Raw genomic sequence first — 57,671 nt, forward strand, 5'->3', positions numbered from 1 at the left:
CTAAGCGTGAAGACGTACAACGTGGCCAAGTACTAGCTAAGCCAGGTTCAATCACTCCTCACACCAAGTTTGACGCTGAAGTATATGTACTGTCAAAAGAAGAGGGTGGTCGTCATACACCATTCCTAAACGGCTATCGCCCACAGTTCTACTTCCGTACTACTGACGTAACTGGTGCAATCCAATTACAAGACGGTACTGAAATGGTTATGCCTGGTGATAACGTTGAGATGGGCGTAGAGCTTATCCACCCAATCGCTATGGACAAAGGTCTTCGCTTCGCTATTCGTGAAGGCGGCCGTACGGTAGGCGCTGGTGTTGTTGCTAACGTACTAAACTAATCTATCAGTCTCAGTAATGAGCTTGTAAGTTAGTCATAAAAAGCCATCCTTGTTTAAGGGTGGCTTTTTTTAGATAAAATGATCAGGAAATATGGTTATTCTTCGGTAGTATGATCAAACCTTTTGTTATCTTAGCCAACATGATTAGCCAGTTATATCTATAACGTTTATAATTTACTTTCCCATCTATTGTAATTCTTAGCGGAGCTTGCTATATTAACGCTGCTTCTTATTAGTCGCTTGTATCTTCATTTTGTTAAAGTAATGATGATTCAATAGCACATTCAAATAAGAGTAAAACTAGGTAAAGTAATAATTTTACCGCTAAAGGCTTGCATTTTATATCAAATATTGTATAATGCTGTCCTTTACACCCATAGGCGATTGGCTCAATTGGTAGAGCATCGGTCTCCAAAACCGAGGGTTGTAGGTTCGAGTCCTACATCGCCTGCCATCTTCTTATCACATCTTTGTTATACCTCACCATCTCCGAAGCGAGTTCTTTATGAGCAATGATCAAGATAACCTCGAGACTAAGTTATCTGATGCCAAGGCGGGTGCTGGTGGAATGCTGTCTAAAGGTAAGCACATCTCAGCGGGCAATCAAACAACTGCTGTTGAAGTGGCTAAGACAGGCTCAATAAAAGATGTGGTACTGTGGCTACTTGCCGCAGCAGTATTAATCGGGGCGACGTTAGTTAATCAGTATTTACCTGGCTATTGGCAACCTGCCAATGATATCTGGGTACGTATTGGTATTATCGTTGCCCTTATTGTATTCGCCTTAGTATGCTTGGCATTAACGCATCAAGGCCGCGCTTTTAAAATATTATTAAAAGACGCTGCTGTTGAATTGCGCCGAGTGACATGGCCAGGTAAGGATGAAACGTTTCAATATACCTGGCAGGTCATTGTCATGATTGCCATTGTTGGTTTTCTGGTTTGGTTATTAGATAACTTTTTCAATTGGTTCGTTGGCATCTTTATTGGTTAGTCGCACGTATTAGTGAGTCTTACCCCAAAATTTACTTATAATGATCAGGAGCGTGATATGCGTTGGTATATTGTCCAAGCGTTTTCAGGATATGAAAAGCAAGTACAGCGTTCATTAACTGATCGTATTAATCGTAGTGACTTCGCTGAATCATTCGGTGACGTATTGGTTCCTACTGAAGAAGTCGTTGAAATGAAAGACGGCAAAAAGCGTAAGAGTGAGCGTAAGTTCTTTCCAGGTTATGTATTGATCCAGATGGAAATGAACGACAATACTTGGCACATTGTTAAAGAGTGCCCACGTATTATGGGTTTCATCGGTGGCACACCTGAAACACCAGCGCCAATTACGCAAGTAGAAGCAGATCGTATTTTAAACCGTTTGAATCAGACTGAAACCGACCCACGTCCTAAGACTTTATTTGAGCCGGGCGAAGAGCTGTTGGTTATCGATGGTCCATTTACTGACTTTAAAGGGTTGGTAGAAAAAGTGGATTACGAGAAGTCTAAACTACATTTAACCGTAAACGTATTTAATCGACCGACTCAGGTCGAGCTTGAATTTAGTAAAGTTGAAAAGCTAGACTAAATCAGCAAAAAAGTTCATTAACCGGGGAGCTGTTAGTCAATAAGGTTTATACCACATTGATTTGGCGCTATTACCCATTTAGGAGAAAATCATGGCTAAGAAGATTGATGGTTACATCAAACTACAAGTCCCTGCAGGCAAAGCAAATCCTTCACCACCGATTGGTCCAGCATTGGGTCAAAAAGGCGTGAACATCATGGCGTTCTGTAAAGAATTTAACGCTGCGACCTCAAATCAAGAGCCGGGTCTACCGATTCCTACTGAGATCACTGTATATAGCGATAAGTCTTTTACTTTCATCATGAAGTCACCACCAGCTGCATACTTACTACGTAAGGCTGCTGGTATCGCTAAAGGTTCTGGTACACCAAATACCGCTAAAGTCGGTAAAGTTGACCGTGCACAACTAGAAGACATCGTTAAGACCAAAGATGCAGATTTAACTGCTGCTGATCTTGATGCTGCTGTTCGTACCATCGCTGGTACTGCACGTTCAATGGGTATTACCGTGGAGGGTGTGTAAATGAGCAAGCTAACCAAACGTCAAAAAGAAATTCAAAGCCGTATCGTACATGAAAAGCAGTATACAGTTGAAGAAGCGGTTCAAATCCTAAACGATTTACCACCTCTTAAATTCAAAGAGTCAATTGATATTGCGATTAACTTGGGTGTTGACCCGCGTAAATCTGATCAAGTGGTTCGTGGCGCTACTAACTTACCTGCTGGTACTGGTAAAACCAAACGCGTTGCTGTATTTGCTCAAGGTGCTGCTGCTGAAGCCGCCAAAGAAGCTGGTGCAGATATCGTTGGTTTTGAAGACCTAGCAGAATCAATCAAAGCTGGTAACATGGACTTTGATATCGTTATTGCTGCTCCTGATGCAATGCGTGTTGTTGGTCAACTAGGTACTATCCTAGGTCCACGTGGTCTAATGCCTAACCCTAAAGTCGGTACGGTTACGCCTAACGTTGCTGAAGCGGTTACTAACGCTAAAGCCGGTCAAGCACAGTATCGTGTAGACAAAGCAGGTATCATCCACACGACTATCGGTCAAGTTGGTTTTACTGCTGAGCAAGTAATCCAGAATGCTGAAGCACTGATTGCAGATTTAAGACGTGCTAAGCCTGCTACTTCTAAAGGTACTTTCATTAAGAAAATTACCTTGTCTAGCACGATGGGTCCTGGTCTAAGTATTGATCCAGTTCCATATCGCACAGCAAAATAATTAGATATGTGCCTTTATTTGACGATTTTAAATAAAGGCTGCAAAAATATTTTAAAGAATTAGGTCAGCGTAGCAAACGCTATGCTGTCTAAGACCGTAGGTAGAAAGCAGTTTTACGTTTTTATTAATTGTTTTCGGATCATTAGTAATAACAACGAGCTGCTTTTGTTAATCGACGAAAGATGAAAATCTCAATTGTCCTACGCAGACGGTGACCCACCCAGTTGTTGATAAGAGCCGATAGTTCAATCTATCACTTGATGTCATTCTGATAACGGTGCCGTAATCAGTCGTTATGAGTAAATTTATTATTAATAAATATGCTGATAACGTGTCGTATCAAGTCAGTCTAAGCGATTCGTTTAATTATTGAATGCCAATGCTTAAAAGCTTAGGTTTAAATGATTAAATATTCAGCTGATTGATAAGATTAAAGGAGTCAACTTATGGCATTAACGCTAGAGCAAAAACAACAAGTTGTGGCTGAAGTGTCTGAAGTTGCTGCTAATGCTTACTCAGCAGTAGCTGCCGAATATCATGGTATTGGTGTTGCAAAGCTTACTAAGCTGCGCGAACAAGCCCGTGAAAAAGGCGTCGTTTTGAAAGTGGTAAAAAATACCCTAGCAAAACGTGCGTTTGAAGGCACTAAGTTTGAGAGCATGTCAGACCGTATGACTGGTCCATTACTTTTGGCTTTCTCTATGGAAGATTTGGGATCTGCTGCTCGAGTTGTTTTCGAGTTCAGTAAAGATCACAAAGCTTTAGAGACCAAATTGGTATCAGTTGGTGGTGTTGTTTATGGTCCAGAAGAGCTAGAGCGCGTATCGAAGCTACCAACTCGCGACGAAGCAATCTCTATCTTGATGGCTACTATGAATGCACCAGTTACCAAGCTTGTTCAAACTATGAACGCTGTTCCTAGTAAGCTTGTTCGCACGGTAGCAGCAATCAAAGACGCAAAAGAAGCGGCATAATTGCTTGTTTTAACGTAACTTTGACATCGCCGATTGCACTTTACTGCCAACACTATTTGAAAATTTGGCAAGCAATCCAAGCGATTTTAAAATCAATTAATTTTTATCAGATAACGGAGAGTTCTCATGGCACTATCTAAAGATGACGTGTTAAACGCAATCGCTGAAATGTCAGTAATGGATATCGTTGAATTAATCAGCGCTATGGAAGAAAAATTCGGCGTAACAGCTGCTGTTGCTGCTGCACCTGCTGCTGCTGGCCCTGCTGCTGCTGCTGCTGAAGAAAAAGACGAGTTTGACGTAGTTCTTGCCAGCTTTGGCGAGAAGAAAGTTGGCGTAATTAAAGCCGTACGTGAAGCTACTGGTCTTGGCTTGAAAGAAGCGAAAGATTTGGTTGAAAGCGCTCCAGCTCCAATCAAAGAAGGCGTTAACAAAGCTGAAGCTGAAGAGTTGAAAAAGAAACTTGAAGAAGCTGGTGCAACTGTTGAACTAAAATAAGCTTCGCTTATCTTAGTGTTGTACAAAAAAAGCTGGTAATGCCTTGCATTGCCAGCTTTTTTTTACTATAATTCGTAGCTTGACCTTTTGTGTCTGCCAACAGTCGTATGCAACATCACGGTGGATACCCATCAAAAGGACAGACGATATACATGCAAGCACACATGCCAGTTTTTGAAATCAGTTAATTTAAGCTAAACGTCCATAGATGTTTGGCATTTTTTTGTGTCTGCATGCTTTCCCATTAACACTATAGTTTATACTGATTCTAAAAGTTATAGTTACCCCGATTATTATTAATTCTGAAAAGCTATTAAGTTTAGGTTGTCCGTTTCGCAGAGTATTACTGTCAGTAGTTAGGCTTATAGACGGTACATATCAGCGACGATATTAGTTTTGATAGAATTGTTGGTTTTGAAAGAGCCGGTTTTTTGAAAGAAAAATGACTAAATACAATCAGTTTTGATAGCAGATAACTTAGAAATACCCTTGAACGAGTCATTTTTTCTTACCTCTATGAGTAAGTTTTGCCTAAAAAGTAATATGTTTTAGATGATGTGATATTGAATTTGGTCGTCTGAGTGGTCATATAGACTGACTTAGATACCGATCATAAAATGAAAGTAAGGGTGCTAAGTAAGCACTGATAGCAGAAGTAGTAATTGACAAAAGATATCAACTGAACACGATTACCTGTTTTATATTATCGTTTACGTCGCCAAGTTTGTATCGTATTTATGCACGCTGGCCACGCTTTTAATTTGTTTCCACGTTTACTGTAAGGACTCTCGATGGCATATTCTTATACTGAAAAAAAGCGTATTCGCAAAAGTTTTGCTGAATTGCCCACTGTGATGGACATTCCCTATTTACTGTCTATTCAAGTAGATTCTTACGAGCAATTTTTGCAAGAGCACAAAAAGCCAAAAGCTCGTGAGAATACTGGTTTGCAAGCTGCGTATTCCTCTATTTTCCCAATTGAGAGTCACTCTGGTAATGCAGAGCTACAATTCGTTGAATATTATTTAGGCACGCCTGAATTTGATGAGCGTGAGTGTATCTTGCGTGGCTCAACATTTGCTGCGCCGATGCGCGTCAAAATCCGTCTGATCATCAAAGACAAAGATAGCAAAGACAAAGACAGCAAAGCGGCTATTAAAGATATCCGTGAGCAAAGCGTCTATATGGGCGAAATGCCGTTGATGACGGCTAACGGTACTTTTATTATCAATGGTACTGAGCGTGTTATCGTATCTCAGCTACATCGTTCACCTGGTGTGTTCTTTGATCATGATAAAGGTAAGTCGCATTCAAGTGGTAAAGTGCTTTATAACGCCCGTATTATCCCTTACCGTGGTTCATGGTTAGATTTTGAATTTGACGCCAAAGACTTAGTTTTTGCTCGTATTGACCGTCGTCGTAAGCTATTGGCTTCAATTATTCTACGTGCGCTTGGTTTGACAACGTCTGAAATCTTAGATTTGTTCTTTGATAAAGTAGCCGTTTATAAAGGTGAAGAGCAGTTCGAGATTGATCTGGTTGCTGATCGCTTGCGCGGTGAGATGGCTCAGTTCGATATCGTATCACCAGAAGGTGATGTCATCGTAGAGCAGGGCAAGCGTATTAATGCACGCCGTATTCGTCAGCTTGAAGAAGCAGGTATGACGAAGATTGCGATACCTGATGAGTATCTCTATGAGCGTATTTTAGCTGAAGATATCGTGGTGAATGACGAAGTTATCGCTAAAGCGAATACTCTAATTGACCATGAGTTATTGGTTAAATTAAGTGCATTTGAAGCCAGCGAGTCTATCAAAGAGTTCAGCATTTTGTTCACCAACGATATCGATCAAGGCAGTTATATTGCCGATACGCTACGTGCAGATAGCACCTCAAGCCGCGAAGAAGCCTTGATTGAAATTTATAAAGTCATGCGTCCAGGTGAGCCACCAACGGTTGAGACCGCTGAAAAACTATTTGACAGCATGTTCTTCAACGCGGATCGTTATGACTTATCAAATGTCGGTCGTATGAAATTTAACCGTCGTTTAGGGTTAGAGTTTGATAATACTGATGATCCAGACATCCAACGCGCTCGTAGTGTATTGACCAATGCCGATATCGTTAATGTCCTAAAAGAATTGATTGAGATTCGTAATGGTCGCGGCGAAGTCGATGATATCGACCATTTAGGTAACCGTCGTATTCGTTCTGTAGGCGAAATGGCAGAAAACCAATTCCGTGTTGGTCTAGTACGTGTAGAGCGTGCGGTCAAAGAGCGTCTGAGCTCAGCGGAATCTGATAACTTGTCACCACAAGATTTGATTAACTCGAAGCCTGTTGCGGCTGCGGTGAAAGAATTCTTTGGTTCAAGCCAGTTATCGCAGTTTATGGATCAGAACAATCCATTGTCTGAAGTTACCCATAAACGCCGTGTCTCAGCTCTAGGACCCGGTGGTCTGACCCGTGAACGTGCAGGCTTTGAAGTACGTGACGTACATGATACCCATTATGGCCGCGTATGCCCGATTGAGACTCCTGAAGGTCCAAACATTGGTCTTATCAACTCATTGGCAACTTTTGCTAAAACCAACAGCTTTGGCTTCTTAGAAACGCCTTATCGCCGTGTGGTTGATGGTAAAGTAACGGATGTCATTGAGTATCTATCAGCGATTGAAGAAGTAGGTACGGTCATTGCACAGGCTGACTCACCAGTAACCGCAGAAGGCGCGTTATCTGATGAAATGGTCAGTGTGCGTAGCTATGGTGAATTCGTGCGTATGCCGCCAGAAAAAGTGACGCATATGGATGTGTCGCCAAGTCAGGTTGTATCGGTAGCAGCAGGTCTAATTCCATTCCTAGAGCATGATGATGCTAACCGTGCCTTGATGGGTTCGAACATGCAGCGTCAGGCAGTTCCTACGCTACGTGCTGACAAGCCGTTAGTAGGTACGGGCATGGAGCGTCACGTTGCTCGTGACTCTGGCGTTTGTGTTATTGCTAAGCGTGGCGGTGTGATCGAAGACGTTGATGCCTCACGTGTTGTGGTTCGTGTGAATGAAGATGAGATGATTGCTGGTGAAGCTGGTATTGATATCTATAACCTCGTTAAATACACGCGTTCTAACCAAAATACTTGTATCAACCAACGTATTATCGTTAACCAAGGCGATGCTATTGCTGTAGGCGATATCTTGGCTGATGGTCCGTCAACGGATCTTGGTGAGCTTGCATTGGGTCAGAACATTCGCATCGCATTTATGCCGTGGAATGGTTACAACTTCGAAGATTCAATCTTGCTATCTGAAAAAGTAGTTAAAGAAGATCGTTTTACTACTATTCATATCCAAGAATTGACTTGTGTGGCACGTGATACCAAGCTAGGTACTGAAGAGATCACTGCGGATATTCCAAACGTTGGTGAAGCCGCTCTATCAAGCCTTGATGAGGCAGGTATCGTTTATATCGGTGCTGAAGTGGATGCTGGTGATATTCTAGTTGGTAAAGTGACGCCAAAAGGTGAAACGCAACTAACGCCAGAAGAGAAATTGCTCCGGGCTATCTTTGGTGAAAAAGCGGCCGATGTTAAAGACACGTCACTACGTGTACCAACATCAAGTAAAGGCACGGTTATTGACGTTCAAGTCTTTACTCGTGACGGCGTTGAAAAAGATGCGCGCGCACGTGCCATTGAAAAATCACAGCTTGATAGCTATCGTAAAGATTTAAAAGAAGAGCTACGTATCTTTGAAGAAGCGGCTCGTGGTCGTATCGGTAATCTGTTAGATGGTCAAAAAGTCAGCGGTGGTTCTGGTCTAAAAGCCGGTACAGTGATGGCATTGGCCGATATGAAAGATATGAGCCTTGAGACTTTGCTTGATATTCAGCCTGTTGAAGAAGAAATCTCTGAGCGTCTCACGCAAATCGCTGAGTATTTGGTTGATAAGCAAAAAGACATCGATGTGAAGTTTGCTGAGAAAAAACGCAAATTAACCGCTGGTGATGACTTACAACATGGCGTACAAAAAATCGTTAAGGTATATCTAGCGGTTAAGCGTCGTATTCAGCCTGGTGATAAAATGGCGGGTCGTCATGGTAACAAAGGTGTGGTATCGCGCATTATGCCAGTTGAAGACATGCCTTATGATGAGAATGGTAATACCGTTGACATCGTCTTGAACCCGCTTGGTGTACCATCTCGTATGAACATCGGTCAGGTTCTAGAAACGCATTTGGGTATGGCAGCGAAAGGCTTGGGCGAGAAGATCGATGGTATGCTCAAATCGCAAGCAGCGATCAAAGATTTACGTGACTTCTTAGACAAAATCTATAACCAAGTCGGCGGTGAGCAAGTTGATCTTGATAGCTTGAGTGATGATGACATCATGGCGCTAGCAGATAACTTGCGCGCTGGTGTACCAATGGGCACAGCAGTATTTGACGGCGCAAGAGAAAGCCAAGTTAAGGATCTGTTAGAGCTTGCTGGTATGGATCGCGATGGTCAACAGACGTTGTATGATGGTCGTACTGGTCAGAAGTTTGACCGCAAAGTAACCGTTGGTTATATGTATATGCTCAAACTTAACCATTTGGTTGACGACAAAATGCATGCACGTTCAACTGGTTCTTACTCATTAGTGACGCAGCAGCCACTCGGCGGTAAAGCTCAGTTTGGTGGTCAGCGCTTCGGTGAGATGGAAGTCTGGGCACTAGAAGCTTACGGCGCGACTTATACGCTACAAGAGATGCTGACTGTGAAGTCGGATGACGTTGAAGGCCGTACGCGTATGTACAAAAACATCGTTGATGGTGAGCAGTATATGGATCCAGGTATGCCTGAATCGTTTAACGTACTGACCAAAGAAATCAAATCATTGGGTATTAATATTGAGTTAAAACAAACCCATTAAGCACGGCTGATTGAGACTATCGTTAACATGGTCTCAGTCAATTATTATCCTTAGTGGTCAACCTAAAAGCAGTATGCGCATCGCTGCTGCTTTTAGTGATTTGTCTCAACCCTATTCATTGCCTTCATTCATCTTATTTGCGTCAATAATACGCTATCAGATGATTATAAAGATAACGGAGAAGCAACTTGAAAGATTTACTCGATATCATGCAAAGCCCTACCGGCAACGGTAATCAAGAGTTTGATAGCATTCAAATTACTTTAGCCTCACCTGACGTCATTAAGTCATGGTCGCATGGCGAAGTGAAAAAGCCTGAAACTATTAACTATCGTACGTTTAAGCCTGAGCGTGATGGTCTATTTTGTGCCAAAATCTTTGGTCCAGTAAAAGACTTTGAATGTTTATGTGGTAAATATAAGCGCCGTAAGTTCCAAGGCGTTATCTGTGAAAAATGTGGCGTAGAAGTGACGACTGCGAAAGTACGTCGTGATCGTATGGGTCATATTGACCTAGCCAGTCCAGTGGCGCATATTTGGTTCTTAAAATCATTACCAAGCCGCATCGGTCTATTGCTAGACATGACGCTACGTGATATCGAGCGCGTTCTGTATTTTGAAAGCTATATCGTTACTGAGCCAGGTTTGACTTCTCTAGAGAAGTATCAACTGCTCGATGATGAAGATTATTATAAAGCGCTTGAAGAGTTTGGCGATGAATTCACTGCTAAAATGGGTGCTGAAGCGGTTCAAGACCTATTGAAAGATATCGATTTAGATCTTGAAATCGATGATTTGCGCGAAGCGATCCCGCAAACTGGTTCTGAAACCAAGCTTAAAAAGATGTCTAAGCGTCTTAAATTATTAGAAGCCTTCCGTGACTCTAATAACAAGCCTGAGTGGATGGTGATGAACATCTTGCCAGTACTACCACCAGATTTGCGTCCGCTAGTACCACTAGAAGGCGGTCGTTTTGCGACTTCAGATCTAAACGATTTGTATCGCCGCGTCATTAACCGTAATAACCGTCTAAAGCGTCTGCTTGAGCTGAGCGCACCTGATATCATCGTACGTAACGAAAAGCGTATGTTGCAAGAATCAGTGGATGCCTTGCTTGATAACGGTCGTCGCGGTCGTGCGATCACTGGTAGTAACAAGCGTCCATTGAAATCTTTGGCTGATATGATCAAAGGTAAGCAAGGTCGTTTCCGTCAAAACTTACTTGGTAAGCGTGTTGACTATTCTGGTCGTTCGGTGATCGTTGTTGGTCCAACGCTACGTCTACATCAGTGCGGTTTACCAAAGAAAATGGCACTTGAATTATTCAAACCATTTACTTATAACAAATTATTGTCTCATGGTTTAGCGACCACGATTAAAGCTGCCAAAAAGATGGTAGAGCGTGAAGAGCCGCAAGTGTGGGATATGCTGGCCATGGTTATCCGTGAGCATCCAGTGCTTCTTAACCGTGCACCAACGCTTCACCGTTTGGGCTTGCAAGCATTTGAGCCAGTACTAATCGAAGGTAAAGCAATCCAATTGCATCCGCTCGTTTGTACCGCGTTTAACGCCGATTTTGATGGTGACCAAATGGCCGTTCACGTGCCATTGACCCTAGAAGCACAGCTTGAATCACGTGCGCTAATGATGTCTACCAATAACATCTTGTCGCCTGCGAACGGTGATCCAATCATCGTACCGTCACAGGATGTTGTACTGGGTCTATATTACATCAGTCGCTCCTCTATCAATGCCAAAGGCGAGGGCATGATTTTTGCCACCGTTAATGAAGCATTGCGTGCGATTGGTTCAAACGATTTGCATGTAAACGCTAAGATCAAAGTGCGTGTCACCGAGACGCATATTGATGAAGATGGCAATGAGACTAAAGAAATCAGTTTAAAAGAAACGGTTGCAGGTCGTTTATTGATCTGGAACATCATGCCTAAAGGTATGTCTTTTGATGAATGTAACCAAGAGATGACGAAGAAAAACATCTCTCGTTTGATCAACTCTTGCTACCGTAAAGTTGGCGTTAAAGAAAGTGTCATGTTTGCTGACCAATTGATGTATCTTGGTTTTGCCCAAGCGACATTGTCTGGTGTGTCTATCGGTATTGATGACATGGTCATTCCACCACTGAAAAAGCAAATCATCGAAGTGGCAGAAGGCGAAGTTCGCGAAATCGAAGATCAATTCGAGCAAGGTTTTGTGACCGCTGGTGAGCGCTATAACAAAGTAGTTGATATCTGGTCACGTACCAATGACAAAGTCGCTAAAGCGATGATGGACAACTTAGCCACTGATAAAATCATGAACGCCAAAGGTGAGGAAGAAGAGCAGAAGTCATTTAACTCTATCTTTATCATGTCAGATTCTGGTGCTCGTGGTAGTGCGGCTCAGATTCGTCAGTTGGCTGGTATGCGTGGTTTGATGGCTAAGCCAGATGGTTCAATCATCGAAACGCCAATTAAAGCAAACTTCCGTGAAGGCTTGACCGTACTTCAGTACTTTATTTCAACGCATGGTGCACGTAAAGGTCTTGCGGATACGGCACTGAAAACCGCTAACTCAGGTTACTTGACGCGTCGTTTGGTTGATGTGGCACAAGATTTGGTTATTACCAGTGATGACTGTGGTACTGAGCAAGGCTTGCTCATGAAACCACATATTCAAGGTGGTGAAATCATTGAGAAGTTAGGTGAGCTAGTGCTAGGTCGTGTGACGGCTCGTGATGTGACTTATAACGATGATGCTGATAAGGTATTGATTCCAGCAGGTACTTTGATCGATGAGCATTGGGTAAACGTGCTTGATAACAATGCGATTGATGACATCTGGGTACGCTCAGTTATTACTTGTAATGTTGAGCATGGTGTTTGTTCACAGTGTTATGGTCGTGATTTGGCTCGTGGTCATAAAGTGAATATCGGCGAATCAGTTGGTGTTATGGCCGCTCAGTCTATCGGTGAGCCTGGTACTCAGTTAACGATGCGTACATTCCACGTGGGCGGGGCAGCAAGCTCAGCATCAGTGGATAACAGCATCTCAGTTCGTAGTGCTGGTCAAGCGCATTTCGAAAACATGAAAACGGTTCAACATACCGATGGTCACTTAGTCATCGTATCGCGTTCAGCTGAAATCGCCTTGACCGATGAGCTTGGTCGTGAGCGTGAGCGCTATAAAGTGCCTTATGGTTCTAGCGTGCTTGTGAAACACGAAGATCAGGTTGATGCTGGTCAAACCATCGCTAAATGGGATCCGCACACGCATCCTATTATCACAGAATTTGCTGGTACTGCACGCTTCAGTGAGATCACTGATGGCTTGACTGCTACCGTAAAAGTTGATGATGCGACTGGTATGAGCTCATTTGAGATTCTTGCTACTCGTGACCGTTCAAGTTCAGCAAAAGACTTACGTCCTGCGATTATCTTGAACACTGATGAAGGTAAAGAAGTGGTTTACTTCTTACCAGCTGAAACCATCATTCGCGTCAGCGATGGTGAAAAAGTAGCAGCCGGTTCGATTTTGGGTCGTGTACCACAAGCCTCTTCAGGTACCAAAGATATTACCGGTGGTCTACCACGTGTTGCTGACTTGTTCGAAGCACGTCGTCCGAAAGATCATGCCATCATGGCAGAAATGACAGGTGTGGTTAGCTTTGGTAAAGAGACTAAAGGTAAAAACCGCTTCATCATCACCAATGAAGATGGTGAGATTCATGAAGAGCTAATCCCGAAATGGCGTCAAATCAACGTCTTTGAAAACGAAACGGTAGCACGTGGTGAAGTGATCGCTGATGGTCCACAGAATCCACATGATATCTTACGTTTGAAAGGTCAGACTGCACTTGCTGATTACATTGTTAACGAAGTACAGGATGTTTATCGCTTGCAGGGTGTAAAAATCAACGATAAGCACATCGAAGTGATTATTCGTCAGATGTTGCGCAAAGTTGAAATCACTGATGGCGGCGATTCAAACCACTTTAAAGGCGATCAAGCAGAGTACTCTGATATCAAAGCATTGAATGCGAAGCTGGAAGCGGAAGATAAATTCCCAGTACAGTTCGAGCGTCAATTACTAGGTATCACCAAAGCAAGTCTGGCAACAGAAAGCTTTATTTCAGCAGCATCGTTCCAGGAGACGACCCGTGTACTAACTGCGGCTGCCGTGACTGGTAAAGTGGATGAGCTACGTGGTCTGAAAGAAAACGTGGTCGTTGGTCGCTTGATTCCTGCTGGTACTGGTCTTGCTTATCATAAAGCACGTAAAGAGAAAGCGGAGCAAAAACTGCTAGATAAAGATCTTAAAGCAGGGTTTGACAATGCAGCATTTGATATGTCAGCGAGCACGGATAGTAAAGACTTTGCAAGCTTCGATGAAGCCTTTGCACAAGAGCTTAATCAGGATAATTAATAGTATTAAGCGTCTTTGATTTATTGTCAATTTGATAAAAAGCCAGCCTAAGTTGCTGGCTTTTTTGTGTGTGCAATAAAGTGAGAAATGCATGGTACTGTGATCTAAAAAAATAGTACACTGGAAAATATGCCCTAATTTACACTTCATATAAGGATAAGTCGCAAATGGCAGGTAAAACCCGCGTTGCCAAATATCAAGCAGATCGAACCAATCAAAAACTGTATTTCTGTCGTCTATCCTGCCAAGCAGCGGGAAGTACCGATGATAAGCAGCACTATCAAGCCCATTGTGAAACTGCTATTTTTCATCTATACGGTGCCTTTCTCGCATTTACCCAAGAGCTAGGTTATTTTTATAGTTTAAACATGAGCGCACCAACATTGTCAGATATTGAGCAAGCATTGAGCGAGCGTACCCAAGTATCGCCTGAGATTCAGCGGTTACAGCAGTTACAGCAGCAGGGTTTTTTGGCCAATATAGAGCGTGCGTATCAGCGTTGTCTGTACGCCGTGCCGCCAGATACTATCGTAGATCAAACACCAAGCAATACTGCCTCACCTGATCTTATTGTTAACGTTGTGACCTTGTCGAATCAATGGCTGCCAGATGAGACGACAATACGCGAATGGCGTCAGCAGTTTTTAGAGCTGATTGAGCAACTACGTGCTGGTATGGTTGAGTTCTAAAAATAGTTATTAAAAATTTATCTCATTTTTATCACCATTTTTAAAATGAAGACATGTTCTAGTTGACTGATGACTGTCCTTTAATAGAGTGGTATTGATCAAAGTATTAAGTATAAAAAAGGCTTATTTAGCGAGTGCCAAATAAGCCTTTTTTTAAGTCATAAGTTTATATTATTAATGGTTGTCTACTCTGGTATCGGTGGCATGCGCTCAACGGGTGTTACCGATAAAGGATTTTGCGGCACACTATCATTACTACGACTGTTACTAGGTTTGGCTGCTTGAGAGCTAGTTTGTACTTCAACAGGCTCAGCTGGTGGTGATTTACGCTGTTGAGTCTGCGTCTTAACTGGTTTTTCTGATTCGCTGCTATCCGTATCTTCATCATCGGCCAGAATACCATCATCAGTCATTTCTATAATTTTTTGCTTTTGTTTTTTCGATTTGGCGCGGTTATTGATAGACACCCATTGATGAGGCGTGTCTTTAAGTTGGGCTTTCATAAAATCCATCCAAACGGGTAGAGCTGCCACACCACCATATTCGCGACGACCCATGGTTGATGGTTGATCAAAACCCATCCACACGACAGTTGCATTGGTAGGATGAAAACCTGCAAACCAAGCGTCTTTTGCTTCATTGGTGGTACCGGTCTTGCCACCAATATCATCACGACCTAAAGCCTTGGCTCGTACTGCCGTACCACGCTGTACGACATCACGTAAGATATCTGCCATCTCAAAAGCGACTCTGGGTTGTAAGATTCGAGGTGCTTGCTTAGCCAGTGCATATTGAACCGCTGGCGCTTTTAAGCGATCGGCCTGTGGACTAGCATCATAAACCTTTAAATTTAGCGCTTTACCGTTTTGTTCAATGTTATCAATATTTTCTAAATTTTGTTCTTTAACCATCACTTCATCATCGATAGCACTGTCTTCATTTTCAATTGACTTCTTATAATCTTCGATGAGATTTCTATTGAGGTCTTCAAGTTTTTCATTGAAGCAGGTGGCACACGCTTGGCGTGGGTTTGCCTGAAAGAGGAGGTTATTATTATAATTATAAATTTGTTCGATAAAATACGGCTGTACACGGTGACCGCCATTTGCAAACGTGGCATAAGCTGTTGCCATCTGTAATGGTGTAGCCTGTCCTGTGCCTAGCGCTAACGACAAAGTCGTCGGCAGCTTTTCTTTATCAAGACCGAATTCATCTAACAGGTCGCGCACATCAGAGATGCCCACAGCCTGTAGCAATCGAATAGACACTAAGTTACGTGACCGATATAGAGCACGACGTAAAGTAATATCTCCCAAAAATCTTCCATCAGAATTTTTCGGTTTCCAATCACCTACTTGAATCGGTCGATCCGAAACAATGCTATCTGGGCGATAGCCTTTTTCTAGAGCAGCGGTATAGACAAGTGGTTTAATGGTTGAGCCTGGTTGACGCCAGCCTTGTAGAGCACGATTGAATTTACTGTGATTAAAGTCAAAGCCACCGACCAATGCCTTAACAGCACCAGTTTCTGGATTCAAGGAGACCAGACTTCCTTGTAGTTTGGGAATTTGTCCCAACTGCCAATTACCATTCGCGGTCGGTATCAAACGAATGATATCGTTTTTATTGACAATTTGGCGGGCGTTGTCAGGAAAGTAACCGATACGATTGGCAGAAATATACTTGCGTGCCCAGCTCATCCCAGACCAACCAACGGTCACATTCTCACCAGAAGGCATTGTCGCCTCAAAACTGCGAGCATTAACCTTGGTGACTTTGGCAGGAGTCATATTGCTATAGCGTCGGAAATTTTCTAGCGGTTCATCATTTGCTTCAGCCCCGCGCCAACCATGACGATGTTCGTAAGCCACTAAACCTGTCAGTACCGCCGCTTCCGCATCTGTTTGTGCTTTGCTATCAACGGTAAGGCGTACCCGCCATCCACTATGCATCACTTGCTCACCATAGCGATCAACTAAGGTAGAGCGTGTCATTTCTGCCAAATACGGCATATTGACGTCGAGCTTCTCTTTATAGAGGTTAATGCCTACTGGTGAGCTGATCGCTTCGTCGCGTTGTGCTTTGGTGATATAGCCTAACTCGTGCATGCGTCCAATGATCCAGTTGCGGCGAGTGAGGGCGCGACTTGGATTGGCAACAGGATTATATTTAGAAGGGGCTTTGGGTAGACCTGCCAACATTGCTGTTTCAGCAATAGTGAGGTTTTCTAGGGATTTACTATAGTATTTTTTGGCCGCGGCGCGGATACCATAAGCGCCTTCGCCTAGATAGATTTTGTTGACATAAAGCGTCAAGATATCATTTTTACTGAGCTCATCTTCTATTTTACGTGCTAAAAATAGCTCGACCAATTTGCGATTTAAGGTGCGCTCTGGACTTAAGAAGTAGTTTTTGGCAACCTGCATGGTAATGGTAGAGCCGCCCGTTTGGCTGTCGTCGTCAGTCACTACTTCTGTCACTGCGCGACCAAGACCTTTAATACTAATACCGCTGTGCTGAAAAAAGGACGCATCTTCTGCTGCTAAAAAAGCATGAGTCAAATTTTCAGGAATATCTTCAAAAGTAACGGGTAAAGATAAACGGTTACCATATTGGCCAATGAGTTTGTCATCACTACTATATATCTGTAATGGCATCTCTAAATTTGCTGTTTTAATCTCTTGAATGCTAGGCAGGGTAGGCGATAAATACATCGCCATCCCATAAAAACCAATGGGCACAGCAAGTGCTAAGATAACTGCCAATGCCAAGCAGGCAATAACAAGCCCCACCAAAAAGTGAATGAGACGGGCGGTAGCATTTTTTTTGGTCATAAGAAGACTTATCAATTAAAATTTGCAACAGATAAAACATTATACCTTGAACAAAATCAGCAGGTCATAATAAATGTGTAAGTTGACCTTAATAACCTGTTTAAATGCTTGAATCTATCTGTTAAGTAAAGTATTGTACTGAATTATTACAAATAACTATCAGATTGTACACTTAATATAAGGTATAGAGTTTGTGAGGCTATTTACTTCCAAAAGTCAGAATTTAATTGGTGTGGATATCTGTGCCACTTCAGTAAAGTTGGTTGACATACAGCGCCAACAGGGCATGTTTCATCTAAAATCTTATGGTATTGAAAGACTGCCAGAAGGTATAGTCGTCGATAAACTTCTTGTAGATACTGAAGCGGTTGGTCATATTATTGCTAACTTAGCTAAACGTTGTCATGTCGCTGGTAGTAGTGCTGCAACTGCCGTATCAGGGTCAGCAGTGATTACTAAAATTATTGATATGGATGCTGCGCTAAGCGATGTTGAGCGCGAAGCTCAAATACGTTTAGATGCTGATCAATACATACCTTATCCATTAGAAGACGTCAACTTAGACTTTGAAGTTTTAGGGCCTTCTTTAGTAAGTGATGATATGGTGCAAGTCTTACTTGCCGCATCACGCTCGGAGAATGTTGACCAAAGAGTTGATGCCTTAACCTTTGGTGGTCTTCAAACGAAGGTCATGGATATCGAATCCCATGCGATAGAGCGTGCTTTCGGACTCATGGTAGATAACTTACCAAATACCCCTGAATTAGTGGCTTTGATAGATATTGGTCATAATCAAACGACTTTATATATCGCTAAGAACGGTGAGTTTATCTATAGCCGTGAACAACTATTTGGTGGTGTTCAGTTGACAGAAGCGATACAAAATCGTTATGGACTATCTGCTGAAGAAGCGGCTATCAGTAAGCGTGAGCGTACCTTACCAGATGACTACTATCTTGATGTGTTGACGCCTTTTATTGAGAATACCATTCAACAAATTACTCGTTCGTTGCAATTTTACTTCTCTTCAAGCCAATACAGTAGTATCGATCATGTGGTTCTTGCTGGTGGTAGTAGCTCTATTGCTGGTCTTGCTGGCATGGCACAGCAAAAACTTGGGGTGACTGTTAGTATTGCCAACCCTTTTATCAATATGACTATTGCACCAAATATCGATAATGAGCAACTGGCCATTGATGCACCAAGTTTAATGGCTGCATGCGGTCTTGCGTTAAGGAGCTTCGACTAATGGCTCGTATTAACCTATTACCTTGGCGCCAAGAAGAGCGCGAGCGTCGCAATAAAGAATTTCTCACGTTAGTAGTGGCAGTGACTTTGCTTACTTTATTGGCTGCATTTGCTTCATGGAGCTACTTTAACAACGAGCTTGATGAACAACTGGATGCGAACGCATTGATTGAAAAAGAAAATGCGCTTTTAGATACGGCTTTGACTGAAATTGATAGTCTGGAGCAGCGCCGTGACGATATCATTTCACGTATGCAAGTCATTCAAGACTTGCAGGGTCGACGTCCTGTGCCTGTTCGTTTATGGGATGATCTTGCTAAAGCCATCCCGCCGGCACTCTATTTGAATAACCTCAAACGTGAAGGCGATGTTTTGACGCTGACAGGTCTAGCTGATAATCCAAACATTGTATCAAGTTTGATTCGTAATCTTGATGATAGTAAATGGATGGGTGATTCAGCCGTTAGTAATATCCAACAAAATATCAGTGCTTATGAATCTGCACCAGTGCTTAATAATACGGTCACCGCTGGCGAACAGCCGCGTCCTATTTATCCTGAAGACAGTTATGTACAGTTTGTGATCACGACCAAAGTACAGTCGGAAACAGCCGTTCCTGTAGAAGGTGCTGACGGTACCACTGTACCTGGAGGTGAGTTATGAAGCTTAACCGTAAAAAAAGCTTGATTAAAACCAAAAAAACAGCCTTAAAACCAAAGCAACAGTTTGATTTACAGGAATTTCGCCGCAGTTTTGAGTCGTTAGACTCTGAAAACTACGGCAGCTGGCCATTACCTGTAAAGGTAACGGTAATAGGGCTTATCATTACGCTCATCGCAGCGTTGGCATGGGCTTTACCGATTAGTAGTAAGATCGATGAGATCAATGCTGCTGAGAGCCAGCAACAAACATTACTTGATAGCTATCGTGAAAAAGAATCACGCGCGCGTCATTTAAAAGCTTACCAAGAGCAAGTTGTCCAAATGGAAGCTGAGTTCAATACCTTACTCGATCAGCTACCAAAAGATACGCGTGTATCAGAGCTGGTAGAGGGCATTAACATGACGGGTGTCGGCAGCAATATACGTTTTCAAGACATTTCAGTAGAGCCTGAGATTGAAAACGAATTTTTTATTGAGCAACCTATCCGCATTGCTGCTTTGGGCGAATATCATCAGTTTGGTAGCTTTATTAGTGGTCTTGCCGCCTTACCACGAATCATTACTATGCATGATTTTGAGGTCAGCAATCCGCAGCCGACATTGGATGTTTTACCGGAGCTTAATTTGGTATTACAAACCAAAACCTATCGTTCAAAAGAAGCTGACCCTGAGGGTGATGAAACGGTTGCTGTCACTGACGCTGCAACCACTGATAATGCAGGAGGCAACTAATGAATATTCAAAAACTGCCTACGCTATTGGTTTTAAGCATGGCTGTATTGTCCATGACAGGGTGTGCGGATCGCATTGGTATGGCAGAGCAATCAATGAACGATATCCGTAATCAGCCAGCTCAACCTATTGAACCACCGCCCAAAGCTGAGCTAGTAGAAGACTTTGTTTATAGTGCCAGCGCACAGCGCAGTCCATTCTTACCACCGAGTTTAGTCAATGTCCAAGGTCCTACCACTTCCATCGATGGTGTGCGTCCTGACATTACCAGAGTGAAAGAACCTCTTGAGCAATATGAGCTATCGCAACTGATTTTTCGTGGTGTCGTAATTTCACCTGAAGGTCAGCGATATGCGTTGGTACAACGCCCTGATGGTTCAGTCGCGAGTGTTAAAGTAGGTGATTATCTTGGACTAAATGACGGCCGTATTGTTGAAATCACGCCGACCCAGATTAACTTGATTGAAATTGTGCCAGACAGCCGCGCTGGGTTTGTTGAAAAACCCCAGTCGTTGGTTTCACCCATAAGCTAAGTCGGCAGATTTTTTGAGGAATAAATAATGACAGTACGCAATAACAAGGTAATGATGATGAGCAACCGCGTATCTTCTGCTTTTGCCATTTCAGCATTGGCAATCAGCATGGTAGCAGTGAGTAATAGTGCCCATGCCGCACAGCGCATTAACGAAGTTTCTGTGGTACAAACTGCACCAGCAGTGACGCAAATGCGTTTGGGATTTGACGGTTTACCAGTGTTACCTGCCGCCTATCAGCTTGATAACCCTAGCCGTTTGGTACTAGATTTTGAAAAAGTGCAGAATGGACTTGCTAGTCGCTTTAATGAATACAATATTGGTATGATTGATAAGGTCACGACGTTGAATAGTGACAGTACTACGCGCCTGATTGTTGAGCTAAAACAGGCAGGTAACTATACGACATCGATTGAAGGTAACGATTTACTATTGACCATTACTGATCCTAATCGTCCAGTAATGACCAATGATCCTATCCAAGACGTACTCAATGACAATAATGCGATCACGACGACAGCAGTCGTTACACCGATTGTAGAAACCAGTAGTGCATCGGCAGTCAATATAGCCAGTAAAACGGTGGTTAAAAATCAAGTGCCTGCTGATACCATGGTGGTCAGAGTTAACCCATTATTAAGCCCACAACTTGCTGCATCGCAAGTGAGTAAGCAATATAGCTATGATGGTTTGAGTGCCGTCAATTTTGCCGCAGGAAATGATGGTGGTGGCAACGTTAGCATCGCACTTACCAATGAAGCCATTCCCGTTGATGTCCAACGTCAAGGCAACAAGTTAGTGGTACGCTTAACGGGTAGCACCGTGCCAAGAAATTTATTGCGCCGTTTGAATATTAATAGTGGTCTGGTTGATAGTATTGATACTAAAAACCAAGGTCAAAATGGTGTAATTACTATTAATGTCAAAGAAGATTATGAGTATCAGGCTTATCAATCAGGCAATCAGCTGAATATTAATATCAGAAAACCTGAGCTACTACGTGAGCCAACACTTGAAGAAAAAGTCTATAGCGGTGAAGCGCTATCTATGGAGTTTCAAGACGTTGAGATTCGCAGTGTCTTAGATATCCTAGCGCAGTTCACAGAAATGAATATTGTGGCTAGTGATTCAGTCGCGGGCAATATCACCTTACGCCTGATTAATGTCCCATGGGATCAAGCGCTAGATATTATTCTAAAGAGTAAGAATCTTGGTAAGCGTGAGAATGGCAATGTCATTTTGGTTGCGCCTTCTACCGAGCTTGCTGAGCAAGAAGCACGTGAGCTTGAAGCGCAGCAAGCGGTTGAGTCTTTTGCGCCATTACGCACAGAATATATTCGTCTTAGCTATGCAAAAGCGCCAGATGTTTTGACACTTATTTCTCAAGGCAGTGGCTCATCAGGTGGCAGCAACGCAAATGCTGCTGATAACAATACCTTATTGTCTAATCGTGGAACGGTAACGGTAGATGAACGTACCAATACTTTAATTATTAAAGATGTGGCTGACAGTATCGAAAATATCCATAAATTGATTGGTAAAATTGATATTCCAGTCCGTCAGGTCATGATTGAAGCGCGTATTGTGAGTGCCACTGATAGCTTTAGTAAAGAGATTGGGGTTCGTTGGGGTATCTTGTCAAATGGTGCTGCCAACAACCGTAATTTATTGGTCGGTGGTAGTAATCAAACGTTATGGGATTTAAAAGACTTTGATGTAGAAACGACGACGGTAAATGGTCAAACGGTTTCTTATCCTTCATACGATATTAGCCGCCCTGATAACTTAAACGTTGATTTAGGGGTTGCCAACCCTGCTGGTAGTATTGCCTTTGGCTTGCTGAGCATGTCAGATGTAATGCTTGATCTTGAATTGTCAGCACTGCAAGCGGATAATCGCGGTGAAGTGATTTCTACGCCGAAGATTCTGACAGCAGACAAGCAAACGGCGAAAGTCTCTTCAGGGACGCAGATTCCTTATCAAGAAGCGTCTGCCAGTGGAGCAACCACTACTAGCTTTAAAGAAGCAGCATTGAGTCTAGAGGCCACACCAAATATCACCCCAGATGGTAAAATCGGTTTGCAATTGTTAATCACTAACGGTACGCCGACCATTATTAATAATCAGGTTGCTATTGCTGAAGATTCTATTTCGACCAATGTTATTGTTGAAGATGGTCAAACGGTTGTGTTGGGTGGTGTCTTTAAGAATCGTACCAGCAATGGTGTTGATAAAGTACCGTTCTTAGGAGACCTACCTTATATTGGTCGCGCTTTCCGTAAAGATGTGCGTAGTAATTCTAAAGAAGAGTTATTGATATTTATCACGCCAAAATTAATCAATGATGGTATTAGCCGCATAGATTAATCATTTATTGATTGGTTTTCGCTCAAAAGAAGCAAGCATCAACGCTTGCTTTTTTTATGGGAAAATTTTCATATTGATTGAATTTTACTAACAATAATCAACGCTCATTACTAGCCAGAATATCAATGACGTTGTATCATAGCTAATTTAGCTGAGTAAGTATTATGGTGGAGGAATTGCCGTCGGTGTTTTTAGTAGGGCCGATGGGAGCAGGGAAGACAACCATCGGTAAATTGCTGGCTAAGCAGTTGGGGCGCACCTTTGTAGACAGTGATTGGCACATTGAATCGCAGACAGGGGCTGACATTGCTTGGATATTCGCTAAAGAAGGCGAGGCGGGCTTCCGTGAGCGTGAAACGCGCGCCATCGATGAGTTGACTCAAAAAGACCAAATCGTCTTAGCGACAGGTGGTGGCGCTGTGATGTGTGCTGAAAACAGAGCGTTTTTGCATCAGCGCGGTATCGTGGTTTATTTGAATGCGCCAGTTGATGTGCAAATGGCTCGCACGGCTAAAGACAAATCACGACCACTGTTACAGCAGCCAAATCCTAGAAAAATCTTGCAAGATTTATATAGCACTCGTGATCCCTTATATCGCCAAGTCGCTCATATTATTATGCCAACTGGTCATACTTATCCCCGTCATATGGTCAATCAGCTCTTACAGCAACTAGAGTCATTTACTGACTCGACTGCTATAGCACCAGAAGATAAAGAAAATTAACCATAATGATAAACTTTATCAAGGCGTGTCCTCATTTAAAAATGGCGATAAAAATCAGGACGCGCCCTAGTTAAGCTCAGCTACTTTTATCTCATTCAAAATGCTTAGGGAGTGTTTAATGGCAACGCCACTGTTTCATGACGGTTTAACGGTTCATACGCAAAGCCATGACTATCCAATCGTCATTACTGAGAAAACAGCGATAGATCATAACAGTATGGCAAAGCTGATCACACCTTATATTCGTGGTCGCCAAGTATTGATTGTCACTAATGACACTGTTGCGCCTTTGTACCTAAACGCTTTAGAGAAAGAGTTAACAGAGCAGTTCACTGTGCGTGTTTGCGTATTGCCAGATGGTGAGCAATATAAGCATCAGAGCAGTATCAATCAAATTTACGATGTATTGATGGCAGCGCATTTTAATCGTGACGTTACGCTTATTGCTTTAGGTGGTGGCGTTATTGGTGATATGACAGGCTTTGCTGCAGCAAGCTTTATGCGCGGTGTAAATTTTATCCAGATTCCAACCACGCTACTGTCACAAGTGGATTCGAGCGTTGGTGGTAAGACGGGCATCAATCATCCTCAAGGCAAAAACATGATTGGCGCTTTTTGGCAGCCGCAAATGGTACTTGCTGATATGAGTACGCTGAAGACTTTGCCAGCGCGCGAGTTGTCAGCCGGGTTGGCTGAGGTTATTAAGTATGCACTCATTATGGATGTCGCGTTCTTAGATTGGCTGGAAGTCAATCTGCCAGCGATGATGGATTTGGATTTAGCGGTACTTGGTGATGCCGTAAAACGCTGCTGTCAGTATAAAGCGGATGTCGTCGCGCAAGATGAAAGAGAGTCAGGCGTGCGAGCATTGTTAAATTTTGGTCATACTTTTGGTCATGTCATTGAAACACATGAAGGCTATGGTAATTGGCTACACGGTGAGGCAGTCGCTGCTGGCATGTTACAAGCCGCAGAGTTATCACAGAAAATGGGTTGGTTAACGGCCGAAGACGTTGCTCGTATTAAGCGTATTTTAACCTTAGCAAATTTGCCTATCACCCCGCCACGCATTGATACACAAACGGCGCTAAGCTTGATGGGACATGATAAAAAAGTGAAACACGGACAAATCCGCCTGATTTTGTTAAAATCACTAGGTCAGGCCGTATTGACCAATGATTTCGATGAAGATCTTTTACTCGAGGTATTGTCACAACACCGCGTATAATGTCTTAAAGCTTTAGTGCTCATGAATACTCACTGAACTCAAGGGTTTAAAGCAGACTGGCTCGCCGCCATTCTACTTACTGCGCATCTCTTGAATGCGGTCAACTTTATTTTCACCAAGGATACTCCCATGGCAGCTTCAAGATCGACGCCGCGTACCGCTAGCCAGTCATATCGCCGTCAAGCGTTGATTTGGCTGATAATGACCTTGCTGCTGGGTGTGGTTACGGCTCTGATTTGGATGTTTAGTCAAACGCCAGCGATGGGTGCCAAAATTGAAAATGCCCCCATATCAGCACCGCAACCATTGAGTGCTGAGCTTGAGCAGCCCTTAAAAATAGAGTCGTTACACGAGCTTGATACCGACGTGCAGCCCATTAGTTTTGATACGACGGTACGTGATTTGCGCAATTATCCTGCTGAGTTTAAAGACAAACGTTATTTGTTGGCGAATAAAGGTAAGTGGACAGTGCAGGTGATGAATGTCGCCGAAAACGATGTGATTGTCAGTTATCTAGAAGGCCGCGCAGACCGTAATAAATTTGCTTATTTCCGTTATCTTGACGATGAAAATCAAGTCCGCTATATGTTAACTTATGGGCTCATGAGTAGTCCACAAGAAGCCGTTGGCGCGGCAAAACTGATAGACTTTAAGTTGCCAGCCAATGTGCGCGTGTTGCCAGAAGAGATCAATCGTTATGTCGGTATCATTGATAATTATGAACGCCCTGATCCAGTTAAAGATTTGAGTACCAGACGCACACGTTCTGTTGATCTAAAACCGACTAAGCGCGAAGTGCCAGTGCGCCAGCCACTGCCAGAAACGGATAATGGGGACAATGCTGGTCGTAGCAGTCAAGAAACTGCCAGTAACAGCGACAATGAAAGTATCCGTCAGTCAGCGGATACCTCCGATACTTTATCGGTCACTGAAGAGCGTATTGTTGGCAATGAAGAGGAAGTATCATCTGTTACTACGCCTAAAAATGAAGGTAGTGGAACTAAGTCTGAATCAGAGAATAAAAAACCAGCGACATCAGGCACTGAAAATACCACTAAAAAACCCCCAGTAGTCGCAACACCAAAGCCGCCAAGTAGTACCAGTAGCACAAATTCTGGCGCAAACGCTCCTAGCAAGAATACCAATCCTCCTAAGAGCAATAACGACAGCATAAAAACACTGATAGAAGACAAAAGTAATTAGAGTATGTTTGTCCTTTGACCATATCGTTGATAGTTATGATAACCTCGTTATCACTATAATTGACAAAAGCCCACTGACAAGCTGGTTAGTGGGTTTTTTTGTGGAGCATCATAAAGCATATAATTAGTACTAAAAATACATTTCCAAAAGAAGTTGATCTTAATTAAGTATCTCAACTAAGCCTTGTCACAGATACTATGTATCAAAATTTGCATAGAACATTGAATCATCCTATAACCAATAGTAATAAGTTCTCTTACAAAATATGGTGGGTGAATCGATAGAAAAGACTAGATTTTTTGTCCGTCATTAACTAATATAACTGTGGGCGACGTTCTGTATAGTTATCGTAAAAATTGTTTTTTAACAATGAATTGGTAAACTTTTATCATTTAAAAGATGCGTTACTAAATTTTTTTGTCTCAAGCGTTGTCACTTGCTATCTATAATTAAGCTATCGCAAGTGACGCAACCTCTCTTATTATCGCTCTCTTTAGAGTGAATGAAGCGCTTGATTACAGAGCGTCAGATATTCAAAATTAATCAAATGCACGGTTATTACATGCGTAGTCAATCAGTCTGGATGGCTAGGCATGGTGTGATAACAAGTGACACTCAAGATAGCGACATTGCGTTATTGATGATTAGGTAACGGGTATACAGGGCTGTATGTCATTGCCAAGGGCGACCGTTTACTATCTTTTAATATGTTAATGATCTATTGAAACATCATTCAAGGACTGGGAGTGCCAGAGCTTTCACCTTAGTCTCAAAGTATGATGTCTATGAGCGTCACACCATTTATTAATTCGGATATACGAATATTAATTATTAGCCCGTTCTGCTTACGGTCTTCAGTTTATGATCTGCATTGGATGCATAAATTGCCCGTTCACCTAAAAGGACTAGCCATGTCAATGATTTCCTCGCAAACCCACCTGGCCACGCCAGATGACTTTTCTGATAACTGTGGTTTTGGTTTGATCGCTCATATTGAGGGACAAGCCAGCCATGATTTGGTAAAAACTGCTATTCATAGTCTAAGCTGTATGACCCATCGCGGCGGTGTTGCTGCTGATGGTAGAACGGGTGATGGTTGTGGTCTACTACTGGCGACGCCTGTTGAGTTTTTTAGAGGTATTGCTGCTGAGCAAGGGTTCGCGATTACTAACAACTTTGCCGTTGGTATGATCTTTGTCAATTTAGACGAGACAAAAGCTTGTGATAGCCAGCAAGTGCTTAGCGATGAGATTGTCGCCCAAGGATTAGAGGTTGCTGGCTGGCGTGATGTGCCGCTTGATTTGAGCATCGTCGGTGACATTGGCCGTGAGACTTTACCTGATTTTAAGCAAGTGTTTGTCAACGCACCCGATGATTTGGCAGCGGACGACTTTAATCGTAAACTGTTTGTCGCACGCAAAAAAGCAGAGCAGCGCTTAGCTAATGATGAGCTGTTTTATGTGTGCTCATTAAGCTGCCAGACGATCATTTATAAAGGTTTGGTGATGCCATCAGACTTGCCAGCATTTTTCTTGGATCTACAAGATGCGCGTTTGGCATCGCATATCGTGGTATTTCATCAACGTTTCTCCACCAATACCTTGCCGCGTTGGCCTTTGGCTCAGCCGTTTCGTTATCTTGCCCACAATGGCGAGTTGAATACCATCACAGGCAATCGCAACTGGTCTGAGGCACGGACGCCAAAACTAAAATCAGACAAACTGCCCAATTTGAATGAATTGACGCCACTGGTGAACAGTACGGGCTCTGACTCATCAAGCTTAGATAATATGCTTGAAGTCCTCATGTCAGGTGGTATGAATCTATTCCATGCGATGTCGATTCTCGTGCCACCTGCTTGGCAGAATGTCGATAGCATGGATATGGATTTGCGCGCCTTTTATGAGTTTTATTCGCAGCACATGGAAGCGTGGGATGGTCCAGCAGGTTTGGTGATTCAAGATGGACGCTATGCGGTCTGTATGCTTGATCGTAACGGTCTGCGCCCATCGCGCTGGGTGACGACCAAGAACGGCTATATCACCGTTGCTTCTGAAGTTGGTGTGTGGGATTACTCGCCAAAAGATGTATTGGCAAAAGGACGCGTTGGCCCTGGTCAAATGCTCGTTATTGATACTTTAACGGGTCAAATTTTAGATACTAAAGCGATTGCGACGTTACTTAAAAAAGCCCATCCGTACCGTAAATGGCTGCGTGAAGAAGCAACCCGTATCCGTGATGATGAGCGTTTAGAGGAAGAGTTAGCAGCGCAAACATGCCGTGGTAATGAGCTAAAAACACTGCAAAAAATGTATCACATCACCAATGAAGAGCGTACTGAAATTATCCGCCCCAACGCCGAAAATGGTCAAGAACCTGTCGGTTCAATGGGTGATGATACGCCTATGGCAGTGCTGTCGCAGCAAATCCGCCATGTCGGTGATTTCTTCCGTCAGCAGTTCGCACAGGTGACCAATCCACCGATTGATCCATTGCGTGAATCTATCGTGATGTCATTGCAGACCTGCCTCGGTGCTGAAACTAACGTGTTTGCGCCATCAGCGCGAGATGCACACCGTATTATCTTATCGTCGCCTGTACTGTCAGCCAGCAAGATGCAGCAGCTTGAGACCTTGGGTGATCCAGCCTTTAAAATGGCGCGTATTGATTTAAACTATGATCGCACCCTTGAGTTATCAGAAGCCATCATGGCTATCTGCGAGCAAGTGGCTAACAGCATCCGAGCTGGTCACACTTTGATTGTGTTGTCTGATAAACACATCGATGCCGATAAAGTACCAGCCAACGCCATTATGGTGACTGGTGCGGTGCATCATTATTTGATTGGTCAAGGTATTCGTACTGATGCTAATTTAATCATTGAGACTGGTTTGGCGCGCGACTCGCATCAAGTGGCAGTATTGATTGGTTTTGGTGCGACCTGCGTTTATCCTTACTTGGCTTATGATGTTATTGATGACTTAGTAGCGACTGGTGAGCTGCTTGGTGATCCGATTCAAGCGCGGGTTAATTTCCGTAAAGGCTTGGATAAAGGCTTGCTAAAAATCTTATCAAAAATGGGCATCTCGACCATTGTCTCTTATCGCGGCGCGCAGTTATTTGAAGCAGTGGGTCTCTCTGAAGAGGTGGTGAGCCTGTGTTTCAAAGGCGTACAGAGTCGTATTAAAGGTGCGACCTTTGCTGACTTAGCTACCGATCAAGCACAGCTAGCGGCGAATGCTTTCAAGCGCCGCGCGCCACTCGATCAAGGTGGCTTACTGAAGTTTGTCTTCAACAAAGAATATCATGCCTTTAACCCAGACGTGATTAATAGCCTGCATACCGCGGTTCGTACGGGTGATTATGACAATTATCGTCATTATGCCGATTTGGTTAATAGCCGTCCGGTTGCGACCCTGCGTGATTTATTGCAATTAAAAACAGATAACTCTATCGATGTGAATGACGTAGAGGATATCTCATCCATTCTGACGCGCTTTGACTCGGCGGGCATGTCGTTGGGGGCATTGTCACCCGAAGCCCATGAAGCGATTGCCATGGCGATGAATACCATCGGTGGACGTTCAAACTCTGGTGAGGGCGGCGAAGATCCAGTACGTTATGGCACGCTGCGCAACTCAAAGATCAAACAAATTGCCTCGGGTCGTTTTGGCGTCACCCCAGCATATTTGCGTTCAGCCGAAGTGATGCAAATCAAGGTTGCACAGGGTGCCAAGCCGGGTGAGGGTGGTCAGCTGCCGGGTGGTAAGGTCAATGCTCTGATTGCGCGCTTACGTTATTCTGTACCGGGTGTGACGTTGATTTCACCGCCACCGCATCATGATATCTATTCTATCGAAGATTTAGCACAGCTGATTTTTGACTTAAAACAAGTCAATCCAGATGCCTTGGTATCGGTGAAACTGGTCTCACGTCCGGGCGTTGGTACTATCGCGACTGGTGTGGCAAAAGCCTATGCCGATTTAATCACCATTTCAGGCTATGATGGCGGCACAGCAGCCTCTCCGCTATCGTCTATCCATCATGCAGGGTCACCATGGGAGCTAGGACTTGCTGAGACCCACCAATCACTACGAGTAAATGGCTTGCGTCATAAAGTTCGTATTCAAACTGATGGTGGTCTAAAGACAGGACTTGATGTGGTAAAAGCCGCTATCCTTGGGGCAGAAAGCTTTGGCTTTGGTACCACGCCGATGATAGCCGTTGGTTGTAAATACCTACGCATTTGCCATCTTAATAATTGCCCGACTGGGGTTGCGACGCAAAAAGCCAAGCTACGTGACGAGCATTTCATTGGTGAAGCAGAGATGCTCATTAACTTCTTTAAATTTGTAGCAACGGAAACGCGCGAATGGCTTGCCGCCCTTGGTGTGCGTAGTATGGAAGAGTTGGTCGGACGGACTGACTTGCTTGAAGTATTAGAAGGCAACACGGATAAGCAGCGTCATTTGGATTTAACGCCATTACTATTTAGCCATCCGGCCAGTAGTGGTAAAGCCCAAACCTGTCAGGTTGAGCGTAATGAGCCGTTTGATAAAGGCTTACTTGCTGAACAGATGATTAGTGATATGCTGCTCAATATTCGTCAAGGTAATGGCGGCGATTATAGCTATTATGTCGGTAACTGTGATCGCTCTATCGGCGCGCGTATCTCTGGTGAGATTGCGCAAGTATGGGGCAACCTTGGCATGAGTGATATGCCAATTAAGCTGCATCTGACTGGTACTGCTGGGCAGAGTTTAGGCGTCTGGAATGCAGGTGGTCTAAATATTGAGCTAGAAGGCGATGCCAATGATTATGTCGGCAAAGGCATGGCTGGCGGTGAGATTGTTATTTATCCACCAAAAGACTCAAGCTTTACGGCGCAAGAGACCGCCATCATTGGTAATACCTGCTTATATGGCGCAACGGGCGGCAAACTATATGCAGCTGGTACTGCTGGCGAGCGCTTTGGAGTGCGTAACTCTGGCGCGCACGCAGTCATCGAAGGCACAGGCGATCATTGCTGTGAATATATGACAGGTGGTATTGTCACTATTCTTGGGCGTACGGGTCTCAATTTTGGGGCAGGTATGACAGGTGGTTTTGCTTATGTGCTCGATATGGAAGGGGACTTCTTTGACCGTTGCAATCATGAGCTGATCGATCTGAATCGTATCTCAAGTGAGCAAACCGAAGAGCATCGTATCCATTTGCAGCAAGTGATCGAAGCGCATGTTAATAAAACAGGCAGCGCGTGGGGTCAGACGATATTGGCTGACTTTGAGCACTATGTTCGTAAGTTTTATTTGGTGAAGCCTAAAGCGGCAAACATTGCGAGCCTTCTCAAAACCACCATGGCTGACCCACAATAGCTTTGCTTGGATTATCCAATGTTCCGCTTTTAAAAGCCTTTTAACTTAGAGGTTTTCAGCAGGTAAGTGACAGTCACGATATAAACCTCTTAATTTTGCGATAAATGAGACATCGTTGACTGTCACCGCCCACTTTAAAAAAGCTTGATATAAAAAGCCTCATATTAAAGAGACAATACCATGGCAAAACGCTTAGAAAATAGTTTTCAGTTTTTAGATGTACCACGGCTTGAGCCGACCAAAAAAGACATCGCCACGCGCTCAACGGAATTTGTTGAAATTTATAAACCGTTTGAGAGTGAAGCCGTTGCGCAGCAGTCGCACCGCTGTCTGGAGTGTGGTAACCCTTATTGTGAATGGAAGTGCCCTGTGCATAATTACATTCCTAACTGGCTCAAATTGGCCACCGAAGGGCAGATATTTCAAGCGGCTGAATTGTGTCACCGCACCAATACGTTGCCTGAGGTCTGCGGCCGCGTCTGTCCACAAGATCGCTTATGTGAAGGCGCTTGTACCTTAAATGATGGCTTTGGCGCTGTGACCATTGGTAATGTCGAAAAGTACATCAACGATACCGCCTTTGCACTTGGCTGGCGTCCGGATATGTCTGATGTTGTTTGGACAGACAAAAAAGTCGCGATCATCGGTGCAGGGCCAGCAGGTTTGGGCTGTGCGGATATACTCGTTAGAAACGGCGTAAAACCAGTTGTGTTTGATAAGCGTCCTGAAATTGGTGGTTTACTGACTTTTGGTATTCCAGAATTTAAAATGGAAAAGGACGTCATGCGTAACCGCCGTGTCATCTTTGAAGGCATGGGCATGGAATTTCGTCTTGAGACAGAAATCGGTACTGATATTAGTATTGATGAACTGTTAAGCGAGTATGATGCGGTATTTATGGGCATGGGTACTTATACTTATATGCGCGGTGGCTTTGCTGGTGAAGAACTAGAAGGCGTTCATGATGCGCTAGATTACCTAATTGCCAACGTCAATCGCTGCAACGATTGGGAAAAAAATCCTGAAGAATATATCGACTTTAAAGGTAAAAGAGTGGTAGTGCTAGGTGGTGGCGATACTGCGATGGATTGTAACCGTACCAGTATTCGCCAAGGCGCTGAGCAAGTCGTCTGTGCCTATCGCCGTGACGAAGAGAACATGCCAGGTTCGCGCCGCGAAGTGGTCAATGCTCGAGAGGAAGGCGTTGAGTTTCTATTCAATCGTCAACCGACAGAAATCATTGGCTTAAATGGTAAAGTGAATGGCGTGAAAGTCGTCACGACTCACTTGGGTGCGCCAGACAACCGTGGTCGTCAGCGTCCTGAGCCGATTCCTAATTCAGAAGAAATTATCCCATGTGATGCCGTAATTATGGCTTTTGGCTTCCGTCCTAGCCCTGCTGACTGGTTTGAGTCTCAGCAAGTGGCAATGGACAGCTCTGGTCGCGTGCTGGCAGCAGAAAAGCAAACCTTTAAATTCCAAACCAAAAACCCCAAGATATTTGCTGGTGGTGATATGGTACGTGGTTCTGATTTGGTCGTGACCGCGATTTGGGAAGGTCGTGAAGCCGCTGAAGGTATTTTGGACTTCTTAGAGGTATAATGGGTTTGGTTTACATCCAATTATTGAACACTCTATTTCGATCTCAAACGTCTTTTGCCTTTTAACAGGTAAGAGACGTTTTTTTTGATATCAGCAGTAGATGATGGTTCGATATTACTTTTCATTGACTATATATTCTTCAATTAATAAGAGTACCTGTGCGTGAAACCAAAAATTTGGCAACGATTTACTGCACCATTCATTGAACCTTATGCGCGCTATCAGCACGCTGATATCTTGCACGCCATACGTATCGGTGCAGCCATTGTACTTGCGCTGTTAGCCAATCAAATAAGCCATTTTCCACATGGGGAATGGACGACGATCACCGTCTTTATTATTTTAGGATTGCTACAGTATCAAGGCGCTATTTATACCAAAGCCAAAGAGCGAGTACTAGGCACGGTTTTGGGTATTGTCGTGGCATTTGCAATCTTATGGTTCAATAAAGGGACGGGTGCTTGGCTAGGGATAGAGTACCTGCTTATTGGTATCATTAGTGGGATTATTGGTTATTTTTCGGTCAGGCGGCTAGGGTATACTGGATTACTCACTGGCATTACTATGCTGATGATCGTCTCTAATTTGAATCAAGTTAATATGGCGCAAGATGGTGTCTATCGTGCACTCAATATCTTAATCGGTACAGGTATTGCGGTCATGGTGACAGTGATCTTACCTCTAAAGTCGACGTTGATGTGGCGATTTTTATTGGCAAATAATTTAGAAGCCTGTAGTAATCTTTATGCTGGTGTCGGACATCATATTGATGCTGAAATAGTGGCTCCCAAGTCGCTTGTCTATACTAGAGCAAAAAGCTCAGCTAGCCTGTCTTATCCTCAAAATAGCACTACTGCAGATATGCCTGTCAATAAAGCGTTGATAAAATCGCTGCAGCAAATAAACAAGCGATTACTCGCAGTACGTCCACATATCGCTGCAACAGCAAGCGAGTCCGGCATTCATAAAGAGACGATAGAAACGATTCAGCGTACCCATCGCAATATCATCGGTACCATCGATTTGTTACTCAGTGCAGCACCGCGTTTGGCGAATATCGATATCGACGATGATAATCATACGCTACTGATTCACTATCAACACGAGCTCACCCAAGCCATGCAGCATATCGCGGCAGTGCTACGCAGTCCAAGCGATCAGACTTTTCGACCTATTACGCGTATTGCGCTATCAGAATATCCTAGCGTACAGTATGCAACGTTTGAGTGGCAGGGATATTTTTGGTTGACGCAAACGTTGCAAGCACAACTGCAACAGTTAAGTGATCTGCTACAAACGACCAAACCGCAGTGGTATGCCGCTTCTGGTCTGCGCTATCAAAGGCGTGAGCAGCGTAGAATGAAAGAGCAGGGGGGCGAGTCCGATTTACACTTGTAAATATAGGAGATGCTGGCAAGTATTTGTCAGCACCTTTCAGCATTACCAATAGCCAAATGCGATGTTGTTAGGATGTTTTTTTGTCGTTATGTGCTAGCATGTTTTGACCTTCAGCGTCTTTTATCTTTTAATAGGTAAAAGGCGTTATTTTTTGGTCATGACTTTATCATCGCTTTATCATCGCTTTATCATCGATTTATCAATAGTTAAGCCAGTAGCTACAATTTAACCGATTTTTTCTTCCTTCACTTATAAGAGATGCCCTGCGTGAAACCGACTTTTTGGCAACGATTTACCGCCCCGTTTGTAGAGCCTTATGCCCGTTATCAGCATGCAGATGTTTTGCATGCCATACGTTTGGGTCTGGCTGTACTTATTGCGCTCTTGTTAAATGAGTTTACGCACTTGCCGCATGGTGAGTGGACGACCATTACCGTGTTTGTGATTTTGGGTTTGTTACAATATCAAGGGGCGATTTATACCAAGGCTAAAGAGCGGATATTGGGTACTTTGCTTGGGGTAGTAGTTGGGCTTAGCTTCTTATGGCTGATTAAAGATATCGGTGGGTGGCTGTGGTTGTATTATGGGCTGATTGGCATTATCAGTGGCATCATCGGTTATGTGGCGGTCAAGCAATTGGGCTATATCGGTCTGCTGACAGGTATTACCATGCTGATGATTGTGTCGAGTCCTGACCACAGCAATATTGCCCAAGATGGCTTATATCGCGCGTTCAATATTTTGCTTGGTGCAGGAGTAGCGGTGGCCGCAACGTTAATTTTACCGCTGAAGTCGACGTTGATGTGGCGGTTTTTGTTGGCCAGTAATCTTGAGACGTGCAGCAATTTGTATGCAGGGGTTGGCAATCATATTGATGCGGATGTATTAGTGCCTAAGCCGTTTAAATATAGTAAGGCGACCAGTTCGGCCAGCATTATTTATCCATCGAACAGTTCTATACCAGATACACCCGTCAATAAGTCCTTGGTGAAAGCATTACAAAAAATTAATAAGCGTTTGCTTGCCGTGCGCCCGCATATCGCCGCCACAGCGAGCGAATCTGGGATTGAAAAAGAAACGCTAGAGACCATTCAGCGTACCCATCGTAATATCATTGGTACGATTGATTTACTGTTAAGTGCCGCACCGCGTTTGGCTAATATTGAGATTGACGATGAAAACCATATTTTGCTTATTCATTATCAGCACGAATTGACGCAAGCGATGCAGCATATGGCGGCGGTATTACGTAGTCCAAATGATGAAGTATTTCGACCGATTACGCGCATCGCCGTATCAGAATATCCAAGCGTAGAAAACTTAGGCTTTGAGTGGCAAGGCTATTTTTGGCTGACCCAAACTTTGCAAGTTCAATTGCAGCGACTTAGTGATTTATTACAAACCACCAAACCGCAATGGTTTGCTGCCTCTGGTCTACGCTATCAGCGCCGCGAACAGCGCCGTATCGAGCACAAAGGCAGTGAAACTGATTTGCACTTATAAATATAGTCAATCCTATATAAATCAGATACGGTGTCAGGCTCGCTTAGTCTACTATTGGTAGTGCTTTCGCTCGCCTTCCTTGTATCCAAATTATATTGAACCGACTATAAAAGTTAAATAAAAGCCAAGAAAGAATAAATAAAAAACGCTGACTTTATTAAGTCAGCGTTTTTTTGCGGTAACAGTTGTTAAAAAAGCTATTAAAAACAGCTATCAACAAACAGTAATTAACGACCAGTTTTTAGCTTATCCCAATACTGCTGATAGATTTGCAATGCTTCATCGCCCACATCTTCTTGGAACTCCGCTTTTGCCAGCACGTCTTTGCTCGGATAGATGGTTGGATTGTTTCTCACCTCTTCTGGCATCATCTCACGCGCAGCCATATTAGGCGACGCATAACCAATCTCTTCACTGACGATTTTAGAGTTCTCAGGACGCAGCAAGTAGTCAATAAACTTGTGCGCTGCATCGACTTGTTTGGCGTTTTTAGGAATGACAAAATTATCCATCCACAAGATAGCGCCTTCAGTTGGATATTTATAAACCAAGCTGGTCAAGCCTTCGTTGTTGGCGATAATTGCCTCGCCATTCCAACTCATACCAACCGTGGTTTCGCCTTCCATATAAGGCATACGCGAGGCATCCGAGTTAAAGGTCTTCACATTTGGCATCAAGGTCGTGAGCTTCTCATAAGCGGCTTTGATTTCGTCAGGATTTTTACTATTACCTGAATGCCCAAGGGTCAATAGCGCCATGCCAAACACTTCGCGCATATCGTTCATCAGCATCACTTGCCCTTTATACTCAGGACGCCATAAATCGTTCCAGCTATTTACGGTTGCAGGATCGACCTTGTCACCATTAATGGCAAGACCGGTGCTGCCCCACATATAAGGAATTGAGTATTTGTTCTCTGGATCAACCTTGGTATTGGTAAAAGACGTATCAAGATTCTTAAAATTGCTCAATTTGGATTTATCGAGCTCTTGCAGCAAGCCTTCTTTGGCCATTTTTTCGACATAATATGTTGATGGGATGGCTAAGTCATATTGGCTAGAGTCATCGAGCAATTTAAGCTTGGCATACATGGCTTCATTAGAGTCGAAAGTGGTGTAATTGACCCGAATGCCTGTCTCTTCAGTAAAGCCGTCAAGGATTTCTTGCGGCATATACTCTGACCAGTTATACAGATTGAGCGTTTCAGCACTCGCCGCTGTACCATCAGCCGCCGTATTGTCTGACTTACTACAGCTGGCAAGTGCTAGCCCAACAGCCACGGCTAATAGTGCTTTTGGTAATATACGAGCGCTACGAGCAATGTTGTGGGGCGATAATAAATGAGTCAAAATATCTCTCCTAAATAAGAATGATGCAAATGAGTAAAAAGTTAAATGATAGATAATGGAAGCTAAGGGCTAAATACTAAGTGCTGAATATAAGGTATCGAGCCAGTTGTGAAACTATTATGGCTATGATTGTTAAGAATTTAAAGGGCAAGAAAGAAGTTCGTTCTTCATAATATTGTTAAAAGTGGCGCTGATGAATGGCTGAAGAATGTATAAAATTAAAAATATGAGATTTACTGCTGAATTTGAGTAAGATAATAAGCGTAAATAATCATGCTATGATGAGAGCTGCTTTACCCTTAAGCCATGAGTTTACAACGTGGTTTTTATAAGATGCAAAGAGTACCGATAAAATAAAAATAATCGAATGTTAATTAAATGGTTCGAATTAAAAGAGGCAAAAGATGAATAATCGTAAACGCGCTGGACTGATTACTGCTGTGCTTGGCATAATTGCCTTTATGACCATGTTTAACGCTGGCTCGCCGACACCTATCGTTAATTGGCCGGTTGAGACGTACATGGGTTTGGCATTTACGATTGGCTGGCTGAGTAATGTGCCTGTTTGGTTGGCCTATGTGCTGGCAGCGGTGGTGCTTATTTTGATTGTTGTCGGATTTTATAAAATCGGTAGTTGGCTTTATGGATTGATTGCAGGGAAGAATTGAGTTTATTTATTTTAATCGACTTTTGTGTAACTGAATTATATAATCGTTGTTCATAGGGTGAATCAAAACGTTACGCGCTTTCAAAGCCATAATGCACAAACGCCTTGTCTATAACTTAATAATAGCGTACATATGTCATGAACGAACAAACAGATCAATTTGCTAAATCTAGAAGTATGGCGCGATTAGCAGGGATGGGTATAGCGTTGATATCAGCGGCTACCTTATTCTATATATTCACTGGCAATGCGCAATTGGTGCCACGAATATATGTGATATTACCTTTTATGTTTATGTTAGGAATAGGCTTAGCGTTATATCCTATCAGCAAAGCTGAAACGCTTCACCTGTATGGCACGACTCAAATACCGTTCAAGCATATGCCACTGGGAATGAAAGTTTGCTTTGGAATTGGAATTGTCTTGACGGTGATGTTACTAATACTTCAGATACTATAGTTTAGTCGAGTAGGGTGCGTTCTACAAAGATATCTAGGTTTTAGTATTTTAGTTACTATGCTGGGTTAAAAGCCCAGCTTATAAAAGCAAAAGAGTTTAGCACTCTACTAAGACGCAATATGAAACTGCTCAAGCACCGACTGAATACCGCGCTCCTCAATCGTACCCGTAACAAAGTCTGCGCGCGCAATCAACTCTTGCTTTGCATCACCCATCGCCACCGCATAGCCGACCAAGTCAAACATCTCTAAATCATTCATCCCATCACCAAACGCCATACACTCACTGGCTTCTACCCCATAGTATTGACAGACGTCTTTAATGCCTCGCGCCTTGGATGCCTCTATCGGTAAGATATCTGCGCCGATATGATGCCAATGGACGAGCTTTAACTCGTACTGGGCAAAATCGACGTCCTGCATTTTCTCTTGTTGATTGTTAAAAAATACTGAGCATTGATAGACGGTATTCCCTTTATGATATTCAGGGTCAACGATAGAATTTGGCGTGATGGCATTAAACTCGCGCAAGCGCTCATTTTCACCTGACCAAGCGAGATGGGTGGCAGAGTCAAACTTATGAATCAACTCGCTCTGCTGGCACAGAAGCACGATGGTATCCGTTTGTTCAGCGGACAACGGATAGTGGCTAATCCGACCCTTTTTATCAAAACTATACTGTCCATTCATACAAATAATCGCATCTAAGACATCAGCTTCGAGCAAGGCTAAAATATCTGCTGGCAATATGGCTTTGGAGCGTCCCGTTGAAATCACCAGCTTAATATCAGTACCTGCAAGCTGCTCAAGGGTCGCTTTGTTGTGTTCGGCAATGATGCCATTGCGGCTCAAGGTATCATCGATGTCAAAAAAGATGATCTTGGGTGTCGGAGTGTTGATAGTCATACTTTCTTTGGCGATTTTGTCTTCGATAAACATGATGATCCTATTGTTTTCTAGTCGTTTCAATACCAATGATTTAGATACTACTACAACACACCCAAAGAGATAAATACCTATATAGTAACCTGCGATGATGCAAATTTGGCTACTGCTGCGGTATTCGCTTTGCTGGCATTGCGATTGATTTGCGCTTATTCGAAGGGTTAACAAAAGCCCTAAACGATATAATTAACTTAATATTGGCTATTTATTATAAGGTTAAGATTAACGATCAATATCAGTTAACAAAATGATGAACGGTTTTTATCAGGGTATCCGCTACATAAAGGAGCTAGTATGAAAATTTTTACCTTAAAATCAGTCACCGCTTTGACGGCACTGGCAACATTGGCACTATCTGCCAATGCCTTTGCAATGGATGTTAAGTTTAACGATGCTGCTTGAAATGGCAAAAAAATACCTGAAGGGCAGCAGTGTCTAAACTATGATGGCAAAAATCCAGCCACGCCGAGCATGACGGTCTCAAACATACCGATGGGCGCGGAGAGCTTGGTTTTCGTTTATAACGATGTGAGCAATAAACGTATGCAACATGGTGGACATGGCATTGTAGAGTTTGCCCTACCAGAAGGTGCTACGAGTGCTGAGATTCCACGTGTGTTTGGGCACACTTATGAAGTGTCAGTCGGGATTGAGATGATCGCGGAATATCGTAGCCGTGCAGGGGAAGCGGGAGGGGCGTATAAACCACCTTGTTCAGGTGGTAAAAATCATCTGTATACGGTAGATGTGCAGGCTTGGCAAGGCGATAGTGTGCTTGCTGAGACAACGGTTGAGATGGGTCGGTATTGATTTGATGCCTTGGTCGTTTTAATGAGCGTAAAAAAGCCGTCTATACCGTGTGTATAGACGGCTTTTTAGTAAGAGTAAGTGATGTTTGCAACGTCTGAGCTATGAGTAAGCGTGGGTCAGTGGTATGCTAGGGTTGAGACCGTGCTATAGGAAAATATAGATTAGACTTGTTAACTATTAGACTAATGATATCGCAGTCATTGTGCCAATTTTTATAGTACAATTGTACTCGGAGAAGTAACAGCGTTCTAACTCATTAAAGTTCCAATGCTTATTTCCAGAAATACAATGATGCTAGATGACAAAAAACCACTAAGAAAAAAATTTTATTGATTATACTTTATCTTAAATTAGATCAGGTTTTTATAAATAAGGTTTCTCATGACTATAGCGACAAGCCATACTCCAGAAAGCAAAAAAATAAATGGCGAGCATATTCTTATCAACATGATATATATCGCCAAAAATGTCGACCTAGATTCGGGAATCGAGCTGACTCGCGCGCTTGAGTATTGGCGAAGGTATTTTGAAGAAAATAATATAGCTTCAGCTTTAGTCATTAGTGAAGGTTATTTCGTTCAAAGTTTTCAAGGGACAAGACCCGCTATCAATATTGCCTTAGAAAAAATACTTGACGAGCATTCAACCATTTTTCCCAATATTGTTAATATAGAGGAAATAGAGTCGCGTCAATGGAATGGGTTTTTAGTGAAACATCTAACATCAAGCGCTGAAGATGAAGAGTATGCCCTCAAAAGCTTCTCAGCAGGTTCTGATTATAATCCCTATCTAATGACAAGTGCTCAGATTAAAAGCTTTTTGACAGCAGTTTTTGAAAATGCTGACTCTAACAAGTCTTAGACGATTTTTCTATTCTGATTGTCGTAAAAAAGCCGTCTATACCGTGTGTATAGGCGGCTTTTTAGTTGTTTTCAATATCTTATATTTATAGATCATAAAGGTTGAGTGTTGTAATTCTACATATGTTGTGTATTATCATCTGAGGCGTTCGCTATTTGAATAACTTAAACGGATTATACATATGAAAAAATTGTCTTTATTACTAGTAACGCTTTTAGGTTCATCAATCGTATTAAATAGTTGTGCGACTATCGGTCTTACAGATTATGCCAAAAACGATAATAAAAAGGAGCACACAAAAAACGTTTTATCTGAGAGCGTCATTGCAGTGGGATATCCTAATAAACCTATACAAGGATACGAAGATGCTATGATTCTAGCTGGTAAAAATTATAGTTTTTTGGTAGAGCCTGTAGTCTCTGCTAATACGCAATCTGATCTGTTTAAAAGAATTTTCGCTCAAGTGGATTTAGGCTCATTATATATCGACACTCAATCTTCATATACCAATCGTAATATTCAACAAAAAACTCAAGCTGGTTCCAATGAGCTTATTCTAGATGTAGAAAATGATGAATCAAATCAAATTAAAAACGTACCTACAACTGTTGGCTTGCTATATGCTAAGCCGATTAGTGCCCTAAAGATTAACGAGCAATCAAAGTTAGAAAGTTTTGGATTTGAATGTAAGACAGCCATTGTTACTGAGCAAAAAAATTTAATTTGTCAGCGTGCAGTAAACGTTGAGCTGACGGTAGCTTCTGCAGTACAAAACATTAATGACGTCAATTATAAGCTCAAGCAGCCCTTAAATATCCAGTTGAATTATAAGTGGGAGACAGGCAGTAACGCTAATAAGTTTAGCGCGGTTCTACTACCAGTTGCCATGGCAGTAGATATCGTCACTCTACCTATTCAAGCTATAGGTTTTCTAGTTCTTAAAGAAGCTTTGGCAGATGGTTACTAAATTTTAAGAGATTTAGTAGGGAAATAAGGCAGGTATGGTGTTATTAATGCACAGAATAGTTATTTGTTTTTATTAGCGCCAAGAAGCCGTTTATACATTGTGTATAGGCGGTTTTTCAGTGGGTGGCATTTGCCTTATGTTTACTGAGTGAGTTAGCTTTGATTAAATCACAACTGATATGCATGCTTAAAAACTGATAAAACTAATGCAATACATATAACCATGAAGATTATTGTAATAGGCATTAACGCTGCTATAATTTTAATTAATAATGAAGGAGGTCTGGAAGGTGCGCCATAATTATTTATGCCAATATCTCCTTTAACAAATACAAGGCATAGCCACAATATTATATTAATCATTGGAATGAACCACAAAAGAGATACCCACCCCGATTTATTCAAGTCATTAAGCCTGCGTTTGCTAGGTGTGAGTAAGATATAGAAATATACTAAAAACGTTAAAATACCAATCAAAAAAATTAAAGTATTAGCAATTAGGCTGTCGCTACCAAATAAGTACGAGATAGCCTCAAATAATCCACCAGCAATTAAAACTAGAGGTATGAGCATGATATTAAGCAATAGGCTGTATACTAAGAAGCGAATGCGACCTATTCTTCCATGAATTGAATAAAGTGATTCTTGATTATAATCACTTGATACTTGCTCATGCATTTCTACCCTTAGAATCTAGTTGTTAATGAGATGGTATTTACAGTGGTTTTTCGAATATTACCAGTCTTATAGGTGTATGGAACGCACCTTACGCCTAATATTATCGGGAGAAAAATTCCGCACTAGGCTAGTTTCTCTAATTTGATGCTTAAATTTTATAACTATTTTTTCTACGATTATTTTTACGTTGTCTACGCTTTCTCCATTCTAAATTTCCTTTTTGGTATGTTGCTAAGTCTTCAACATAACTCGATTTATTTAGCCATATTATCTCTACAATAAATGTTGGGAACATAAGTAATAGAAATAACCAGATTGAAAAGTCTAGGATATTATTATTTAAAAGGAATAAAAAATTTACTATCATCACCAGTAAGAAAGTAATGAACCAGTTTTGAGACAGTTGCAGTTCATTCAAGTAGTAGCGTTCATCATGACGATGGTTCTTGATCTTGATAAGTTTTTTCTTACGGGACCATATTTGAAAGTTTTTGAACACTAAAGGTGCTTTACTAAAGTAGCCTTTTACTTTAGAGAAAGCCCATACTACTATAAGGAGTGCTACTCCATTAACTAAAGTTTCTAGTTTGATCATTTCCCAAAAATAATTTACCATCACCCAACCTCAACACTCGTCACATTCTGAAAGCCTCTTGGCAATTGTCCACCTCGATTACCACGACTGCCCGTATAATTAGCCAAATCATTTGGTTTTAGCGTCACATGGCGTTTGCCAGCGGTAATAATTAGGCTGTCTTGCTGACTGAGTGGCGTGATGGCAAGTACTTCTTCACCGTCTTTTAATTTAATCATTTTATTACCTTTACCACGAGCCTGTTCAGGCAAATCATCAAGAGCAAATATCAATAGATAGCCCGCATTGGTCACAACGGCAACATGATCAGGCGTCGCGCTTGCGGTGCTGTTCTCACCTTCGGCATTTTCGTTATTAGCATTGGCAGTCATATCCGCTGGCGCATCGATCCGCGCAACAGGTAGCAAGCTGCTATTAGCGGCTAGATTAATGATATTTTTCCCCGCTTTTTGATTGCTATCGAGATTGCCGATGGTGTTGATAAAACCATAACCTGCTGAGCTTGCAAGGATGATACGCTGATCATCAGCACCCGTTAATAGCTGCCCAAAGCTAGCACCTGCTGGCGGTTTTAGTACGCTAGTCAATGGATCGCCTTGACCGCGTGCCGAGGCGAGGCTATGCGCGTCGATGCTATAGCTGCGTCCAGTGCTATCGAGCACGTAGATTCTCTCATTGGATTTGCCGCGCACGTGTGCTTGATAGCTGTCACCTGAGCGATAGGTCATGCCAGCAGCATCGACGTCGTGACCTTTGGCGGCACGAATCCAGCCTGCTTTCGATAGGATAGCAGTGACAGGCTCGCTTGGTACGAGGTCAGACTCTTTGAGCGCTTGCGCTTCCTCGCGTTCCGCCAATTGCGATACGCGCTCGTTGCCGTGTTCCTTCATGTCGGCGGTCAGCTCGTCAATCATCAGATTGGTCAGACTGTCTGGATTGTCCAAGTACTCTTGAATGATGGCGCGCTCGGCTGCTAGCTCGTCTTGCTCACGGCGCAGCTCAATCTCCTCTAACTTAGCCAGCTGACGCAAACGAATATCCAAAATAGCATTGGCTTGAATCTCAGTGAGGTCATAATCTTGCATTAACGATAATTTTGGATCGTCCTCTTCGCGAATGATGCGAATGACTTCATCGATATTAAGATAAGCAATCAGCAAACCTGCGAGGATATGTAAGCGCTTGTCGATTTTATCAAGGCGATATTGCAGACGACGGGTGACAACTGAGCGGCGACAGACCAGCCATTCATCAAGAATTTCTTTTAGGTTTTTAACCTGCGGCTTACCGTTTAGGCCAATCATATTCATATTGACGCGGTAATTGCTTTCTAGATCCGTACTGGCAAACAGATGGCTCATGACGCGAGCCACATCGACTCGAGTTGATTTGAGCTCAAGTACGATACGGCAAGCGTTTTCATGATCTGACTCATCATGGATATCAGTAATCCACGGCAACTTTTTGTCCGTCATCAGCTTGGCGATCTGCTCTTGAATTTTGTTGCCGGATACTTGGTAAGGCAGCGCATCGATGATGACGAGATTTTTCTCTTTCGGGTCGACATGATAGGTGGCACGCATTTTATAGCTACCGCGTCCAGTCTCATACATCGCTTGTAAGTCTTTCTTACTGGTTATGATTTCAGCAGGGGTTGGCAGATCAGGTGCTGGTATTGATTGCGTGAGCTGCTTCACCGACAGCTCGGGATTTTTGAGCAAACGAATCGCTGCACGTACCACCTCATTAAGATTATGTGGCGGAATGTCTGTTGCCATACCGACTGCGATGCCCGTTGTACCATTTAATAGTATGTTAGGCAGGCGGGCAGGGAGGGTGGTTGGCTCTTGCATCGTACCGTCAAAGTTGTCTTGCCAATCGACCGTGCCTTGTCCTAACTCTGCAAGTAAAGTATTGGCATAAGCCGACATTTTCGCTTCGGTATAACGCATAGCGGCAAAGGATTTTGGATCATCGGGACTACCCCAGTTACCTTGACCCGTAATGAGCGGATAGCGATAGCTGAACGGCTGCGCCATCAGAACCATGGCCTCATAACAAGCACTGTCGCCATGCGGGTGGTATTTACCTAAGACGTCACCAACGGTACGCGCAGATTTTTTCGCCTTTGCCGTTGATTTTAGCCCCAGCTCACTCATGGCGTAAACAATGCGGCGCTGGACAGGTTTTAGGCCATCGGCGATATTTGGTAACGCCCGATCCATGATGACGTACATCGCATAGTTGAGATAGGCCTGCTCAGTGAACTCTGCGACTGAGCGAGTATCCATCGGTTCATTGGGAATAATAGGGTCAATCGTATGATCAATAACATCAGACATAAAATAGGGTTCACTTATCAGTTTTAATAGGTATAAATAATTGGTGCAAGCGTACAAATAGGATAGCGCTATCGTAAAGGATATTGGCAAAATTAAAAAGGCATAAGTCAGAATAGACGACAGGTCGTGACGTGCTGGATAATGATAAAGAGAGTACACGGCGTAACTTTGTGACCTTAATAGAGCTTGCTAATGCCCTTGATAGTAAAGGTAAAAAATAGTTAACGATAAAACACTATAAAGAGTATTAATGAATAAATGTTTGCTAATAAATTGCTGGAAAATTATCTATTATTGCTATTAAGGTTTTGATAACTATAAAATTATTGACCGTCAAGACAGTTTGCGAACTCAAGTAGCAATCTTTTATATTGAGTAGTCTGTATAAAGTGTGTATGTTAATGAACAGAGGGCTATTTACCGCTATATTGTTTGCTCATCACCATATGATTGCCTCACAGCCAAGCTTGCTATTACGATGACAAGCCTGCGCTCTGAGTTTTTATATTTTTATCACACTGTGATTCGCATGGGTTGACGGTAGCGTACTATTACTAGGAGAGAAAAGATTATGGAAAATCACAGTAACCTAATTCGTCGTAACGATAAAGTATGGGTCAAAACTTATGAAAAGCTTGGTATTCAATACGACATTGAGATGCCAGCCGCTAATACTTCTTTAATCGATATATTTGAGCAGAATTTTACGAAGCACGCTGGTAAGACAGCGTTTGTCTGTATGGATGCAAAACTCTCCTACGAAGATTTAGATCGTTATAGCAAACAAATTGCTGCCTACTTGCAATCACTTGGGTTAAAAAAAGGCGATAAAGTCGGCGTTATGATGCCAAATATCTTGCAACTACCTGTTGCGGTATTGGGTGTGCTGCGTGCTGGCATGACCTTGGTTAACGTTAACCCGCTTTACACCTCAAAAGAGCTTGAGCATCAACTAACAGACTCTGATACCAAAGCATTATTTATTTTAGAAAACTTCGCCAAAACCTATGAAGACATTGGTAAGGACTTGGTTGACCATGTCATCGTGACGTCAATGGGTGATTTGATGAGTCCATTGAAAGGCTTTATCGTCAATATGGTCGTGCGTCACGTGAAGAAGCTTGTACCTGACTATAACCTTAAAAACAGCACCAACTTCAAAACAGCACTGAATCGCTTCTCAGCCAAAAATTACAAACGTCCAGATAACATCTGCCTTGATGATATTGCTGTTTTGCAATATACCGGCGGTACCACAGGTGTCGCTAAAGGGGCAATGCTCACGCATGGTAATTTAGTCGCCAACCTAATTCAGTGTGACACCTATCTTGGCGATGCTTTTGATAAGTTTGAAGGTATGGATGAGCAGCCAGTTATCATGACCGCCTTGCCGCTATATCATATTTTCTCGTTTACCGTTTGCGGCATGTTTGGTTTATATCGTGGTTGTATTGGGTTACTGGTACCAAACCCACGTGACGGTGCAAGCTTAATCAAAGCTTATAAAGATTATCCACCAGCGTTTTTCCCAGCAGTTAATACGCTGTTTAATGCGTTGGCAAATAGCGATCCATTTAAAGCCTTAGATCATAGCAAGCTTGAGATGTCGATGGGCGGTGGTATGGCAGTATTAAAAGACACCGCTGACAAATGGCAAAAAATTACTGGTAATGTGATCGTACAAGGCTATGGTCTGTCAGAGACGTCTCCTGTGGCATCAGCAAACCCAGAAGGTACGGGCGAATTCTCAGGCAATATTGGTCTGCCGATGCCAGCGACAGACATGGCTATCTTGGATGAAGAAGGCAATGAGGTCGCACTGGGTGAGCGCGGCGAGATTTGTGTTCGTGGTCCGCAGGTTATGAAAGGCTATTGGAAACGTGATGATGCCACCGCTGAAGTTATGACCTCTGACGGTTATTTCCGTACGGGTGATATCGGCGTGATGGATGAAGAAGGCTACTTTAAAATCGTTGATCGTAAAAAGAATATGATTTTGGTATCTGGCTTTAACGTCTATCCAAACGAAGTCGAAGATGTGATGTCAGGTCATCCAAAGATTTTAGAGTGTGGTGTCATCGGTATCGAAGACGAAAAGAGCGGCGAAGTGCCAAAGATTTATGTCGTGCGTAGTGATGACAGTTTGACTAAAGAAGAAGTGCTTGCTTATAGCAAAGAGAATTTAACTGGTTATAAGCGTCCTCGTTATGTTGAGTTCATCGATGAGTTGCCGAAGTCAAATGTCGGTAAGATTTTGCACAAAGATTTGCGCGTGCTGGAAGAAAAGAACCACGGTTAATCAGCTAGCTTTCAGCGGCAGAGTATTTTTATGAGTGTCTGCTACTGTTTGTTAGGCACTCGTAAAGTCATCATGATAAGTCACCACGATACTAATGATAAAAATTAACGCTACAAACTAACGCTACGAACTAAATCTGAAAGAAACTATCAGGATGCTAAGTCGTCGTGATAGTGGTGGTTGTGATACTGGGTGTCGTGATCCAAAAATGGTAAGGTTGCTGGTATGCTGCCTTATCATTTTTTGTATTTATTGCTTTTTTTGTCGCTATGACCCAGTCAGGTAGAGATAGAGAATTTTTAGCAAAACTGCTATAGTGCTTACCGACATATTTGTTTATTTATCGACGAGATGACGTTAGTTTTGCGCTATATCTCTGATAAAACTATCAGGGATAAAGGGGTTTTTAATTCGGCAATGCCGAGTTATTGTGCTATTTATTAAGGACTTAACGTTGCGCTCTGATTGACAAAGCTTGTAAGTGATAAACCTTTTTTGTTACCACGTTTTTTATTCACAAGCTTCTGCTGTCATTGATCAATCACAAAAAATAATGGTGTTTTCATTAGATTATTCTACGTTTTTAACGGTAACATTTAGGGAAAATTATGACCGACAGTATCAATAAAGAGATCACAAACGATAACGCTGCAATGAATAATAAAGACAGCGTATTTCCTACTATGCCGACGATAGATAGTGACAGCCCCTGGTTGAAAACTTATGAGCGTTATGGCATTGATGCGACTATCGATATGCCTGATGACAATACCTCTTTACTTGATGTGTTTGAGCGTAACTTTAGCCGTTATGGGAAAAAAACGGCTTATATTTGTATGGGTGCATCGATTAGTTTTAAGGAATTGGATTTATACAGTCGCCAAATTGCCAGTTATTTACAGTCATTAGGCTTGGTAACAGGTGATAAAGTTGGGGTGATGATGCCCAACCTCCTGCAATATCCAGTGGTTGCTTTGGGGATCATCCGTGCAGGTATGGTGTTGGTCAACGTCAACCCTTTATATACCAGCCGAGAGTTATCGCATCAGCTGCATGATAGTGGCACCAAAGCCCTATTCATCGTAGAGAACTTTGCGAACACCTATCAAGAGGCAGAAGACAAAGGTCAGGTTGAGCATGTCATCGTTTGTAAGATTGGCGATATGCTAGGAGCAGTGAAAGGAGCCGTCGTTAACCTCGTTGCGCGCCATGTCAAAAAAATGATTCCGGCTTATAGTCTGCCAAACAGCGTGAGTTTTAAGCACGCTTTAAATGCAGTATCAGCCAGCAAATATAAGCGCCCTGATTTGAATTTAAGCGACGTGGCATTATTGCAATATACGGGCGGTACGACAGGGGTTGCCAAAGGTGCAATGCTGTCCCACGGTAACTTAGTTGCCAATATGCTACAGATTAGTGCATTGATGGACAGTGCATTTGATGATGATGTTGATGCCAATGATGTCATCCTGACGGCACTACCGCTATATCATGTATTCTCATTTATGGTCTGCGGCATGTATGGCATGTACCGAGGTTATGCAGGCTTGCTTATCCCAAACCCTCGTGATTTGGATGGTTTGATTAAAGAGATGGCCAAATACAAACCCGCCTTTATCCCTGCGGTGAATACTTTGTTCAACGGTCTAGTACACAAAGACGGCTTTGCAGACTTAGATTTCTCTAACCTAAAAGCGTCTATCGGTGGCGGTATGTCTGTCTTGCCAAGCGTGGCAAAAGAGTGGCATAAAATCACTGGTCTGCCTATCGTGGAAGGTTATGGTTTGTCAGAAACTTCACCAGTGGCTGCTTTTAACCCGATGACCATTGCTGAATTCACGGGTAAAATTGGTATCCCTGCCTCTAGCACCGATATAATACTAATCGATGATGATGAAAATGAAGTCGCATTGGGTGATCGCGGCGAGATTTGTGTCAAAGGGCCGCAGGTGATGATAGGTTATCAAAATCGTCCAGAGGAAACAGCTGAAACGTTTACTGCCAATGGCTTTCTGAAAACTGGCGATATCGGTATCATGGACGAAAAAGGCTTTATTAAAATCGTTGACCGCAAAAAAGACATGATTTTGGTCTCTGGTTTTAACGTTTATCCGAACGAAATTGAAGAAGCCATGAGCGAGCATCCAGCTGTGGTAGAATGCGGCGCTATCGGTATTCCAAACGATGACCGCGGTGAAGAACCAAAGTTGTTTGTGGTCAAAAAAGGCGATGTGACTGAGCAAGAGTTGCTTGATTTTGGTAAAAAGCAACTGACTGGTTACAAGCGTCCGCGTCACATACAGTTCGTCGATGAATTACCAAAATCAAACGTGGGTAAAATCCTGCGTAAAGAATTGCGTAAGATGGAAGGGTTAGAATAAAGTTGGTGCTATTTCTTGGTTAAGCCAATGACTGGCTCAAGTAGCGGCGCAATAGCTCGAACGAATCTTGCTATTGCGCCGCTGCCACGTTAGGATATCTCAATATTTACGTCTGCTATGGCATCCAATCATTATTTATTTTAGCTTGTTAATAGTTTGCTAGATAAATGGTGGTTAGCCACATAATGACAGACACCTCATTTTATGACACCGCCTTTAAAACATTGTACTAGGGATTTTTATGCGTATTGACAATCGTGAGCTTGACCAACTTCGCTCGATCAGCTTTGAGCGCCATTATACTAAGCATGCCGAAGGGTCAGTGTTAGTCAGCTTTGGTGATACCAAAGTATTGTGTACCGCTAGTGTTGAATCTGGCGTACCGCGTTGGCTCAAAGGTAAAGGCAAAGGTTGGATCACTGCTGAGTATGGCATGCTGCCACGCGCGACCAATACTCGTAACCAACGTGAAGCGGCACGTGGTAAACAATCAGGTCGTACCCAAGAAATCCAGCGTTTGATTGGTCGTAGCTTACGAGCGATGATTGACCTGAGTAAGCTGGGTGAAAATACCATTTATCTTGATTGTGATGTTTTGCAAGCCGATGGCGGTACTCGTACTGCTAGTGTGACGGGGGCTGCTATTGCGCTTATCGATGCATTAGAGAGTATCCAAAAAAGCAAAAAACTCAAGGCAGATCCACTGATTGGTTTGGTCGCTGCGGTCTCTGTTGGTATGAAAGACGGCAAAGCGTATCTAGATTTGAACTATGAAGAAGATGCCAGCTGTGATACTGATTTGAATGTGGTTATGACCCAAAAAGGCGAATTTATTGAGCTACAAGGAACGGCGGAAGAAAAGCCATTTACCCGCGCTCAAGCCGATGATATGCTGATTCTTGCCGAAAAAGGCATCGCTGAGCTGATTGCCATGCAAAAAACAGCCTTGGGTTGGTAGTCGTATTGATGACTACTTGCTCATCGTATTTTCATTAAAATTTTACTTTCTTATTATTCTGTAACAGGTAGTCATGCATGCTCAAGCTGACCGACGATGGTGCCAAAATCACGCTACAAGATCAGCCCAAAACGACTGATGATGGCATGTTTTGGTTTGGCTCAGCATTATTGGTTGGGGCAGTGGCAGTTGCTTTGGCTATGAGTCTGCTGCCTGAGCGCTTGGCTATAGGAGCATTGGCGCTACTGATTATTGGTAGCTTTATCTTTAATCAAAAACGCCAACAACAGAAAAAAGCCATGGCTGGTGTTATCAGCAGCGGCATCTTGTGGCTGCGTGCTGGTGAGCTGGTGCATGACAATCAAGGTAAGCGTGAGCATATTCAGTTGACCGACGGTGATAAAGTCATGCTTATTGGTGAGCAGTTACAGATTGTTGATTGTGATGATATACGCAAATACCATATTAGCGGCTTTGATAGTATCCAAGAGGCAACCGCTGCCAAAGCTATTTTGCAGGGTCAAGCATTGGGCAAGCGGCATGTGAATATCAAAATGAGTAACGATTAACTTATTTCTTAGCCAATCATCTACTGGATTGGGTTATAAAAACCTAAGTGACTTTATCTAAGTAATATTTTATTTCAGCAGTATTCTATCTCAGCAATTTTTTATCTACGCAGTATTTAATCTAAAACTGCTTATTCTATTTCCTTTTTACTTAGCGCCAGCTCTCTATCGTTCTTCTACGTGTTCCTCTTATCTAACCATTAGTCTGTATTTTTATACCTTTTATCGGTCATTTGAGCCGAATAATGCTTGCAGCGTCATGTCTAAATGGTTTATAAGTAAGATTAGAAAGTCCTATTATTATGGTTTATGTTGTCATTTATATTTTATTGACAAGGAGTTGGTCATGTCGCGTTTGCCTGTGTCTATGTCGTCGTCGGTTACAGCGTCGTGCAGTCTTTTATTGTTTACCGTTGGCTTAGTAGGTCAAGCCCATGCAGATAGTATGAGTGCGCTGATCGCCCAAAAATCTGTGCAATCTGATTTTAGTGCACGCTATACACCATCATACTCTTCCGTGCCCTCTGCCAAAGTCAGTACTCGTTCTACCATTCAACGTGCAGGAACTTATCGCTCAAATTCTGCCAGTACTCCACCAGTGGTTCAGACATCCTATCGTTATCCTGAAGTAGCGCGTCAAGCACCAGCAGTGATGCCCGCTTTTTTATCGGGTAATTATGATAATGTCGATAGCGAGTATTTACCGTTACTGAGCAGTGCGGAGATGCAGAGTAGTTTGGCCGCCCGTGAAGTGGTTAGCACCGCCCGCAAGATGGCGCTGAACGAGCGTGCGATCATTCAAGGTGGCTGCTGGGACTATCTCAATGCCGTATTTAAACGCGCCGGGGTGACACGCGATACCATTCATAAAGGTACTTATGGTCAAGGTCCGTATGCCAATAGTGGCGAGATTGAAGTTGGGGATTGGCTCTATTATATCAATCATGGCTACAATGGCGTCGAGCATAGTGGACTGTTTGTTGGCTGGGTTGATGAGCGCGCAAAGCAAGCGCTAATCCTCAGCTATGCGGGCGAAAACCGCCGCGAACCTGCGCGTTACCGTGTTTATGATTTGAGTAATGTCTATCAAATCATGCGCCCTAGTGTTTAAGGTGTCATATTTATGATGTCCTAAAAAAAGCGTCCGTTATTTTAATAAGTAACGGACGCTTTTAGTTTAGAGGTGTTCAGATCTAAAAATCAGTTACTAGCCTGTTTACTGGATTTTAGAAGGGCTTTACTACTACTAAGATGACGATAATGACTAAAGCAAACACTGGTACTTCGTTAAACCAGCGCCAAAATTTATGCGTCTTATAATGCGGATTATCTATTAGCTTTTTACGATAAAAGCCACAAGCACCATGATAACCAGAGAGTAGCACCACTAATAATAGCTTGACGTGTAACCAGCCTTGGGTTTTATACACCTCCCAACCTAGCCCCAACATCCATAGACCGAAGACCCATGTGGCTATCATCGATGGCGTCATGATACCGCGATAGAGCTTGCGCTCCATAATAGCAAAGCGCTCGTGGCTGATGCTGTCGTCACTCATCGCATGATAGACAAATAAGCGTGGCAAATAAAATATCGCCGCAAACCAGCAGACCATCGATATAATATGTGCCGCTTTAATCCAATTGAAATAATCTGCCATCATATTCTCTCTTACGATTTAATATTTTATCATCAATAATGTCGGCAAGCTTAGCGCAGATTATCCAATAATGGTAGCGATAAAAAACGCTACTCTGCCATCACCACTTGCGATTGATGACCACTCATCGCATCCATCACAGGCAATACTTTGGGCGCTCTTGGCGCGGCAAATTGCTTTGTTAGACCAAGCTCACGCATGAGTCTGTCATCGCCTGATTGGCTTGCATTGCCAGTAGTCAGCAGTTTATCGCCATAAAAAAATGAGTTGGCACCTGCCATAAAGGCCAAGGCTTGCTCAGAGTCGGATAGGCTCTCACGGCCAGCAGACAAACGCACATAGCTGGTCGGGCAGCAAATACGTGCTACGGCAATAGTACGAATCCATTCAATCACTGACAGTTGACCTTCTGCCAAGACTTTATCGCCAATCGGTGTGCCTTTAATGGGAACAAGCAAGTTGACCGGAATTGACTCTGGTGCTTTGGGCATTTTTAGCAGCTCATGTACCCAATCGATACGGTCGTCACGGCTTTCACCCATACCGACGATATTGCCACTACAGACATTGATGCCTGAGTTACGCACGTTGTCTATCGTATCTAAGCGCTCGTCATAGCTACGCGTGCTGACGACTTGCTCATAATAACGACGTGAGGTATCTAGATTATGATTGTAATAATCGAGTCCAGCATCCGCCAATTGCGTCGCTTGATTGCTATCTAGCATACCAAGGGTCATACAGGTTTCAAGTCCCAAGGCCTTGACTTCTTTGATCAGCTCAACCACATAGGGCATGTCTTTGGCACTTGGATGTTTCCATGCTGCACCCATACAAAAGCGTGACGAGCCACTGGCTTTGGCACGTTTGGCCGCAGCAATGACTTTATCGACTTCTATGCGCTTCTCTGCTTGTAATTTAGTCGTGTCGCGGTGGTGACCTGACTGTGAGCAATAGCCACAATCTTCGGGGCAGTTACCTGTTTTGATCGACAACAAAGTACTGATTTGTACTTCATTGGCAGTGAAGTGCGCCCGATGTATCGTTTGCGCTTGCAACAACAAATCCATTAAAGGCAAATCAAACAGTTCGGCGATTTCTTCGCGGCTATGCTTACGGGTCATTTGTTGGCTGGCGGTGGCATCCGTTGTTAAGTTGTTTAAAAAGTCATTGTTCAAGCCGCTGTGGCTGTTATTTTTATTATTGAACGTGTCAGTGGGGCTACTGGCATTAGGCTCTGAGATGTTAAGTAATCCTGCCATCATATAATTCCTTTTATAATAGTTTTTGAAACAATCATTTTGAAGAGAATAGTGGTTAAAAGAGTTGTGTGTAAAGCCATAAAATTTTAGGTAATAAAAAAGGCTGCGATATAGTATACCGCAACCTTTTTAGAAAATCAGAACACTGCGAAAGAGTAAAGTAACTGAGCGCTAAATAGTCGTGATCTGTTTTCTTTATTTACGTCGCTCTATTTACGTCATTATTTGCCAAGTTTGTGCTTAGCAACCCCAATCCAATGGTTGGCAAGTTTTTGTGCTTTATAAGCATAAGGCTTGGCTTTTTGGATATAAGGTTTACATTCTTCTGGAACAGCTGGCACGATATGCTTAGCAAGTTTATTGAACCACATCATTAGGCTGTAATCGCCTTCGATGCTGAGGTTACCTTCTTGTACAGCAGTCATAAAGGCAGGAAGATTGCCTTTGGTCAAAAGCTTAACACCTGTCATCGAATCCTTGAAATTGATGGTGAGGTCTGCTTTTTTAGCATGACCACTGTATTGGCTGAAGCTACCATTATCAAAGACAAAATAACGGGCGATATCCGCTTCAGTGCTGGCAAGCTCAATCGTCACATTGCGATCAGCGAATAGTGCTTTCACATCTTCGTTATCACTATCAGCAAGCATGGACAAACGATAGCCAATCACAGCCAATAGCACATCTAACGGATCAGATTTAATATCTAATACAGGAACAGTAAACATAATCGAACTCCTAAAGAATGAGACGCAAAATAATGCGTACTTTATAACAATTTTTGTGACAAATATATAACTAGATTATAAACGATAGAGAGGTTGCTATTCTTTAGGAGTTACGTAGAGAGCGTTAAGTATCTTGTAACATCCAATGACGTCATCTTGATTAAAACAAGTTGTTAATATTTATAAAAATGACAGTAGAAAAGAGAATGGTAACGAAAATGAATGCTCGCACTACCTATGCTAGATTGAGCGAATTTGATGGCAGGTTAATCGTAATTTTTGGACGAGATACAGTCGGATAAAGATAATGTAATACAGGTTAGATACAAGGCAAGTAAAAGTATTGCAAACAGAGAATAAACCAACCTAACAGCATCGCGCATTGATATAGACGCGACTCTATCAGTGGAAGCGCGGTTGGTAATCGTCATCATAAACAGGCGTGTGCTCGATATAGCGTGCCGCTTCCAATTGACGCTGCTGCTGAACGGATTGACTGACATCCTCGTAACGTAGTGCCCGATACAGCACCCAGCACGCTAAAGGCAACCAACTGATACCCATGGCGATGATATAGCTGTGCCATTCTGACAGCTCTGATAGCATAGGACGACTCGTCACAATGCTTTGAATCGCCTCAACCGCTAGCCAATATGCCATACCACCAAATAGATACCAGAGCAGCCAGCGCTGTGAGGATAAGGCAAGCGCTAAAATCAAGCCTGCCAGCAAGCTATAACCAAGCAGTGCCGCCGTGCTCCACGTTTCTATACCAATAATCGAAAATATAGTCAGTAACATCATTCATCTCGCTATTCATAAGGTGAATTCCAATAGGGTCATTATGAAAGTTTGGGGAACAAAGCTAAAGAGGGGATAGGCGACTTTGCGACAACCGTTGACGTTTGGTTTTTTAGCACATTTTGATGGTTTTGTATGGCAAGGTTTAAGCACAAGCGCCGCAAGGATGGGCGCTTATTATTAAGAGTGTATAGGAGGATTTTTGGTTTTTAAAAAGAGACTGATGCAGGTTTAAGGTAGGGTTAAGCGCGATTGCTACGAGTGCCCCACCAAGACAATAGTGAGACTAAAATCGCGCCTAGCAGCATCAGTCCTACAGTGGTTAGCCAATGTGGACCGGTAGGATATTGCCATGGCATCACGTTGTTGATAGCGTCACTATCAAGCGCGCCTAATGCATCTACTTTCCATGGCCATACTTTCACAAGCGAGCCTGCGATAAAACCTGTGAGCAAGGCCAAAGTTGCCTGATAGTAGCGAGACAATAGCCATTTAAGTGCGCGAGTAAATAATAATAATCCCGTTGCCATACCCGCAATGACCGTGAAGATTATCGTAAAGTTAAGGCTATGCACGGCTTCTAATACTGCGTCATAAGCACCTAATAGTAATAAAATAAAAGACCCAGATATACCGGGCAGGATCATGGCACAAATAGCGACTGCCCCTGCAAAAAACAAATAAGGCAAGCTTGGTGTGGTCGTGAGCAATGGTAAGCTGCTAATGACTACAGCGGCAACAAGACCAGTCACGAATAGTGCTGCTCGCCCTATATTCCAACGCTGAATCTCACTCAATAATATAAATACCGTTGCGACAACCAGTCCAAAAAAGAACGACCAAATAAATAACGGCTGATTATCTAATAGATGCTTGATAATACCGGCTAAAGTAGCAAAACTGGTGGCGATTCCCAATAACAAAAACAACAAAAAAGTGGCATCAACTTGTCGCCACACCGCAACCAAACCTTTGATTCCGCCTTCCTGTCGAAATATCTGCCAGAGATTGGGGCCGATGCTACTCAGGGCGTTAATCAAGCGCTCATAAATACCAGCAATCAGCGCAATGGTGCCGCCAGAGACACCTGGTACGATATCCGCTGCCCCCATGGCCATTCCTCTGATATAAACCCCAAATAGTTGCTTTGGACTATCGGAGGATGCAGCAGTGCTGCTCTTATCTAGTGGTTGTGGCGCTGACGGCTCATTTTGCCGCGGTGATGGTGATGCCGTCATGGACAATCCTTTTTTATTTAAAAACACAGTGAAAGTTAATGCGATGCCGCTAA

At 43.0% G+C, this 57,671-nt stretch carries 41 protein-coding genes, 1 tRNA gene and 1 pseudogene; 32 read left to right on the forward strand and 11 right to left on the reverse strand.

Annotated elements, in window-relative coordinates; all coding sequences use genetic code 11:
• The 11 genes and pseudogenes from tuf to I3252_RS01470 all read left to right on the forward strand — a co-directional run.
• Window positions 1-341 (forward strand): annotated as a pseudogene (gene tuf / locus I3252_RS01420) (elongation factor Tu); the annotation flags it as partial.
• 378 nt (window positions 342-719) lie between these two features.
• Window positions 720-795, forward strand: a tRNA-Trp gene (locus I3252_RS01425).
• A 51-nt stretch (window positions 796-846) separates the two neighbouring features.
• Entirely contained in the window at window positions 847-1,335 is a 489-nt protein-coding gene (gene secE, locus I3252_RS01430; protein WP_238033989.1) for a preprotein translocase subunit SecE, read from the forward strand.
• Window positions 1,336-1,392: 57 nt separating this feature from the next.
• Complete coding sequence (gene nusG / locus I3252_RS01435) at window positions 1,393-1,923, forward strand: transcription termination/antitermination protein NusG (protein ID WP_045443893.1); 531 nt, start codon at window positions 1,393-1,395, stop codon at window positions 1,921-1,923.
• A 91-nt stretch (window positions 1,924-2,014) separates the two neighbouring features.
• Entirely contained in the window at window positions 2,015-2,446 is a 432-nt protein-coding gene (gene rplK / locus I3252_RS01440; RefSeq protein ID WP_010201717.1) for a 50S ribosomal protein L11, read from the forward strand.
• Window positions 2,447-3,148, forward strand: a complete 702-nt coding sequence (rplA, locus tag I3252_RS01445) for a 50S ribosomal protein L1 (RefSeq protein WP_045443901.1) — start codon at window positions 2,447-2,449, stop codon at window positions 3,146-3,148.
• Between the two features lie 446 nt (window positions 3,149-3,594).
• Window positions 3,595-4,122, forward strand: a complete 528-nt coding sequence (gene rplJ / locus I3252_RS01450; RefSeq protein WP_045443904.1) for a 50S ribosomal protein L10 — start codon at window positions 3,595-3,597, stop codon at window positions 4,120-4,122.
• Window positions 4,123-4,248: 126 nt separating this feature from the next.
• Window positions 4,249-4,620: a 50S ribosomal protein L7/L12 gene (gene rplL / locus I3252_RS01455; protein WP_011514491.1), complete on the forward strand. Its 372-nt coding sequence runs from the start codon at window positions 4,249-4,251 to the stop codon at window positions 4,618-4,620.
• A gap of 791 nt (window positions 4,621-5,411) precedes the next feature.
• The gene (gene rpoB / locus I3252_RS01460) at window positions 5,412-9,530 is read left to right on the forward strand and encodes a DNA-directed RNA polymerase subunit beta (protein WP_087814768.1); all 4,119 of its coding nucleotides are present in this window, start codon (window positions 5,412-5,414) and stop codon (window positions 9,528-9,530) included.
• A gap of 188 nt (window positions 9,531-9,718) precedes the next feature.
• On the forward strand, window positions 9,719-13,951 hold the full coding sequence (gene rpoC, locus I3252_RS01465) for a DNA-directed RNA polymerase subunit beta' (RefSeq protein ID WP_055124834.1): 4,233 nt from the start codon (window positions 9,719-9,721) through the stop codon (window positions 13,949-13,951).
• 167 nt (window positions 13,952-14,118) lie between these two features.
• The gene (locus I3252_RS01470) at window positions 14,119-14,640 is read left to right on the forward strand and encodes a DUF6586 family protein (RefSeq protein WP_201554838.1); all 522 of its coding nucleotides are present in this window, start codon (window positions 14,119-14,121) and stop codon (window positions 14,638-14,640) included.
• Between the two features lie 185 nt (window positions 14,641-14,825).
• On the opposite strand, the gene I3252_RS01475 is transcribed toward I3252_RS01470, so the two are convergent.
• Window positions 14,826-17,474 (reverse strand): PBP1A family penicillin-binding protein, encoded by a 2,649-nt coding sequence (locus I3252_RS01475; protein ID WP_238033990.1) that lies wholly within the window; start codon window positions 17,472-17,474, stop codon window positions 14,826-14,828.
• A gap of 193 nt (window positions 17,475-17,667) precedes the next feature.
• Between I3252_RS01475 and I3252_RS01480 the strand changes: the two genes are divergently transcribed.
• The 12 genes from I3252_RS01480 (at window position 17,668) to I3252_RS01535 (ending at window position 36,050) form a co-directional block, all read left to right on the forward strand.
• A complete protein-coding gene (locus I3252_RS01480) occupies window positions 17,668-18,723 on the forward strand; it encodes a pilus assembly protein PilM (protein ID WP_238033991.1) in 1,056 nt (351 codons plus the stop codon).
• Window positions 18,723-19,385 (forward strand): PilN domain-containing protein, encoded by a 663-nt coding sequence (locus tag I3252_RS01485; protein WP_238033992.1) that lies wholly within the window; start codon window positions 18,723-18,725, stop codon window positions 19,383-19,385. Before I3252_RS01480 ends, I3252_RS01485 begins: the two co-directional genes overlap by 1 nt.
• Window positions 19,382-20,116, forward strand: coding sequence for a type 4a pilus biogenesis protein PilO (gene pilO, locus I3252_RS01490; protein WP_045453405.1), 735 nt, complete (start codon window positions 19,382-19,384; stop codon window positions 20,114-20,116). The genes I3252_RS01485 and pilO overlap by 4 nt, the downstream gene beginning before the upstream one ends.
• Window positions 20,116-20,649 (forward strand): pilus assembly protein PilP, encoded by a 534-nt coding sequence (locus I3252_RS01495; RefSeq protein WP_045443920.1) that lies wholly within the window; start codon window positions 20,116-20,118, stop codon window positions 20,647-20,649. The genes pilO and I3252_RS01495 overlap by 1 nt, the downstream gene beginning before the upstream one ends.
• A 27-nt stretch (window positions 20,650-20,676) precedes the next feature.
• Complete coding sequence (gene pilQ, locus I3252_RS01500) at window positions 20,677-23,016, forward strand: type IV pilus secretin PilQ (RefSeq protein WP_238033993.1); 2,340 nt, start codon at window positions 20,677-20,679, stop codon at window positions 23,014-23,016.
• Window positions 23,017-23,180: 164 nt separating this feature from the next.
• Window positions 23,181-23,741 (forward strand): shikimate kinase AroK, encoded by a 561-nt coding sequence (gene aroK / locus I3252_RS01505; RefSeq protein WP_238033994.1) that lies wholly within the window; start codon window positions 23,181-23,183, stop codon window positions 23,739-23,741.
• Between the two features lie 118 nt (window positions 23,742-23,859).
• On the forward strand, window positions 23,860-24,969 hold the full coding sequence (gene aroB, locus I3252_RS01510) for a 3-dehydroquinate synthase (RefSeq protein WP_238033995.1): 1,110 nt from the start codon (window positions 23,860-23,862) through the stop codon (window positions 24,967-24,969).
• A gap of 129 nt (window positions 24,970-25,098) precedes the next feature.
• Window positions 25,099-26,172 carry a hypothetical protein gene (locus I3252_RS01515; protein ID WP_238033996.1) on the forward strand — a complete coding sequence of 358 codons (1,074 nt, stop codon included), beginning with the start codon at window positions 25,099-25,101 and terminating at the stop codon, window positions 26,170-26,172.
• Window positions 26,173-27,083: 911 nt separating this feature from the next.
• Window positions 27,084-31,547 carry a glutamate synthase large subunit gene (gene gltB / locus I3252_RS01520; protein ID WP_238033997.1) on the forward strand — a complete coding sequence of 1,488 codons (4,464 nt, stop codon included), beginning with the start codon at window positions 27,084-27,086 and terminating at the stop codon, window positions 31,545-31,547.
• A 180-nt stretch (window positions 31,548-31,727) separates the two neighbouring features.
• Window positions 31,728-33,149 (forward strand): glutamate synthase subunit beta, encoded by a 1,422-nt coding sequence (locus I3252_RS01525; protein WP_201554828.1) that lies wholly within the window; start codon window positions 31,728-31,730, stop codon window positions 33,147-33,149.
• Between the two features lie 162 nt (window positions 33,150-33,311).
• Window positions 33,312-34,547, forward strand: a complete 1,236-nt coding sequence (locus I3252_RS01530) for an FUSC family protein (RefSeq protein ID WP_238033998.1) — start codon at window positions 33,312-33,314, stop codon at window positions 34,545-34,547.
• 258 nt (window positions 34,548-34,805) lie between these two features.
• A complete protein-coding gene (locus tag I3252_RS01535) occupies window positions 34,806-36,050 on the forward strand; it encodes an FUSC family protein (RefSeq protein WP_201554826.1) in 1,245 nt (414 codons plus the stop codon).
• 227 nt (window positions 36,051-36,277) lie between these two features.
• Here the strand turns inward: I3252_RS01535 and I3252_RS01540 are convergent, their stop codons facing one another.
• Window positions 36,278-37,399 (reverse strand): extracellular solute-binding protein, encoded by a 1,122-nt coding sequence (locus I3252_RS01540; protein ID WP_238033999.1) that lies wholly within the window; start codon window positions 37,397-37,399, stop codon window positions 36,278-36,280.
• Between the two features lie 404 nt (window positions 37,400-37,803).
• Between I3252_RS01540 and I3252_RS01545 the strand changes: the two genes are divergently transcribed.
• On the forward strand, window positions 37,804-38,067 hold the full coding sequence (locus I3252_RS01545; protein ID WP_238034000.1) for a hypothetical protein: 264 nt from the start codon (window positions 37,804-37,806) through the stop codon (window positions 38,065-38,067).
• Window positions 38,068-38,632: 565 nt separating this feature from the next.
• Here the strand turns inward: I3252_RS01545 and I3252_RS01550 are convergent.
• A complete protein-coding gene (locus tag I3252_RS01550) occupies window positions 38,633-39,463 on the reverse strand; it encodes a Cof-type HAD-IIB family hydrolase (protein ID WP_238034001.1) in 831 nt (276 codons plus the stop codon).
• A 477-nt stretch (window positions 39,464-39,940) separates the two neighbouring features.
• Between I3252_RS01550 and I3252_RS01555 the strand changes: the two genes are divergently transcribed.
• The 3 genes from I3252_RS01555 to I3252_RS01565 all read left to right on the forward strand — a co-directional run bounded on the left by I3252_RS01555 (window position 39,941) and on the right by I3252_RS01565 (window position 42,107).
• Window positions 39,941-40,279: a hypothetical protein gene (locus tag I3252_RS01555; RefSeq protein WP_238034002.1), complete on the forward strand. Its 339-nt coding sequence runs from the start codon at window positions 39,941-39,943 to the stop codon at window positions 40,277-40,279.
• A gap of 381 nt (window positions 40,280-40,660) precedes the next feature.
• Window positions 40,661-41,140, forward strand: coding sequence for a BLUF domain-containing protein (locus I3252_RS01560; protein ID WP_238034003.1), 480 nt, complete (start codon window positions 40,661-40,663; stop codon window positions 41,138-41,140).
• Window positions 41,141-41,321: 181 nt separating this feature from the next.
• On the forward strand, window positions 41,322-42,107 hold the full coding sequence (locus I3252_RS01565) for a hypothetical protein (protein ID WP_238034004.1): 786 nt from the start codon (window positions 41,322-41,324) through the stop codon (window positions 42,105-42,107).
• A gap of 167 nt (window positions 42,108-42,274) precedes the next feature.
• Here I3252_RS01565 and I3252_RS01570 read toward each other — a convergent pair whose 3' ends face one another.
• The 3 genes from I3252_RS01570 to parC all read right to left on the reverse strand — a co-directional run bounded on the left by I3252_RS01570 (window position 42,275) and on the right by parC (window position 45,721).
• On the reverse strand, window positions 42,275-42,784 hold the full coding sequence (locus I3252_RS01570) for a DUF805 domain-containing protein (RefSeq protein WP_193009067.1): 510 nt from the start codon (window positions 42,782-42,784) through the stop codon (window positions 42,275-42,277).
• Between the two features lie 148 nt (window positions 42,785-42,932).
• Window positions 42,933-43,400 (reverse strand): AC76 family protein, encoded by a 468-nt coding sequence (locus I3252_RS01575; protein WP_193009066.1) that lies wholly within the window; start codon window positions 43,398-43,400, stop codon window positions 42,933-42,935.
• On the reverse strand, window positions 43,400-45,721 hold the full coding sequence (gene parC, locus I3252_RS01580; RefSeq protein WP_238034005.1) for a DNA topoisomerase IV subunit A: 2,322 nt from the start codon (window positions 45,719-45,721) through the stop codon (window positions 43,400-43,402). Before parC ends, I3252_RS01575 begins: the two co-directional genes overlap by 1 nt.
• 571 nt (window positions 45,722-46,292) lie before the next feature.
• Here parC and I3252_RS01585 point away from each other — a divergent pair.
• From I3252_RS01585 to I3252_RS01605, 5 genes are all read left to right on the forward strand, one after another.
• Window positions 46,293-48,020, forward strand: a complete 1,728-nt coding sequence (locus I3252_RS01585) for an AMP-binding protein (protein WP_238034006.1) — start codon at window positions 46,293-46,295, stop codon at window positions 48,018-48,020.
• 608 nt (window positions 48,021-48,628) lie between these two features.
• Window positions 48,629-50,401, forward strand: coding sequence for an AMP-binding protein (locus tag I3252_RS01590; RefSeq protein WP_193009063.1), 1,773 nt, complete (start codon window positions 48,629-48,631; stop codon window positions 50,399-50,401).
• 241 nt (window positions 50,402-50,642) lie between these two features.
• A complete protein-coding gene (gene rph, locus I3252_RS01595; RefSeq protein ID WP_045443953.1) occupies window positions 50,643-51,359 on the forward strand; it encodes a ribonuclease PH in 717 nt (238 codons plus the stop codon).
• Window positions 51,360-51,436: 77 nt separating this feature from the next.
• Window positions 51,437-51,928 carry a hypothetical protein gene (locus I3252_RS01600; protein ID WP_238034007.1) on the forward strand — a complete coding sequence of 164 codons (492 nt, stop codon included), beginning with the start codon at window positions 51,437-51,439 and terminating at the stop codon, window positions 51,926-51,928.
• A gap of 346 nt (window positions 51,929-52,274) precedes the next feature.
• Window positions 52,275-53,039 (forward strand): hypothetical protein, encoded by a 765-nt coding sequence (locus I3252_RS01605; RefSeq protein ID WP_238034008.1) that lies wholly within the window; start codon window positions 52,275-52,277, stop codon window positions 53,037-53,039.
• A 115-nt stretch (window positions 53,040-53,154) separates the two neighbouring features.
• Here I3252_RS01605 and hemJ read toward each other — a convergent pair whose 3' ends face one another.
• The 5 genes from hemJ to I3252_RS01630 all read right to left on the reverse strand — a co-directional run bounded on the left by hemJ (window position 53,155) and on the right by I3252_RS01630 (window position 57,618).
• Window positions 53,155-53,589: a protoporphyrinogen oxidase HemJ gene (hemJ, locus tag I3252_RS01610; protein WP_060492310.1), complete on the reverse strand. Its 435-nt coding sequence runs from the start codon at window positions 53,587-53,589 to the stop codon at window positions 53,155-53,157.
• 89 nt (window positions 53,590-53,678) lie between these two features.
• Window positions 53,679-54,713 carry a biotin synthase BioB gene (bioB, locus tag I3252_RS01615; RefSeq protein ID WP_238034119.1) on the reverse strand — a complete coding sequence of 345 codons (1,035 nt, stop codon included), beginning with the start codon at window positions 54,711-54,713 and terminating at the stop codon, window positions 53,679-53,681.
• Between the two features lie 359 nt (window positions 54,714-55,072).
• On the reverse strand, window positions 55,073-55,579 hold the full coding sequence (locus I3252_RS01620; RefSeq protein WP_198330565.1) for an SCP2 sterol-binding domain-containing protein: 507 nt from the start codon (window positions 55,577-55,579) through the stop codon (window positions 55,073-55,075).
• A 402-nt stretch (window positions 55,580-55,981) separates the two neighbouring features.
• On the reverse strand, window positions 55,982-56,383 hold the full coding sequence (aciT, locus tag I3252_RS01625; protein WP_238034009.1) for an AciT family ciprofloxacin tolerance protein: 402 nt from the start codon (window positions 56,381-56,383) through the stop codon (window positions 55,982-55,984).
• 239 nt (window positions 56,384-56,622) lie between these two features.
• On the reverse strand, window positions 56,623-57,618 hold the full coding sequence (locus I3252_RS01630; RefSeq protein ID WP_201560573.1) for a DUF368 domain-containing protein: 996 nt from the start codon (window positions 57,616-57,618) through the stop codon (window positions 56,623-56,625).
• Between the last annotated feature and the right edge of the window lie 53 nt (window positions 57,619-57,671).

Origin of the sequence: Psychrobacter sp. Ps4, assembly GCF_022129285.1 — a bacterium.
In the GTDB taxonomy this organism is placed as follows: domain Bacteria; phylum Pseudomonadota; class Gammaproteobacteria; order Pseudomonadales; family Moraxellaceae; genus Psychrobacter; species Psychrobacter immobilis_A.

Excerpts from the sequence above, each read along its gene's own strand:
- I3252_RS01565 (WP_238034004.1), top strand. The coding sequence starts at position 41,322 with ATGAAAAAATTGTCTTTATTACTAGTAACGCTTTTAGGTTCATCAATC.
- I3252_RS01620 (WP_198330565.1), bottom strand. The coding sequence starts at position 55,579 with ATGTTTACTGTTCCTGTATTAGATATTAAATCTGATCCGTTAGATGTG.
- rplA (WP_045443901.1), top strand. The coding sequence starts at position 2,447 with ATGAGCAAGCTAACCAAACGTCAAAAAGAAATTCAAAGCCGTATCGTA.
- aciT (WP_238034009.1), bottom strand. The coding sequence starts at position 56,383 with ATGATGTTACTGACTATATTTTCGATTATTGGTATAGAAACGTGGAGC.
- bioB (WP_238034119.1), bottom strand. The coding sequence starts at position 54,713 with ATGACCCGTAAGCATAGCCGCGAAGAAATCGCCGAACTGTTTGATTTG.
- rplJ (WP_045443904.1), top strand. The coding sequence starts at position 3,595 with ATGGCATTAACGCTAGAGCAAAAACAACAAGTTGTGGCTGAAGTGTCT.
- rph (WP_045443953.1), top strand. The coding sequence starts at position 50,643 with ATGCGTATTGACAATCGTGAGCTTGACCAACTTCGCTCGATCAGCTTT.
- I3252_RS01550 (WP_238034001.1), bottom strand. The coding sequence starts at position 39,463 with ATGTTTATCGAAGACAAAATCGCCAAAGAAAGTATGACTATCAACACT.
- rplK (WP_010201717.1), top strand. The coding sequence starts at position 2,015 with ATGGCTAAGAAGATTGATGGTTACATCAAACTACAAGTCCCTGCAGGC.
- I3252_RS01525 (WP_201554828.1), top strand. The coding sequence starts at position 31,728 with ATGGCAAAACGCTTAGAAAATAGTTTTCAGTTTTTAGATGTACCACGG.
- aroK (WP_238033994.1), top strand. The coding sequence starts at position 23,181 with ATGGTGGAGGAATTGCCGTCGGTGTTTTTAGTAGGGCCGATGGGAGCA.
- I3252_RS01630 (WP_201560573.1), bottom strand. The coding sequence starts at position 57,618 with ATGACGGCATCACCATCACCGCGGCAAAATGAGCCGTCAGCGCCACAA.
- parC (WP_238034005.1), bottom strand. The coding sequence starts at position 45,721 with ATGTCTGATGTTATTGATCATACGATTGACCCTATTATTCCCAATGAA.
- I3252_RS01600 (WP_238034007.1), top strand. The coding sequence starts at position 51,437 with ATGCTCAAGCTGACCGACGATGGTGCCAAAATCACGCTACAAGATCAG.
- I3252_RS01475 (WP_238033990.1), bottom strand. The coding sequence starts at position 17,474 with ATGACCAAAAAAAATGCTACCGCCCGTCTCATTCACTTTTTGGTGGGG.
- I3252_RS01485 (WP_238033992.1), top strand. The coding sequence starts at position 18,723 with ATGGCTCGTATTAACCTATTACCTTGGCGCCAAGAAGAGCGCGAGCGT.
- I3252_RS01545 (WP_238034000.1), top strand. The coding sequence starts at position 37,804 with ATGAATAATCGTAAACGCGCTGGACTGATTACTGCTGTGCTTGGCATA.
- I3252_RS01535 (WP_201554826.1), top strand. The coding sequence starts at position 34,806 with ATGCCCTGCGTGAAACCGACTTTTTGGCAACGATTTACCGCCCCGTTT.
- I3252_RS01555 (WP_238034002.1), top strand. The coding sequence starts at position 39,941 with ATGACGGTCTCAAACATACCGATGGGCGCGGAGAGCTTGGTTTTCGTT.
- I3252_RS01470 (WP_201554838.1), top strand. The coding sequence starts at position 14,119 with ATGGCAGGTAAAACCCGCGTTGCCAAATATCAAGCAGATCGAACCAAT.
- I3252_RS01590 (WP_193009063.1), top strand. The coding sequence starts at position 48,629 with ATGACCGACAGTATCAATAAAGAGATCACAAACGATAACGCTGCAATG.
- pilO (WP_045453405.1), top strand. The coding sequence starts at position 19,382 with ATGAAGCTTAACCGTAAAAAAAGCTTGATTAAAACCAAAAAAACAGCC.
- I3252_RS01495 (WP_045443920.1), top strand. The coding sequence starts at position 20,116 with ATGAATATTCAAAAACTGCCTACGCTATTGGTTTTAAGCATGGCTGTA.
- I3252_RS01515 (WP_238033996.1), top strand. The coding sequence starts at position 25,099 with ATGGCAGCTTCAAGATCGACGCCGCGTACCGCTAGCCAGTCATATCGC.
- rpoB (WP_087814768.1), top strand. The coding sequence starts at position 5,412 with ATGGCATATTCTTATACTGAAAAAAAGCGTATTCGCAAAAGTTTTGCT.
- I3252_RS01605 (WP_238034008.1), top strand. The coding sequence starts at position 52,275 with ATGTCGCGTTTGCCTGTGTCTATGTCGTCGTCGGTTACAGCGTCGTGC.
- I3252_RS01585 (WP_238034006.1), top strand. The coding sequence starts at position 46,293 with ATGGAAAATCACAGTAACCTAATTCGTCGTAACGATAAAGTATGGGTC.
- I3252_RS01560 (WP_238034003.1), top strand. The coding sequence starts at position 40,661 with ATGACTATAGCGACAAGCCATACTCCAGAAAGCAAAAAAATAAATGGC.
- nusG (WP_045443893.1), top strand. The coding sequence starts at position 1,393 with ATGCGTTGGTATATTGTCCAAGCGTTTTCAGGATATGAAAAGCAAGTA.
- rplL (WP_011514491.1), top strand. The coding sequence starts at position 4,249 with ATGGCACTATCTAAAGATGACGTGTTAAACGCAATCGCTGAAATGTCA.
- I3252_RS01575 (WP_193009066.1), bottom strand. The coding sequence starts at position 43,400 with ATGGTAAATTATTTTTGGGAAATGATCAAACTAGAAACTTTAGTTAAT.
- gltB (WP_238033997.1), top strand. The coding sequence starts at position 27,084 with ATGTCAATGATTTCCTCGCAAACCCACCTGGCCACGCCAGATGACTTT.
- pilQ (WP_238033993.1), top strand. The coding sequence starts at position 20,677 with ATGACAGTACGCAATAACAAGGTAATGATGATGAGCAACCGCGTATCT.
- secE (WP_238033989.1), top strand. The coding sequence starts at position 847 with ATGAGCAATGATCAAGATAACCTCGAGACTAAGTTATCTGATGCCAAG.
- hemJ (WP_060492310.1), bottom strand. The coding sequence starts at position 53,589 with ATGGCAGATTATTTCAATTGGATTAAAGCGGCACATATTATATCGATG.
- aroB (WP_238033995.1), top strand. The coding sequence starts at position 23,860 with ATGGCAACGCCACTGTTTCATGACGGTTTAACGGTTCATACGCAAAGC.
- I3252_RS01570 (WP_193009067.1), bottom strand. The coding sequence starts at position 42,784 with ATGCATGAGCAAGTATCAAGTGATTATAATCAAGAATCACTTTATTCA.